44 protein-coding genes and 2 pseudogenes (2 of these 46 running past the window's edge) are annotated in these 57671 nt (G+C 72.2%); 20 read left to right on the top strand and 26 right to left on the bottom strand.

What is annotated here, in order from left to right:
- The 9 genes and pseudogenes from ACIA8L_RS12660 to ACIA8L_RS12700 form a co-directional block, all read left to right on the top strand.
- Positions 1-397 carry the final stretch of an amidohydrolase family protein gene (locus ACIA8L_RS12660; protein ID WP_395903576.1) on the top strand. Its footprint begins 485 nt before the window's first position, so the window shows 397 of its 882 coding nt (coding positions 486-882); its start codon lies beyond the left edge, outside the window; the stop codon is at positions 395-397.
- Between the two features lie 51 nt (positions 398-448).
- Positions 449-898, top strand: coding sequence for a DUF3237 domain-containing protein (locus ACIA8L_RS12665; protein ID WP_395903579.1), 450 nt, complete (start codon positions 449-451; stop codon positions 896-898).
- A gap of 15 nt (positions 899-913) precedes the next feature.
- Positions 914-1627 (top strand): annotated as a pseudogene (locus ACIA8L_RS12670) (ABC transporter ATP-binding protein); the annotation flags it as partial.
- Between the two features lie 144 nt (positions 1628-1771).
- Positions 1772-2233, top strand: a pseudogene (locus ACIA8L_RS12675) (ATP-binding cassette domain-containing protein); the annotation flags it as partial.
- A 117-nt stretch (positions 2234-2350) separates the two neighbouring features.
- Positions 2351-2470: a hypothetical protein gene (locus tag ACIA8L_RS12680; protein ID WP_395904202.1), complete on the top strand. Its 120-nt coding sequence runs from the start codon at positions 2351-2353 to the stop codon at positions 2468-2470.
- Positions 2467-3357: a branched-chain amino acid ABC transporter permease gene (locus ACIA8L_RS12685; RefSeq protein ID WP_395903582.1), complete on the top strand. Its 891-nt coding sequence runs from the start codon at positions 2467-2469 to the stop codon at positions 3355-3357. Before ACIA8L_RS12680 ends, ACIA8L_RS12685 begins: the two co-directional genes overlap by 4 nt.
- Positions 3350-4498: a branched-chain amino acid ABC transporter permease gene (locus tag ACIA8L_RS12690; RefSeq protein WP_395903584.1), complete on the top strand. Its 1149-nt coding sequence runs from the start codon at positions 3350-3352 to the stop codon at positions 4496-4498. The genes ACIA8L_RS12685 and ACIA8L_RS12690 overlap by 8 nt, the downstream gene beginning before the upstream one ends.
- On the top strand, positions 4389-5624 hold the full coding sequence (locus ACIA8L_RS12695) for an ABC transporter substrate-binding protein (protein ID WP_395903586.1): 1236 nt from the start codon (positions 4389-4391) through the stop codon (positions 5622-5624). The genes ACIA8L_RS12690 and ACIA8L_RS12695 overlap by 110 nt, the downstream gene beginning before the upstream one ends.
- A gap of 120 nt (positions 5625-5744) precedes the next feature.
- Complete coding sequence (locus ACIA8L_RS12700; RefSeq protein WP_395903588.1) at positions 5745-6260, top strand: fascin domain-containing protein; 516 nt, start codon at positions 5745-5747, stop codon at positions 6258-6260.
- A gap of 89 nt (positions 6261-6349) precedes the next feature.
- Here ACIA8L_RS12700 and ACIA8L_RS12705 read toward each other — a convergent pair whose 3' ends face one another.
- Both ACIA8L_RS12705 and ACIA8L_RS12710 read right to left on the bottom strand, forming a co-directional pair.
- Entirely contained in the window at positions 6350-6913 is a 564-nt protein-coding gene (locus ACIA8L_RS12705; protein ID WP_395903590.1) for a GNAT family N-acetyltransferase, read from the bottom strand.
- Positions 6910-8319, bottom strand: a complete 1410-nt coding sequence (locus ACIA8L_RS12710) for a hypothetical protein (RefSeq protein ID WP_395903592.1) — start codon at positions 8317-8319, stop codon at positions 6910-6912. Before ACIA8L_RS12710 ends, ACIA8L_RS12705 begins: the two co-directional genes overlap by 4 nt.
- 250 nt (positions 8320-8569) lie before the next feature.
- Here ACIA8L_RS12710 and ACIA8L_RS12715 point away from each other — a divergent pair, with 250 nt between their 5' ends.
- Positions 8570-9172 carry a hypothetical protein gene (locus ACIA8L_RS12715; protein WP_395903594.1) on the top strand — a complete coding sequence of 201 codons (603 nt, stop codon included), beginning with the start codon at positions 8570-8572 and terminating at the stop codon, positions 9170-9172.
- Positions 9173-9264: 92 nt separating this feature from the next.
- On the opposite strand, the gene ACIA8L_RS12720 is transcribed toward ACIA8L_RS12715, so the two are convergent.
- The 3 genes from ACIA8L_RS12720 to ACIA8L_RS12730 are packed head-to-tail and all read right to left on the bottom strand — an operon-like array spanning position 9265 to position 11246.
- On the bottom strand, positions 9265-9831 hold the full coding sequence (locus tag ACIA8L_RS12720) for a hemerythrin domain-containing protein (RefSeq protein WP_395903596.1): 567 nt from the start codon (positions 9829-9831) through the stop codon (positions 9265-9267).
- Between the two features lie 36 nt (positions 9832-9867).
- On the bottom strand, positions 9868-10923 hold the full coding sequence (locus ACIA8L_RS12725) for a hypothetical protein (protein ID WP_395903598.1): 1056 nt from the start codon (positions 10921-10923) through the stop codon (positions 9868-9870).
- Positions 10923-11246, bottom strand: a complete 324-nt coding sequence (locus ACIA8L_RS12730) for a PadR family transcriptional regulator (RefSeq protein WP_395904204.1) — start codon at positions 11244-11246, stop codon at positions 10923-10925. The genes ACIA8L_RS12725 and ACIA8L_RS12730 overlap by 1 nt, the downstream gene beginning before the upstream one ends.
- An 82-nt stretch (positions 11247-11328) precedes the next feature.
- Here ACIA8L_RS12730 and ACIA8L_RS12735 point away from each other — a divergent pair, with 82 nt between their 5' ends.
- Complete coding sequence (locus ACIA8L_RS12735; RefSeq protein ID WP_395903601.1) at positions 11329-11739, top strand: DUF3253 domain-containing protein; 411 nt, start codon at positions 11329-11331, stop codon at positions 11737-11739.
- Between the two features lie 1723 nt (positions 11740-13462).
- Here the strand turns inward: ACIA8L_RS12735 and ACIA8L_RS12740 are convergent.
- Together ACIA8L_RS12740 and ACIA8L_RS12745 are read right to left on the bottom strand one after the other, a co-directional pair.
- The gene (locus ACIA8L_RS12740) at positions 13463-14074 is read right to left on the bottom strand and encodes a response regulator (RefSeq protein WP_395903603.1); all 612 of its coding nucleotides are present in this window, start codon (positions 14072-14074) and stop codon (positions 13463-13465) included.
- Complete coding sequence (locus ACIA8L_RS12745; RefSeq protein ID WP_395903605.1) at positions 14071-15309, bottom strand: sensor histidine kinase; 1239 nt, start codon at positions 15307-15309, stop codon at positions 14071-14073. Before ACIA8L_RS12745 ends, ACIA8L_RS12740 begins: the two co-directional genes overlap by 4 nt.
- A gap of 118 nt (positions 15310-15427) precedes the next feature.
- On the opposite strand from ACIA8L_RS12745, the gene ACIA8L_RS12750 reads away from it, so the two are divergent.
- The gene (locus ACIA8L_RS12750) at positions 15428-15955 is read left to right on the top strand and encodes a hypothetical protein (RefSeq protein ID WP_395903607.1); all 528 of its coding nucleotides are present in this window, start codon (positions 15428-15430) and stop codon (positions 15953-15955) included.
- 19 nt (positions 15956-15974) lie between these two features.
- The gene (locus ACIA8L_RS12755; protein ID WP_395903609.1) at positions 15975-16469 is read left to right on the top strand and encodes a hypothetical protein; all 495 of its coding nucleotides are present in this window, start codon (positions 15975-15977) and stop codon (positions 16467-16469) included.
- Here ACIA8L_RS12755 and ACIA8L_RS12760 read toward each other — a convergent pair.
- The 7 genes from ACIA8L_RS12760 to ACIA8L_RS12790 all read right to left on the bottom strand — a co-directional run bounded on the left by ACIA8L_RS12760 (position 16450) and on the right by ACIA8L_RS12790 (position 26317).
- Positions 16450-16890: a hypothetical protein gene (locus tag ACIA8L_RS12760; RefSeq protein WP_395903612.1), complete on the bottom strand. Its 441-nt coding sequence runs from the start codon at positions 16888-16890 to the stop codon at positions 16450-16452. The two genes, ACIA8L_RS12755 and ACIA8L_RS12760, sit on opposite strands and share 20 nt — an antisense overlap.
- The gene (locus ACIA8L_RS12765; RefSeq protein ID WP_395903615.1) at positions 16887-17813 is read right to left on the bottom strand and encodes a carbohydrate ABC transporter permease; all 927 of its coding nucleotides are present in this window, start codon (positions 17811-17813) and stop codon (positions 16887-16889) included. The genes ACIA8L_RS12760 and ACIA8L_RS12765 overlap by 4 nt, the downstream gene beginning before the upstream one ends.
- On the bottom strand, positions 17810-18709 hold the full coding sequence (locus tag ACIA8L_RS12770; protein ID WP_395903617.1) for a carbohydrate ABC transporter permease: 900 nt from the start codon (positions 18707-18709) through the stop codon (positions 17810-17812). Before ACIA8L_RS12770 ends, ACIA8L_RS12765 begins: the two co-directional genes overlap by 4 nt.
- Positions 18706-20073, bottom strand: coding sequence for an ABC transporter substrate-binding protein (locus tag ACIA8L_RS12775; protein ID WP_395903620.1), 1368 nt, complete (start codon positions 20071-20073; stop codon positions 18706-18708). Before ACIA8L_RS12775 ends, ACIA8L_RS12770 begins: the two co-directional genes overlap by 4 nt.
- 76 nt (positions 20074-20149) lie before the next feature.
- Positions 20150-21418 (bottom strand): MFS transporter, encoded by a 1269-nt coding sequence (locus ACIA8L_RS12780; protein WP_395903622.1) that lies wholly within the window; start codon positions 21416-21418, stop codon positions 20150-20152.
- A gap of 100 nt (positions 21419-21518) precedes the next feature.
- Complete coding sequence (locus ACIA8L_RS12785; protein ID WP_395903624.1) at positions 21519-23138, bottom strand: AMP-binding protein; 1620 nt, start codon at positions 23136-23138, stop codon at positions 21519-21521.
- 68 nt (positions 23139-23206) lie between these two features.
- On the bottom strand, positions 23207-26317 hold the full coding sequence (locus tag ACIA8L_RS12790) for a tetratricopeptide repeat protein (RefSeq protein ID WP_395903626.1): 3111 nt from the start codon (positions 26315-26317) through the stop codon (positions 23207-23209).
- Positions 26318-26424: 107 nt separating this feature from the next.
- Here ACIA8L_RS12790 and ACIA8L_RS12795 point away from each other — a divergent pair, with 107 nt between their 5' ends.
- Positions 26425-27042: an SGNH/GDSL hydrolase family protein gene (locus ACIA8L_RS12795; RefSeq protein WP_395904206.1), complete on the top strand. Its 618-nt coding sequence runs from the start codon at positions 26425-26427 to the stop codon at positions 27040-27042.
- Positions 27043-27132: 90 nt separating this feature from the next.
- Here the strand turns inward: ACIA8L_RS12795 and ACIA8L_RS12800 are convergent, their stop codons facing one another.
- A complete protein-coding gene (locus ACIA8L_RS12800) occupies positions 27133-29454 on the bottom strand; it encodes a non-reducing end alpha-L-arabinofuranosidase family hydrolase (RefSeq protein ID WP_395904208.1) in 2322 nt (773 codons plus the stop codon).
- 636 nt (positions 29455-30090) lie between these two features.
- On the opposite strand from ACIA8L_RS12800, the gene ACIA8L_RS12805 reads away from it, so the two are divergent.
- From ACIA8L_RS12805 to ACIA8L_RS12820, 4 genes are all read left to right on the top strand, one after another.
- Positions 30091-31587, top strand: coding sequence for an SMP-30/gluconolactonase/LRE family protein (locus ACIA8L_RS12805; protein WP_395903628.1), 1497 nt, complete (start codon positions 30091-30093; stop codon positions 31585-31587).
- A 17-nt stretch (positions 31588-31604) separates the two neighbouring features.
- A complete protein-coding gene (locus ACIA8L_RS12810; RefSeq protein WP_395903630.1) occupies positions 31605-33647 on the top strand; it encodes a PQQ-dependent sugar dehydrogenase in 2043 nt (680 codons plus the stop codon).
- A gap of 67 nt (positions 33648-33714) precedes the next feature.
- On the top strand, positions 33715-36597 hold the full coding sequence (locus ACIA8L_RS12815; RefSeq protein ID WP_395903632.1) for a hypothetical protein: 2883 nt from the start codon (positions 33715-33717) through the stop codon (positions 36595-36597).
- Positions 36594-39386, top strand: a complete 2793-nt coding sequence (locus ACIA8L_RS12820) for a hypothetical protein (RefSeq protein ID WP_395903634.1) — start codon at positions 36594-36596, stop codon at positions 39384-39386. Before ACIA8L_RS12815 ends, ACIA8L_RS12820 begins: the two co-directional genes overlap by 4 nt.
- A gap of 24 nt (positions 39387-39410) precedes the next feature.
- Here ACIA8L_RS12820 and ACIA8L_RS12825 read toward each other — a convergent pair whose 3' ends face one another.
- Positions 39411-40166 (bottom strand): SDR family oxidoreductase, encoded by a 756-nt coding sequence (locus ACIA8L_RS12825; RefSeq protein ID WP_395903636.1) that lies wholly within the window; start codon positions 40164-40166, stop codon positions 39411-39413.
- Positions 40163-41188: a zinc-binding dehydrogenase gene (locus ACIA8L_RS12830; RefSeq protein ID WP_395903639.1), complete on the bottom strand. Its 1026-nt coding sequence runs from the start codon at positions 41186-41188 to the stop codon at positions 40163-40165. The genes ACIA8L_RS12825 and ACIA8L_RS12830 overlap by 4 nt, the downstream gene beginning before the upstream one ends.
- Before the next feature lie 147 nt (positions 41189-41335).
- Here ACIA8L_RS12830 and ACIA8L_RS12835 point away from each other — a divergent pair, with 147 nt between their 5' ends.
- Entirely contained in the window at positions 41336-42037 is a 702-nt protein-coding gene (locus ACIA8L_RS12835) for a FadR/GntR family transcriptional regulator (RefSeq protein ID WP_395903641.1), read from the top strand.
- A 4-nt stretch (positions 42038-42041) separates the two neighbouring features.
- Here ACIA8L_RS12835 and ACIA8L_RS12840 read toward each other — a convergent pair whose 3' ends face one another.
- Genes ACIA8L_RS12840 through ACIA8L_RS12855 form a run of 4 tightly spaced genes read right to left on the bottom strand, consistent with a single transcriptional unit; the run spans position 42042 to position 46980 of the window.
- Positions 42042-43349 carry an enolase C-terminal domain-like protein gene (locus ACIA8L_RS12840; protein ID WP_395903644.1) on the bottom strand — a complete coding sequence of 436 codons (1308 nt, stop codon included), beginning with the start codon at positions 43347-43349 and terminating at the stop codon, positions 42042-42044.
- A gap of 31 nt (positions 43350-43380) precedes the next feature.
- Complete coding sequence (locus tag ACIA8L_RS12845) at positions 43381-44403, bottom strand: ABC transporter permease (protein ID WP_395903646.1); 1023 nt, start codon at positions 44401-44403, stop codon at positions 43381-43383.
- A complete protein-coding gene (locus ACIA8L_RS12850; protein ID WP_395903648.1) occupies positions 44396-45919 on the bottom strand; it encodes a sugar ABC transporter ATP-binding protein in 1524 nt (507 codons plus the stop codon). Before ACIA8L_RS12850 ends, ACIA8L_RS12845 begins: the two co-directional genes overlap by 8 nt.
- Positions 45916-46980 carry a sugar ABC transporter substrate-binding protein gene (locus ACIA8L_RS12855; protein WP_395903650.1) on the bottom strand — a complete coding sequence of 355 codons (1065 nt, stop codon included), beginning with the start codon at positions 46978-46980 and terminating at the stop codon, positions 45916-45918. Before ACIA8L_RS12855 ends, ACIA8L_RS12850 begins: the two co-directional genes overlap by 4 nt.
- A gap of 752 nt (positions 46981-47732) precedes the next feature.
- Between ACIA8L_RS12855 and ACIA8L_RS12860 the strand changes: the two genes are divergently transcribed.
- Positions 47733-48680: a substrate-binding domain-containing protein gene (locus ACIA8L_RS12860; RefSeq protein WP_395903652.1), complete on the top strand. Its 948-nt coding sequence runs from the start codon at positions 47733-47735 to the stop codon at positions 48678-48680.
- Positions 48681-48703: 23 nt separating this feature from the next.
- Here the strand turns inward: ACIA8L_RS12860 and ACIA8L_RS12865 are convergent, their stop codons facing one another.
- The 5 genes from ACIA8L_RS12865 to ACIA8L_RS12885 all read right to left on the bottom strand — a co-directional run.
- A complete protein-coding gene (locus tag ACIA8L_RS12865; protein WP_395903655.1) occupies positions 48704-51076 on the bottom strand; it encodes an RICIN domain-containing protein in 2373 nt (790 codons plus the stop codon).
- A gap of 1 nt (position 51077) precedes the next feature.
- Positions 51078-52436, bottom strand: coding sequence for an RICIN domain-containing protein (locus ACIA8L_RS12870; RefSeq protein WP_395903657.1), 1359 nt, complete (start codon positions 52434-52436; stop codon positions 51078-51080).
- 1 nt (position 52437) lies between these two features.
- Positions 52438-54816, bottom strand: a complete 2379-nt coding sequence (locus tag ACIA8L_RS12875; RefSeq protein ID WP_395903659.1) for a ricin-type beta-trefoil lectin domain protein — start codon at positions 54814-54816, stop codon at positions 52438-52440.
- Entirely contained in the window at positions 54813-56786 is a 1974-nt protein-coding gene (locus ACIA8L_RS12880; protein WP_395903661.1) for an alpha-L-fucosidase, read from the bottom strand. Before ACIA8L_RS12880 ends, ACIA8L_RS12875 begins: the two co-directional genes overlap by 4 nt.
- 96 nt (positions 56787-56882) lie before the next feature.
- Positions 56883-57671, bottom strand: partial view of a non-reducing end alpha-L-arabinofuranosidase family hydrolase gene (locus ACIA8L_RS12885; RefSeq protein ID WP_395904210.1) — the 3' portion only. Its footprint extends 663 nt past the window's final position; the window shows 789 of its 1452 coding nt (coding positions 664-1452); its start codon lies beyond the right edge, outside the window; it ends in the stop codon at positions 56883-56885.

Raw genomic sequence — 57671 nt, forward strand, 5'->3', positions numbered from 1 at the left:
GACCGGGATCGGCGCGGGGATGCCCGGCGGCGCCAGGATCCGGCTCGGCCACTCCAACCCGATGCTGCTCGACGGGGTGGCGGCCGACCTGCCGGAGTTGACCGTCGTGCTGGCGCACCCGTCCTTTCCCTGGCAGGACGAGGCGCTCGCGGTGGCCACGCACAAGGCCAACGTGTACATCGATCTGTCGGGCTGGGCTCCGAAGTACTTTCCGCCCCAGCTCGTCACATACGCCAACGGCGTGCTGCGGCACAAGGTCCTGTTCGGCACCGACTACCCGCTCATCAGCCCGGACCGGTGGCTGGCCGAGTTCGCCGAACTGCCGATCAAGGACGAGGTCCGCCCGCTGATTCTCAAGCACAACGCCATGCGCGTGCTCGGGCTGACCCCAACGTAGGACACCACCGCTGCGGCCGTCAGAAGCATGTCTCATTGAAGGGACGGCGACGTGCACCTGGAACCCCTCGCGACCGTCCGCGTCGAGCTCGCGCCCATGCTCGCGGTCGGCGTCACGCCCGGCGGCGAACGACGGGTGTACCCGATCGTCGGCGGCTCGTTCGCGGGCGCCGCCTTCACCGGCGCGGTCCTGCCCGGCGGGGCCGATTGGCAGCTGGTGCTGGCCGACGGCACCGCGGTCATCGACACCCGCTACCTGTTGCGCACGCACGACGGTGCGCTCGTGTACATCCGGACCCGCGGCTTCCGCCACGGCCCGCCCGGCGTCCTCGCCCGTCTGGCCGCCGGCGAACCGGTCGACCCGGCCGCCTACTACTTCCGCCTGTCCCTGCGGTTCGAGACGGCCGCACCGGCGTACGCCTGGCTCGGCCGCACCGTCGCGGTCGCGTCCGCGCGCCGCGAACCCGCCGCCGTCGTCTACGACGCCTACACGCTGAGCTGACATCGAAAGGGCGCCATGCTGGACGTTCGTGACCTGAGCATCGCGTACCAGGGCAGCATCGCCGCCCTGCGCGGGGTCAGCCTGACGGTGCCGGAGGGTGGCATCGTCGCGCTGGTCGGCAACAACGGCGCCGGCAAGACCACGCTGCTACGGGCGGTGAGCCAGAACCTGCGCCGGCACCGCGGCCGGATCGTCGCGGGCGAGATCCGGTTCGACGGTGAGCCGCTGGCCGGCCGCGGCCCCGAGGACTCGTTCCGGCGCGGCATCGTCCAGGTCCCGGAGGGGCGGCGGATCTTCGGCACGCTGACGGTCGAGGAGAACCTGCGCCTGGCGGCGGCGGCCGCCGGCCGGCGCCGGGACCGGGACGTGATCCAGCGGGTCTACGACCTGTTTCCGGTCCTCGGCGACCGCCGACGCCAGCGGGGCCTGCTGCTGTCCGGAGGTGAGCAGCAGATGCTCGCCATCGGCCGGGCGCTGGCCGCCGCTCCGCGCCTGCTCATGCTCGACGAGCCGACCCTCGGCCTGGCCCCGCGGACCGCGGCCCGGGTCATGGCGGCGGTCCGGGAGCTCAACGCCGACGGCATGACGGTCCTGCTGGTCGAGCAGAACGCGGCGCTCGCGCTGAGCATCGCGCGGCACGCCTACGTGCTCGAGCTCGGCCGGGTGTCGCTGGACGGCCCCGGCGAGCGGCTGCGCGAGGACCCGGAGGTGCGCCGGCTGTACCTCGGCGGGTCGGCGGCGAGCACCGCCGAGGGCGACCCCGCCCGGTCGTCCGAGGGGACCGCGGCCCAGGGCGCGGCCGCACCGGCCGGACGCCTCGTTGTGGAGGATCTCGGCGTCAGCTTCGGCGCCGTCGCGGCGCTGTCCGAGGTCGCGCTGACCGTCGAGCCGGGCACCATCCACGCCGTCATCGGGCCCAACGGCGCCGGCAAGTCGACACTGCTCAACGTGGTGTCGGGGCTGTACCGCCCGCGCCGGGGCCGGATCCGCCTCGGTGACACGGAGCTCATCGGCCTGCGCCCGCACGCCATCGCCCGCCTCGGCATCGCCCGCTCCTTCCAGAACGTCGCGCTCTGCGGCGGCCAGACGGTCCGCGAGAGCCTGCTGCTGGGCTGCCACCTGCGGATGACCGCCGGACCGGTGCGCACCGGGCTGCGGCTGCCCGGCGCGCGGCGCGAGGAGCGGCGGGAGCGGGCCCGGGCCGAGGCCGTCGCCGAGCGCTGCGGCGTCGCCGGCCTGCTCGACCGGCCGGTGGTGCAGCTGCCCTACGGCGACCGCAAGCGCGTCGACCTGGCCCGGGCGATGTGCGCCGAGCCGCGCCTGCTGCTCGTCGACGAGCCGGTGGCCGGCCTCAACGCCACCGAGTCCGAGGCCGTCGCCGACCTGATCCGCCGGCTGCGCGACGAGGACGGCGTCACGGTGGTGCTCGTCGAGCACGACATGCCGATGGTGATGCGCCTGGCCGACCGGATCACCGTGCTCGACTTCGGCCGGCGTATCGCCGACGGCCCGCCCGCCTCGATCCGGGACGACCCGGACGTCCTGCGCGCGTACCTGGGGACGGCGTCATGACCAGGCTCCTGTCGATCGTGCTCACCGGGCTGTCCACCGGCTCGATCTACGCGCTCGTCGCGCTGGGGTTCGTGCTGCTGTACAAGGCCGCCGGCGTGGTGAACTTCGCGCACGGCTCGCTGCTGCTGCTCGGTGCCTACGTCACCGCGCGGACCTGGGAGACGGTCGGCTTTCCGCTCGCCGTCGCCCTCGGCGTGCTGAGCGGGGCCGGGGCCGCGCTGGTCATGCAACGCCTGCTCGCCGAGCCGATGCGCGACGCCGCCCCGGTCGCCCTCGCCATCATGACGATCGGCGTGGACATCGTGCTCGGCACCGAGCTCAGCCGCCGGATGGGGCCCGACATCACCGTGCTCGGCCACCCTTGGGGCGGCGCGGCGGTGCGGCTCGGCGACGTCGCGGTGCCGGCCAACCGGGCCATCGCGCTCGGGGTCGCGGCGCTCATCATCGCCGCCTTCCTGCTGGCGTTCCGGTTCACCGGCTGGGGCGTGGCGATGCGGGCGGCCGCCGAGGACCCGGAGGCCGCGGCACTGGTCGGGGTGCGGGTGCGGCGGGTCGTCACGACGAGCTGGATGCTCGCCGGCGGCCTCGCCGTCGTCGCCGGGATCTTCCTCGCCGGCTCCCCCACGCCCGGCCTGTCCCCGGCGGTCGGCCTTGTCGCGCTCCGGGCCCTGCCCGCGGCCATCCTCGGCGGGCTCGACTCGACGACCGGGGCGCTCGCCGGCGGCCTGATCGTCGGCGTCGCGGAGAGCCTCGCCGCCGGCTATCAGGACGAACTCGCCGTGTTCGGGCGCGGCTCCGGTGAGGTGGTGCCGTACATCGTGATGATCGCGGTTCTGCTGGTCCGGCCGGCGGGCCTGTTCGGCACCCGGGCGGCCGGCCGTGTCTGAGCGCATCCGGGCCGCCGCCGGGTGGGTGGTCATCGGGCTGGCGGTCCTCGTCCCGCCGTACTACCTCGACGAATTCTGGCTCCGGCTCGGCTTCTCGGTCGCCGCCGCCGGCATCGGCGCGATCGGGCTGACCCTGCTCACCGGTACCGCCGGTCAGCTCTCCCTCGCGCACGCCTTCTTCCTCGGCGTCGGCGCCGTCACATACTGCGCGCTGGCCGCCCCGCCCGGTGGCGATCGCGTCGGCCTCGGCCTCCCGGCGCCCGTCGCCGCGGTCGCCGGTGCCCTGGTGGCCGGCCTGGCCGGGCTCGCGTTCTCACCGATCGCCGCCCGGCTGCGCCACATCTACCTCGGCATCGCCAGCATCGCCCTGGTCCTCATCGGCCAGCACGTGCTCAATGTCGCCACCCCGCTCACCGGCGGCTTCAACGGCCGGCGCACCCCCGGGCTGGTCGGCGACACGGTCACGGTCATCGCCCGGGTCCCGTTCGGCGAGTACGAGAAGCTGTGGTACATCGGCGGGGCCGCGCTCGTGCTCGCCGCCGTGTTCGCCCGCAACCTGGTGGCCGGCCGGGTCGGCCGGGCGCTCGTCCTGCTGCGTGACAGCGAGCCGGCGGCCGCCGCCGTCGGCATCCCGGTCCAGTCGTACAAGGCCCTCGCGTTCGTGCTGTCCTCCATGTACGCCGGGCTCGCCGGAGTGCTCTATGCCGTCGCGATCGGCAGCGTCGCACCCCAGTCCTTCGCGCTCGACGTCTCCGTGCTCTACCTCGTGATGATCGTGATCGGCGGTCTCGGCTCGGTCGGCGGCGCGATCGCCGGCGCCGCCGTCGTCACCGCGCTGCCTGTGCTGCTGCAGGAGTACGCCGCCGACCTGCCCTTCCTCGCCGAACCCGGCAGTGGTGGCGTCACCGCCAGCCACGCCGCCCGGTATGCGTTCGGCATCGCCGTCATCGCGGTGGTGCTGGTCCGCGCCCGCGGCTTCAACGGCCTTCGTGCACGCCTTCGTCCGCACCAGCCACCCCCTGGGAGTACCCATGCAACGAGCTTTTGGTCTATTGGCCGTCGCCGTCACGGTGACCATCGGCGTCACCCTGAGCGGGTGCAGCGGGAAAGCGAACACGCCGAGCTCCGGCCCGACCGGTGAGATCAAGACCGACGTCGGGGTCAGCGGCAACCGGATCAGCCTCGGCGTGCTCACCGACCTCACCGGGCAGTTCGCACCGCTGGCCACCGAGCTGACCAACGCCGAGAAGCTGTACTGGGAGGAGCGCAACACCGCCGGCGGCGTCTGCGGCGACCGGTTCCAGGTCGACCTGGACGTGCGCGACCACGGGTACAACGTGCAGACCGCGGTCTCGCTGTACGCGAGCATGAAGACCAAGAGTCTCGTCTTCGAGCAGATCCTCGGCTCGCCGATGAACGCGGCGCTCTCCGCCGACATCCAGAAGGACGGCATCGTCACGCTCCCGGCCAGCTGGGCGCCGGTGCTGCTGAAGAACCCGCTGATGACCGTCGTCGGCACGACCACCGACCTCGAGGTGGTCAACCTGCTCGACTACCTGCTCGAGCAGAAGACGATCGCCCCCGGCGACGCGATCGGCCACATCTACTTCGAGGGCGAGCTGGGCGAGAGCGGCCTGATCGGCTCGAAGAAGGTCGCGGCCGCGCACAACCTCAAGCTCGTCGAGGCCAAGATCAAGCCGACCGACACCGACATGACCGCTCACGTCACCGCGATGAAGGCGCAGGGCGTCAAGGCGATCGTGCTGTCCACGAGCAGCGGGCCGCTCGCCTCCGCGGCCGCCGTGGCCGCCGCCGAGGGGATGCAGGTGCCGCTGCTGGGCAACACGCAGACGTTCGCCCCGGGGGCGCTGAAGACCCCGGGCGGGGCCTACCTCAAGAGCCACTTCCTCGGTGCGCAGCCGGTCTCCCCGTTCGACCAGGCCGCGTCCAAGGCGGTGCTGGACAAGTACCTCAAGAAGTACCCCGGGACGAATCCGACACTGCAGATCGCCTACGGCTGGGCGCGCGCCGACGTGATGCGCCAGCTGCTCGAGTCCGCCTGCGCGGCGAAGGACCTCACCCGGCCGGGCCTGGTCAAGGCCCGCCAGTCGCTGGCCAAGGTCGACACCGGCGGGCTGGCCGCGGTGCTGGACTACAGCACCGCGGGCACGCCACCGACCCGGGACTCGTACCTCATGAAGGCCGCCGACGCACCCGGCGGCCTGGTCCTGGCGCAGGGCCCGTACCACGGCGCCGACGCGGCCTGACCGGCGCCGCTGTCGGGTATCGGATCATGGGGGCCGTTCGGGCGGCGCTGCAACCGGCGGCTCCTACCTTCGACCCGTAGCCCGGGCGACGGCGTCCGGGCGCGGACGAGGGGGGATCACATGAACGGCATGCGCATCACGGTGGCGGGCGTCGCGGCGGCTTGCGCGGCGGCGCTCGTCCCGGCCGCGGCCCACGCGGACAACGCCCCGGTCACCTGCTACATCCAGACCCGGGACGGGCACTACCTGACGGCGGTCGGCGGCGGCGGCCGGACCACCGACGTGCTGCACACCGACGCGACGAAACCCCGGTCCTGGGAACGCTTCACGCTCGTCGACTCCGGCGACGGCGCCGCGAACATCCACTACGGGTTTCGGACGGTCCGGGGGCAGTACCTGACCGCGGTCGGCGGCGGCGGCCGGACCACCGACGTCATCCACTCCGACGCGACGCACCTGCGGTCCTGGGAGAAGCTGTCCGTGGACTCCCTCGGCCACGACATCTACGCGATCGAGACCATCGACGGGCACTACCTGACCGCGGTCGGCGGCGGCGGCCGGACCACCGACGTCATCCACTCCGACGCGACCCGGGTCGGAGCCTGGGAACGGTTCCGGTTCACCTGCGGCGTCTGACGCCACGATCGGCCGGGGCTCGCGGCGGCTGACCGCGAGCCCCGCCGAGCGCGTCCCCGGCTGACATGGTCAGCGATGGCTCGGTGTCCCTATGCCGGCCTGGTGAGCAGGTCGAGGACAAGGGCGTCATAGTTCGGGGCATCCGCATAGGGCCGGAGCTTGCCGATCTTCGTCCAGCCCCAGCTCGCGTACGCCGCTTGCGCCGCCGCGTTGTCCTCGCGCACCAGCAATGTGGCCCGTCGCTCGGGACGGTGGTGCATCAGCTCGTCGTGAACCGCACGCGCGATGCCTTGCCGCTGCCAGTCCGGGTGGACCATGATCTCGCACAGCGCGAAGGTCCGCCGGCCGTCTTCTCGAATGAGGCCAGCCTCGATCGGCGTGGTCAGGCCTTGCCACCATCTGGCGCCCTCCGGCAGCGCATAGCCGAGAGCCAGAGCCACGGGCTCAGCCCCAGAGACCGCTGTGACCAGCTCGAACGCCGGCGACCGCAGGTATCCACGGACACGTTCCAGGAACCGCTCCAACCCGTAGAACGGGTCTTCGCCGACGTCGGTGTGCGAAGCGAGGAAGATCGGCCCGACGACCGTCTCCAGCATCGGTCCAGCGGTCGCGGCATCGTAGTGAGCGAACCGAATCTCGTCGGACCGCGTCATCGCGCGGCCGCATCCGTGTCGAGCAGCTCTCGCGCCTCTGACACCGCCGGCAGCTGGAGCGCTCCCTCAGGTGCGACATCGATCACCGCCGCCGCCGATCGGCGCACCAGTGCATCGTTGCGGACCGCGGCCGGCAGACCGATGAGCGTGCGGACCACCTGCCTTCCGGCTTCGGACGGGTCGCCCGAGGTCATCAGGCACAGCGCCTGGTGCATGCCGATCTGCGCCCGCCCCTGATACGAGGTCGATGGGTAGAGGGCCAAGGCGGCGCTCTGCGCCTGCACTGCGCGCGGAACATCCCCGGCGTGGGACAGCACGAAGCTCTGGACATGCCGAAGCCGCTGCTCGCTCCATCCCCACTGCGATGCCCGGTCCTGCACCGCCGAATCGGCGATCGCGTCGAACACGTCAGCCAGCCGGTGCAGTGCGACCATTGCCTCGTCACGACGGCCGATCCGGGCCAGCATCTGCGCTCGGGCCGCGTAGCCGCCGGCAGCGCCCGCCGATGCGCCCTGCGTGAGGTCGATCGCGCCGTCAGCGAATGCCAGGACGGTCGCGGGAGGCGTCGAGTCGTACAAGGCGAATACCGCCCGCCGACCACGAATCAGCGCTTGTAGCTGCACATCACCGGTCGAGGACGACGCGCGCACCGCAGTTCGCCAGAAACGCCGAGCCGCGTCGGGTTGACCGACGTTGAGCAGCGCGATGGCCGAGAGTGCGGTCAGCTGAGCGCTGACGCCGGTCAGCCGGTCGCGGACGTCACCGGATGCCGTACGCAGCCTGAGCCGGAGCTCGTCGAGGTCGAGCAACAGGCGGGGCGCAACTGCCTGCGGTGGCTGAGCCCCGACCTCATAGCTGTATTGCCGGGCGGTCCGCTCCCATTCGTCGGCGTCTGCGGATGTCGCCGGGCCATGCAGGTCTTCGTCGACGCCGCGCCTCAGTGACTCGGCCGACAGGCCATCTGCCGGAGAGGCCAGGAGCGACTGCCCGAGCGAGCCGAGGAGGCCGTGCAGCACGGTGCGGCGCCTCATACGATCCTCCTCGTCGACACCGGAGACTTCACCTTCGTCAAATCGCTGCTCGCCGATACCCGCATCGGCCTGCTCGCTACTACTGGCCGGTGCCCAGGTGTCGGGCAACGCGAACCAGAGCAGCGTCGGCGGTACCCGCAGCGTGACGGCCCATTGCACAAGCCGGTCCAGGTGCTGGATCGGGGCGCCGTTCTCGATCTTGCTCAGCTGCGCCTGGGTCAACCGCATCCATCTGGCGACCGCTTCCTGCGGATAGGCAGTGCGCCCGTGGAACGAGTGACATCGCCAAGCCCTGATCAGACGCCCCATGTGCCGGGCCTGTGCGGCCGCCCGAATCGCCGCGTCGGCCCAGAAGTCGGCCGGAACCTCGGGCACCTCAAGTCCTGTGAACGATCCCAACCCGCCCTCCCCTGAACCGTTCCGGCGTGGCGATCCTCTGGCTGCAAGTACAACACAGCGTGAACGGACACGGCGCCCACAGGCCGCGCTCGGCCGGATCCACGCATCGGTGCTTGCCACTCTTTACATGACGATCATGCAAGAAGCGTCATGGTGGCTGCTTCGGAACACCAACATGCTGATGTACGAGCCACCGTAGCCGTCAACCGACCGGCGGGAGACAGCCATGGCGACAACCGGCTTCGACATGGAGAAACACTCGATGACAAGCATGACCGCGAGGATCGACTGCCTTCCTGACGCGCCGCAGGGTGACGCTGACCTCGATCTGGGCCGCACCGGTGCGTACCTCGCACAGGACGACGGCGACCCGGTCCTGGTCCTGGTTGACGGTGACACCACGGTACGCCTCGAACCGGGCGCCGCTGACGATGTTGCGGTCGTTGCCGCGGCGGAGCAGGTGGCGGACACCGCACTGCGGTTCGCCGAGCTCATCCGTGGTGAGCGCGAGGCCGCCACGCCACTTCGCCTGGTGGATGCCGTCAAGCCTGTGTGCATGGTGCCGTTTGACGAGCGGGCCGGTTGCGGTGTCAACATCGCGCTGGTCACTGGACGGACGAGCAGCCTCGTCGGGTTGTCCTTCATTACGCACCGACGCGTATGCGCAACCCACGACCTGACGCTTGCGCAGATCACCCAGCTACGAGACGAGCTCGATGTTCTCTTGTCCATAGCCCGGACGGCAGCAGCCGCCGCCGGCCCCACCGAGGTATTGACCGAACCCAACGGCGGCCAACCCGGTTTCGTCCGGTGCACTGACACTGCCTGACAGTGGCCGGCACGGCGCGGCGTGTCGGCCGTCATCCCCGCGGCCGGGGCCCGGCCGGTCCTGGGGAGCGGCCGGGCGGCGGGGCGGCGAGGTCAGCCGGTCGTGCGGCCGCTGAGCTTGTCGCGGAGGCGGTCGACCAGGCCGACGCCGGGCCCGACGAGCTTGTGGAACAGCTCGCTGTTGGGCGCGTTCGGGTGCGGGCGGGTCGGGGCGAGCTTCTTGGCGTTCTGGACCTTCTCGCCGAGCTCGACCAGCTCCTCGCGGGGCAGGCGGGCGCGCAGCTGCGGGAACTGGTCGGCCTCCTCGTCGCGGATGTGGTCGGCGAGCAGCGCGTCGAGGCGGTTGAGGGCGTCGTCGAACTCGGGGCTGTCGGCGTCGACGGCCTCGAACTCCTTCATCGTCGCCTCGAGCTCCTTGTGCTCGGCGATGTCGTGCTCGACGGCCTGCTCGCCGTCCGGCAGGTGCTTGCGCATGGCCGGGTAGACGTACATCTCCTCGGCGACGGCGTGGCGGACCAGCTCGCTGACCGCGGTGTCGATCAGGTCGCGCCGCTGGGCCGGGTCCGTCGTGACGCGGACCTGGGCCAGCAGATCGGTCGCTTCGGTGTGGTCGGTGGCGAGGATGTCGACGACATCGGCCTGCACATCGGCGTCGGGCATGGCGATCGCGTTCCTTCGTTCGGTGACACGGACGCCTCAGCCAGTACCCGGATCCGGCGAACCTACGCAGGACGGTGCGCTCGCCGGCCGCGGCGCCGCGAACCCGACGGCCAGGGCGAGGAGCACCGCACCGGGCAGGACGCACATGAAGTATTTCGGCTGCCCGAACCACTCCCAGGTCTGCGGCCAGTCGGGGTCGCCGTCCCGGACCACGGCGAAGGTCACGAGCGGGAGCGCGAACGCGGTCGGCAGGAGCCAGAACAGCAGCCCGATGAAGTACAGCACGCCGGCCAGGCCGCTGAACGGGTGGTCGAACTCGGTGCGCCGGCTGCCCCACCCGAAGGCCAGGTAGGCCAGCAGCCCGCTCACCAGCCCGCCGACGATCCCGGCCGGCCACGCCAGGGCGGGCGTGGACCGGACGATGCCGAGCGAGACCGACGGCATCCCGCTGGCGGTGTAGCCGTAGATGGCGACGCTGAGGTCGAGCCCGTTGCGGCGGGCCAGGATCGTGGTGGGCTCGCCGGTGCCGCCCCGGATCGCGCGGATGGTCCAGCCGTGGGCGCGGAGCCCGACGGTGACCCGCTCGGCGGTGTCGGCCTGGGCGAGGTGCAGGTTGCCCGGGATCGTGGCTCCCACTGCGGTGCGCCCGTATTCGCCGCCCTCGAACGACGTCGGCCACTGCGCATAGCCGTCCCAGGTCATCGGCGCGCCGAAGACCCCGAACTTGGCCGATGTCGCCCGGGTCGGAACGTCCCAGGCCTCGCCGGGCAGGATCTCGTCGAGGACGGCCCGGGTCTGCGCCTGGTCCGGCAGCGGCCGCGCCGTCTCCCACGCGGCCCGCACGGCCAGCCCGCTGCCGAACAGCCCGAAGACGAAGACGGTGGCGGCGGCCCAGAACACCACGCCCCGGCTGCCCGGCGACCCCAGCCGGGCGCGCAGGCCGTGCCGGGCGAGGTTGGCCGCCTCCCGGACCGTCGGCCGCCGGCGCCCCGGCGGTGCGGCGTCGAGCAGGGTGTCGAGGAGCTCAGCGCGACGATAGTCGGGCGGATAAAACCACAGGAGGATGGTGTACTGCCGGGAAAGCGCCGACATCACGCCGTCCTCGGGCGCGGGGCGAGGCCGAGGCGCCGCTCGGCGGCCGCGGCGAGCTCGCGCAGCCGGGCCGTCTCCGCCGTCAGCGCCTCCAGACCGCTGGACGTGAGCCGGTAATACCGCCGGACCCGCCCGTCGACGACCTCCTCCCGGTCCGGTTCGACCAGGAACTCGGCGGTGAGTCGGTCGAGCGCGGTGTAGAGCGTGCCCGTGAGCAGCCTGACCCGCCCGCCGGACAGCTCGGCCACCTCGTGGAGGATGCCGTAGCCGTGCCGGGGCGAGTCGGCCAGCGCGGTCAGGATGAGAAACGTCGGTTCCCGCATCGGCGCCATCAACGCACCATATGTAATTGATCAATCTATGGCAACTCCGGCCCGCGGCTGTCCAACGCGGGACAATGGTGCAGTGCAGCCGCAGACCGACCCTGACGTGCCCGAACCGCTACGCCGAGAACTGCGCGGCGAACTGGCCGCGGCCCGCGCATTACCCGACGCCGACCGGATCCACGACGCCGAGGTGGCCCTCGGCACCGGCGGCACCCCCTGGCCGGACGCGACCCCCGCCGCCCGGCAAGCCCGTCTGGCGGCGGCGATGCGCGCGCTCCTGCACCACCGCCGCCCCCAATCCACGATCTGCCCGAGCGACGCCGCCCGGGTCGCCGCCGGCCCGTCGTGGCGCGACGCGATGGACACAGCCCGCGCCGTCGCCGCCGACCTGTCCCGCCGGGGCATCATCACCGTCCGCCAGCACGGCGCCGATGTCGACATCACCACCGCCACCGGCCCGATCCGCCTCGCCCGCGGCCCGGCGTGGTGAGCCGCACCACCTTGAGCAGAACCAGCGCTGCGCGATGTCGCCGTCGCCGGGCCACAGCCCCTTGCTGTCGGCGGTGGTGGTCGTCAGCTGTTAGGCCCGCAGGCGACCCTGTTAAGTGACGAGCTGCCCGGTCGGGCCGTTGTTGGGCCTGTCACGGGCGCCGTTGGGTGGCGTCCAGCGTATGTTCGGTCGCCAGACGTTCCGGCTGGGCCGCTGTTGGGTAGGCAACGACGACTGTTGGCGGCTGTTTGGTCGGTGCCGTCGAGACAGCTGCGCCGACCGAACCCAACAGCCCCTGACAGGGTTCGACCAATGCCTGACGCTGCCCAACGGCGACCAACAATGTGCTGACCGTCAGCCGCGTCGGCCTGACGCTCCTAACAGCGGCTGTCTGCTCGGCGGTGTCCGGCTGACAACTGTCAACAGGTGGCGACGGCAGCCCAACCGAGCGACGGCTCCTGCGGCGCGTCGGCCCGAGCGGGGTAGCGGAAAGTGGCGGCCGCTGGATGCGAACCGGGACCGAGCGGGTGAGGTAGGCCAGACGAGTCGGTGTGGGGCGATGCGACTGATCTGGTCGGTGATGGCGACGTATTCACGGTCTACGGTGGTTGCGGCCTTGTGCCGGGTCGCGTCGTTGCCCGTGTCGAGGATGGCGTCGTCGCGGATGTCCGGTCTGCAGCAATGCCCGGTCCGGCGGTCAACGACAGGCTCACCTTGTGGTGACTCCCGATCCGAGAATCATGTCGCGTCATCAAAGAGCTCCAGAGACCGGCATGGTCTGGCCGGTGATGGTGACGCCGGACCCAACAGGACCTAACAGGGTCCGGCTGTTTGGTCGTCCCGGCCGAGTATTTGGTCTGCCGTTGGGCGGTCGCGGTGGCTGTTGGGTCGCAAGGCGTGCCGGTTGGGTCGCTCATGGACGAGCGACAGCGGCTGTTGTTCATGCCGGTGGGTGGTTGGGTAGTTGTTGGGTGCGAATCGACGGCTGTTGGAGCTGTTAGCGGCCCCGTTAGGTGCGTCCGGGCACTGGCGACGGCAGCGCGGTCGTCGTCCCGCAACCAGCACTCCGCCGCGACACCGACTGCCCGTAGGCAGCGACGCATGACGCGGCCGGGGTGGTCCAGGCTGGCGAGCACACCGGGACGCTGGTCGCGGCGACCACGACAGGCGATGGGCTGCGCACTGGCCACGCTGCCGACGGGTTCGGGCGGCGGCGGAACCGGCTACGCGGCCGGTACAGCTCGTCGTCGCCGCAGGGCGGCCCCCGGGCGGCCCTCGGGGCGGCCCCAGCCCCGGCCCCGGGAGGCCCCGCCGGGCCGCCCCAAGGCCGCCCCTCCCCCACCGAACCCCCTGCTGGGAACCGCCGGGCCTCAACCCAACGAAAGCCGACAGCTCTCTACTGGAGAGCAACCTCGCCGGGGAGAACCACCAGCTGCCGCCCGGGAAGGACGAAACGGGACCGTTCGACGCGGGGCCGCTGTTGGATGCCCGGGTGCACTCGTGGCCGCGGACCGCCGCCGGGTGTTGGGTTGGACGGCTACGGTAACGGCACCTTGTCGCCTCTGCACCACCCCGGGGCTGTAGTGCCCGCGCTCCCGAATGCCGCACCCACCCGCCGGCACCTCCGGCCGGTCGGTCCGGCACTCCTCGCCGGCGCCACACCCGCTCGCACCGCCCGGCGTGCTCTGTACGCCCCACACTTTGGTCGTCCACACCGCCCGGGTCAGCCCGAGGCGGGGGGCGGCGGGTATTCGTCCACGAGGGTGCGGACGTCGTCGACCGGTTCGTCGGCGGCGGCCCATTTGGCGCGGATGCGGTCCAGGTAGGAGCGGACCGTCGGGATGGCTATGCCGAGGCGGCGGGCGGTGGCGGCCAGGGTGCTGCCGGTGCCGTAGAGGTAGAGGACCTGCAGTTCCTGGACCGACAGGTCGGGTGGGTCGTCGTTGATCAGGGTCATGAGTTCGGTGGTCAGGGCGCGGCCGCCGGCGTGGACGGTGCGGATGGCTTCGGCGAGTTTCGCGGCGTCGTCGTCCTTGACCAGGTAGCCGCCGGCGCCGGCGCGCATGGTGGCGCGGACGTGGCGGCGGTCGCCGTGGACGGAGATGACCAGGACGCGGGCGCCCGCGGCGCGCAGGGTGGCGACGTTGGCGGCCGGTGCGCTGCCGTCGCCCAGCTGTAGGTCGAGCAGGACCACGTCGGCGGTGTGGGTGCCGGTCAGGTACTCCCGCACGCCGGTCCCGGTGGCGGTGACGGCGATGTCCGGCGTCTCGGCCAGCAGCGCCCGCAGGCCGGCCGGGACGAGACGGTCGTTGTCGATGACCGCGACCCGGATCATGCCGGCCACCGCAGGTCGACGCGGGTGCCCTGGCCGGGGTGGCTGTCGACGGTGGCGGCCCCGCCGACCTCGTGCATCCGGGTCACGATCGAGTGCGGGATGCCGTAGCCGTCCACGGCGCCATCCGGGTCGAAGCCCTTGCCCTGGTCGACGACGGCGACGGCGACGGCCGGCTGTCCGGTGTCGCCGCTGCCGGTCGCGGTCAGGTGCGCCCGGCCCGTGCCGGCGTGCACGGCGGCGTTGGTCAGGGCCTCCGCACCGGCCGCCTGCAGGGCCGCCACCACGTCGCCGGGCAGGTCCTCGGGCAGGTTGGCGAAGTGGTAGGTGACCCGCAGGCCGAGGGCGGCGCTGGCGTTGCCGGCCTCGATCAGGGCGAGGGACAGGTCGGTGAGCGTGCCGCCGGTGCCGTCCGGGGCCGCTCCGCGCAGGATGTTGGCGCTCACCGAGCACTGCCTGCGGATCGCGGGGTCCGGGTGTCCGGCCGGGCCGGGGCCGGCGATGGCGGTGAGGATCCGCAGGGGACCGTCGTGCAGCGCACGGTACCGCCGGACCTGCTCGTGAAAATGTCGTAACCGCAACTCCCCCTGGGCCCGGCGCGCGGCGACGCGTTCCCGGGCCGAGACGACCTCGCGGGTGGCCGAATCGACCACGTCGGCCAGCGAGCGCAGCCGGCTGATGAGCACGTAGCAGCAGGCGGCGGTGCCGACCTGCCAGCCGACGACGCTGACGTCGGACAGCACGTCGGCCGCGCTGTGGGCCGTGGGCGCGTAGGCCGCGACGTAGCTCACCGCCAGGACCGCGCAGCACACCGCCGTCCGCCGGCCGCTGCCGCTGATCAGGGACACCGCGGCGGCCACGGCGACGGTGATCGGTTCGAGGCCGGCGTTGGCGACCTGGTCCTCGAACGCGGCGGTGCGGGCCGACATCGGCAGGGCGACGAGGCCGGCCGCGGTGACGAGCACGTCGCCGCTGAGCACCCAGCCGGGCACCGGGTCGCGGCGCAGCACCACGACGAGGAACACCGCGGTCCAGCCGGCCACCACGGCGTAGACCGCCGTGGCCAGCGCGACGTTCGTGTAGCCGTGCGAATGCGCGAGCGCGACCACGCTGAGCACCACCATCGCCGAGGTGGCCAACCGGGACACGACGGCCACGGCGGCCGCCACGACCCCGATCCGGTGGTGGAGGTCGACCACGCGCGGCAGCGCCGGCTCCCGGTCGGCCTCAGTCGTCACTCGTCGCAGCATGGCAGCTGCCGTGCCGGGAGTCCATGCCGCACCGGTGCGGCATGGACACGGCCACCGGACAGCGGCGAACCTCGATGGGTACCCGCGTTCTGCCGGAGGTGCGCAGATGTACCAGCAGCAGCCACCGATCGCACCGCCGCCGATGGCATTCGCCCCGCCGTACTACCCGCCGCCGCCGGCACCGCCGCGCCGCCGCGCCTTCGTGCTGCTGATCATCGCCGCGGTGGTACTGGCCGCGGCCGTGGCCGTCACCGCGGTGCTGGGCTGGTCCAGCGTCGCCGACCAGCGCCGCGGCGTCGCCGACCGGAAGGCGGAACTGGACCGGATCGCGCAGCAGGAGCAGGCGGCGACCAGCAAGCAGGAGTCCGACTTCCGCGCCGCCGACCTGGCGACGCTGCTGCAGCGGGTCAAGACCCTGGACATCGCGGCCGACAGCGCGCTGGGCCGCTGGCGCAGTGGCACCACCAAGTTCGGCGAGCTGAACACCGCGATGAACGACTGCGACGACGCGGTGATCGCCTACGACCGCGCCGCCGCCCCGTTCCCGGACCGGCTGTTCACCACGCTGCCGAAGCGGATCGATCTGGATAACCAGGAGACGGACTGCGGACGCTCGTTCACCGCGAGCATCTGAGCCGAGAGGGGCCGACAGCATGTACGAACCGCCCACCAGTGCGATACCCACCTCATCGGCGCCGGTCGCGCCCCGCCGGTCGCGGCGGACGCTGATCGCCGGTGCGGTCGCCGCGGTGCTGCTGCTCGGCCTGATCGGCAACGGCGTCGCCGTCGTCGCCGTGCGCGGCCGGCTGCAATCCCAGACGACCCGGCTCGACGCCGACCTGGTGGCCAAGCACAAAGCGCAGGCCGCGGCCAAGGATGCGCTGCAGGCCCGGTTCCAGCAGGCCGACCTGCCCAGGAAACTGCAGACCGTCCGCGACCGTACGACGGCCGAGTCCGACGCGCTCTACGCGTGGGGCACGGGCGGCCAGCCGCTCAGCGGGCTCAAGACGATCCGCGAGGCCCGCAACGCCTGCCAGGCGGCCGTCATCGACTACGACGCGACGGCCGCGCAGTTCCCGGCCGAGCTGCTGGTCGGCCTGCCGGACCGGATCAACCTGAGCGACAAGGCTACGGACTGCGGCCGGTGAACAGCCGGGCCCGGTCGGCGCGGGCGGCGGCGTTGTCGGTGTCGTGGCCGCAGTCGTACTCGCACCACTCCTTCGGCGCGGCGGCCGCCTCGTACAGGGCGACCGCCTCCGACCGCAGCACGGCGTCGTCGCGAACGCCGTACTGGAACAGCAGCCGGCGGCGGCCGGGCACCGCGACGTAGCCGACCGGTTCGAAGCGGCGCAGCCGGCGCAGATAGTCCTCGGTCGCCGGCAGCAGCACGGTGACGCCCTGCCGTGCGAGGTCCCGGGCCTCGTCCAGGAAGAACCGCCGGCCGTCCGCCGTCCCGCCGTGCGAGATGATGACGGCCGCGTCGCCGGGCTCGGCCGGGACGACCAGCGTGGCCAGGCATCGCCCGCCCGTGCCGTTGTCGAACGTGATCGTCCGGGCCGCGCCGGTCACCCCTTGCGGCCCTGGGTGGCGACGCCCTCGATGAAGTACCGCTGCCCGAAGCTGAACAGCAACAGCATCGGGATCGTCACGAGCAGCGAGGCCACCATGACGTACTGGTAGTCACCGTGGCCGCCGGCCGTGGGGCTGTACTTCGTCATGGCGTAGGCGATCCCGAGCGGGGCGGTGAAGCCTTCGACGGTACCGCCATTGAGGTAGATCAACGCACCCTGGAAGTTGTTCCACGCGGCTTGGAACTCGAACAGGAACACGATGACGAACGACGGGATCGACAGCGGCATGGCGATGCGCCAGAACAGCTGCCAGTAGCTCGCCCCGTCCATGCGGGCCGCCTCGAACAGTTCTCGGGGCAGGCTGAGGAAGAACTGCCGCTGCAGGAAGATGTAGAACGCGGAGCCGAACAGGTTGGCCCCGAACAGCGGCACCCAGGTGCCGAGCAGGCCCGTCTCCCGCCAGATGAGATACGTCGGGATCATCGTGACCGACCCCGGCAGCATCATCGTGGCGAGCACCAGCCCGAACAGCAGGTTGCGGCCCGGGAAGCGGAAGTAGGCGAACCCGAACGCGACCACCGAGCTGGAGATGGACACGGCCGCGGCCGCGAGCAGCGAGATGGAGACGCTGTTGACGACCCAGTGCAGCAGCGGCAGCTCGTTCCAGATCTGGACGTAGTTGTCCCAGCGCCAGGTGTGCGGGATCAGCGAATTGTCGAAGACCTGCCCGGCCGGCTTCAGACTGGCCGCCAGCAGCCACACCAGCGGATACAGGAACAGCGCCGCGAACCCGGCGAGCAGCAGGGTCATGGCGATTCGGGGCAGGGTCCAGCGCCGGCGATCGGCCCGCGCGGAGGTCGCGGGCCCGATCGACGGCCGGGTCGCCGCGACGGGGAGGGGGCTGGGCCGGGTGGTCGTCATCGCCGCGACCCCTCGTAGTAGACGAACCGGTTGCCGACCTTGACCTGAATGAACGTCAGGATCATCAGGATGACGAACAGCAGCCACGCCATGGCGGCCGCGAAGCCGAAGTTGAACTGCCGGAACGCCTCCTGGAACAGGTAGACCGCGTAGAACAGCGACGCGTCGGGCGCGGCATTGTTCTGATCCCGCCAGAACAGCAGATACGCCTGGTCGAACACCTGGAACGCCGCGATGGTCAGGATGATGACGTTGAAGAACATCGCCCCGGAAATCATCGGCAGCGTGATGGAGAAGAACCGCCGCACCGGGCCGGCCCCGTCCAGCGAGGCCACCTCATACAGGTCGCGCGGCACATTCTTGAGCGCGGCGAGAAAGATGACCATCGTCCCGCTGACCGTCCACAGTGTCATGATGACCACCGACGGCTTGAGCCAGGCCGGGTCGACCAGCCACTGCGGCCCGTCGATCCCGATCAGCCGCAGGCCCTGGTTGATCGCGCCGACGTTGCCGTTGAGCAGCAGCAGAAAGACCGAGGCGGTCGCCACCGTCGGCGTCATTTTCGGCAGGTAGTAGACCGTCCGGAAGAATCCGGCCCCGCGGCCGACCCGGTCCAGCAACACCGCCAACAGCAAGGCAAAGCAAATTTCCGCGGGTACTGCCAACAGTGCGTAGAACAGCGTGTTGCTCAGCGACGTGGCCACTTTCGGGTCGTCGAGCAGCGCCTGATAGTTCGCGATGCCCGCCGGTTTGATGACGTCGGTCGCCAGGTTGTAGTGGCTGAAGGAGATGACGAGGCTGTAGATCATGGCACCGAGGGTGAAGACGAGAAAGCCGGCGATCCACGGTGCGATGAACAGGTAGCCCGCCAGAGCCTCACGGCGCTGGTATTTCATCCGACGACGTTCTTGTACGCGTTCATCGATGCCGCCTGCGCGTCCTCGAGCGCCTTCTGCACCGTCTTGGTGCCCAGCAGCGCCGCGGTGACGGCGTTGAGCGTCTCCTGCTTGATCTGCTGCCCGGCGGGCGACGCGCCGGCGCTCTTGCCGGTGGCCACGATGTCGTAGTAGGTGCCGATCACCTGGTCGAAGCCGGCGTTGCCGCTGGGGGTGATGTACTTGTCGCGGATCGCCTTGTCCGCCGCCGGGGAGCCGGTGAACAGGCCGGTGTTGACGGACTGCTTCTCTTTGACCGTCGCCGCGCGGGCGTCGGCGGCCGCGTTCCAGGCGCCGTCCTCGGTGAGGGCCAGGGCCCACTTGCACGCCGCGGCCGGGTTCTTCGCCTTGGCCGGGATCACGAACGCGGTCCCGCCGGCCTGGGTGACGGGCTGGCCGTCCTTGCCGCGGAACGGTACCGCCCCCAGCTTCACCTGGTCCTTGTACGGCGACAGGACGTTGGGGTACCACTGCGCGTCGACTTCCGCGGCGACCTGGTTCTTCACGAACTGGTTCTTGTCGCCGAACACGTCGAAGGAGTCGGTGAGGCTCTTGTACTTCGCGTAGCCGCCCTGCGCGTCGACGATCTTCTTGAGCAGCTCGATCGCGGCCGCGTTGGCCGGGTCGGTCAGCGTCGGCTTGCCGTCCGCGTCGGCCACCTTGCCGCCCATCGCGACGAGCCACAGCGGGATCTGCCCGGTCGCCTGCGGGTTGAAGCCGAGCGTGGCCGGCACGTCCCCGTTCGCCTTGTACAGCTTGGCGATGGCGGCGATGAGCTGGTCCGGCTTCGACGTGTCGATGTCGGCGTCCGTGACGCCGGCGGTCTCCATCAGGGTCCGGTTCAGCAGGATCGCCGCCGGCTGGTAGAACTGCGGCACCGCCCAGACCTGGCTCTTGTACGTGACGTCGGCGACGACGTTGGGATACCATCGCTGCTTGGCGTCGACGGTGTTGGCCGCGAGGCACTTGTCCAGCGGCAGCACCAGGTTCTGGGCGGCGTAGGTGACGACCAGTTCGCGGTCCATCTGCACGACGTCCGGGACGTTGCCGCTGGCCAGTCGGGTGGTGAACTTCTGCGCGTCGAACCCGGTCTGATCCATCTCGATCTTGACGTCGCCGAGCTGCTGGGCGGCGTAGCCGATGCGCGCCTTGCCGACGTCGTCGGCGTTGTTGAAGCCCCACGCACTGAGCGTGCCGGTGGCCTTCGCGCCAAAGTCAACAGCGTCGGCGGTACCGCTGCCGCCGCCGGACGATCCGCACGCGGTCGTCGCGGCCAGCACCGTCGCGACGCCGACGGTGGCGATGACCAAGCGCCTGTATGTCATGAGGGGGGTCCTTTCGACAACGCCTTACACACGCCCCGTGGCCTGCGGGTCCCGCTCATACCCACGCTCATCCTGATCAACCAACGCTACTCTGCGTGATCGATGGACTCCACGGCGGCAACTGCTCGACGTCCCGGGCGTCGCGCAGCGCCCGCCGGACCGGCAGGGCGGCGCACGCGATGATGCCGCCGGCCAGCCACAGGGTCGGCCGCAGCCCGGCGTACTGGCCAAGCCCGCCGCCGAGCAGCGCCCCCAGCGGGAACATCCCCATCATCAGGAACCGCATCGTCGCGTTGACCCGGCCGAGCAGGTGCTCGGGGCACAGCCGCTGGCGCAGGCTGACGTTGCTGATGGCGTAGACGATCTGCCCGAACTCCCCCGCCGCCGCGCCGATCACCAGCAGCACGACGGGCCATCCGGGGCGGGCGAGCGGGCCGAGCAGCCCCACCGGCCCGGTCACGGCCAGGGACAGCCAGACGATCCGGGCCGAACCGACACGCCGGGCCAGGCGCGGCGTCGCGGCCGCCCCGGCGATGACGGTCAGCGAGCTCAGCGCCAGCACGATGCCGATGCCGGTCGGCGACAGCCCGACGGTGCGGACCATGAACAGGACCGTGACGGCGGAGGCCACCGCGAACGCGAAGTTGCTGGCGGCGCTGGTGACCGCGGTGGCCCGCAGCACCGGGGTCCGGACGACGAACGCCAGGCCCTCCTTGATGTCGGCCCACAGCCGCGGCCGGACCGGCCGGGCCGGCCGGGCGGGCTCGCGGGTGGTGATCGCCAGCAGTGACCCGGCGGAGACGGCGTAGGTGACGGCCTGGATCACCACGACAGGCACGGCCCCGGCGACGGTGACGAGCCAGCCGCCGAGGCCCGGCCCGGCGACCTGGCCGGTGGCGCGGACGGTCTCCATCGCCGAGTTGCCCGCCAGCAGCCCGCCCGGGCCGACGACCGACGGCAGGTAGCTCTGGTAGGCGACGTCGAAGAACACCCGCGCGAAGCCGGCCAGCAGCGACACGACGATCAGGTATGGGATGCTCAACCAGCCGAGCAGGGCGGCGACGGGGATGGCGGCCATGAGCACCGCCCGGCTCAGGTCGGCGGCGACGAGGACGGGCCGGCGGGGCCACCGGTCGACCCACGCACCGGCGGGCAGCCCGATGAGCGCGAACGCGACGGTCCCCGACGCCGTGACGAGCCCGAGTGCGAACGGTGAGGCGTGCAGCGTCAGGACCGCGAGCAGCGGGATCGCCACGCCGCTGACCTGCGCACCGAACTGGCTGGTGGTCTGGCCGAGCAGCAGGAGCCGGAAGTCGCGCTGCCGCAGGGCGTTTCGTCGGGACATTGGAGCCTCCGCTGGGACGGTGGGTGCGAACGCCCGCCCGCCCCGGCTCCACGAAACGCTGCTCGGGGGTGGGTAATGTTATAGCCGGTCAGAGCGGCCGTCAACCGGACAGCTCGGCGACGGCCCGGGCCCGCATCTCGACCTTGCGGACCTTGCCGGTCACCGTCAGCGGAAACTCCTCGACGATCTTCAGGTAGCGCGGGATCTTGTAGGTGGCGAGCCGGCCGTGGCAGAAGGCGCGCAACGCCTCGACGGTCGGCGCCGTGGCCCCCGGGCGCAGCGTCACCCAGGCCATGACCTCCTCGCCGTAGCGGGCGTCGGGGACGCCGATCACCTGCGCGTCGAGGATGTCGGGGTGGGTGTGCAGGAACTCCTCGACCTCGCGCGGGTAGATGTTCTCGCCGCCCCGGATGACCAGGTCCTTGATCCGCCCGACGATGCTCACGTAGCCGCCGTGGTCCATGACGGCCAGGTCGCCGGTGTGCATCCAGCGGGCGTTGTCGACGACCTCCGCGGTCTGCTCGGGCTGGCGCCAATAGCCGAGCATGACCGAGTAGCCGCGGGTGCAGAACTCGCCGGGCTCGCCGCGCGGCACCGTGAGCCCGGTGGCCGGGTCCACGATCTTCACCTCGACGTGGGGCAGCGCGGTGCCCACTGTGGACACCCGCCGGTCGAGGTCGTCGTCGGTGCGGCTCTGCGTCGCGACCGGCGACGTCTCGGTCATGCCGTAGCAGATGGTGACCTCGGCCATGCCCATCTCGGCGATGACGCGCTGCATCACCTCGACCGGGCACGGCGAGCCGGCCATCACGCCGGTCCGCAGGCTGGACAGGTCGTAGCCGGCGAACCCCGGGTCGGCGAGCTCGGCGATGAACATCGTCGGCACGCCGTAGAGCACGGTGCACCGCTCCTGCTGCACCGCGGCGAGCGTGGCGGCCGGCTCGAAGGCCACGGCCGGGATGACGACGCACGCGCCGTGGGTGAGGGCGGCCAGGTTGCCCAGGACGCTGCCGAAGCAGTGGTAGAACGGCACCGGCACGCACACCCGGTCGTGCGCCGTCCAGCGCTGGCGCCGCGCGACGAAGTGCCCGTTGTTGAGGATGTTGTGATGCGACAGCGTCGCGCCCTTGGGAAACCCCGTCGTCCCGGAGGTGTACTGGATGTTGACCGGATCGTCGCACGACAGCTCGCGCTCCCGGCCCTCGAGCCGCTCCCCCGGTCCGCCATCGCCGCTGCGCAGCAGCCGCGTCCAGCCGGCCGTGTCGAAATAGACGACGGTCGCCAGGTCCGGGCAGTCGGGGTGCGCCTCCTCCACCATGGCCCGGTAGTCGTGGCCGCGGAACGACTCGGCCGCGATGAGCACCCCGACGCCCGCCTGCCGCAGCACATGCCGCAGCTCATGCGTCCGATACGCGGGGTTGACGGTCACCAGGATCGCCCCGACCCGGGCGGTGGCGTACTGCACGAGGACCCACTCGGGCCGGTTCGGCGCCCAGATCCCGACCCGATCACCGCGCTCCACCCCGATCGCCAGCAGCGCGCGGGCGAGCTCGTCGACGTCCGCGTCCAGCCGCGCGTAGGTCCACCGCCGCCCACTGGGCCGGTCGACGAGGGCCTCGCGGCCGCCGTGCTCCGCCGCGGCCCGCCGCAGCGCGCCCCCGATCGTCTCGCCGAGCAGCGGCTCACTGGCCACACCGTGTGCATAGGAAAGGTTCCGCATCACGTCACAGTGCGGCGGGCGGGCGGCCGTAAACCTTGGACAAACCTTGGATCCGGCACCGCGAGCCATTACAGCGCACCCAGATCCGCGGCGACCTCCGCGGCCTCGGCCGCGCTGATCCGTTGCAGGATGTCGAGCGCCTCCCGCAGCTGCGCCTTCGCCGCCCGCCGCCGCCCGCGGGCAACCGCGCAGCGTCCGATGCCGGCGAGCGACTGGGCCTGGTCCCACGGGCTGGGGACGCCCCGGGCCAGCTCCAGGGCCTGGCGATGCGCGGTGGCGGCCCGCTCGACGAAGCCGTTGAGGCGATACACGGCGCCGAGCTCGTTGAGCACCATGGCCTCACCGCTGCGGTTGCCGATACCGCGGTTCAGCTCCAACGCCTCGTCCAGCGCCGGTTCGGCCCCCGCCCGGTCACCGGCACGGCGAAGCGCACCCCCGAGGTACAGCAGCGCCGTCGACTGCCCCACGACGTGCTCCAGCTCGCGATGCCGCTCCAGCGCCGCCCGCAGCGTCCCGATGGCGCCGGCGTGGTCGCCGAGCCCGGTGGCGACCCGCCCGAGATCGGTGAGCGTGAGCGCCTGCCCGAGCCGCCCGCCGAGCTCCCGGTAGAGCCCCAGCGCCTCCTCGAGACATGCCCGCGCCCCCGCGAAGTCGCCGACCCGCCCGTGCGCGATCCCCAGGATCCGCAGCGCGTACGCCTGCCCGGGCACGTCGCCCAGCTCCCGGTACAACCGCAGCGCCTTGCCCAGGAGCTCCTGCGCCCCGAGGAAGTCCGACATCATCCCCTGCGCGACGGCGAGCTCGACCAGGGCGCCGGCCTCACCGTGCACATCATCGCGCCGGCGGTACTGCACGAGCGCCCGCTGCACCACCGCGGCCGCCCCGGTGTAGTCGGCGGCCCGGGCCAGCGCCTTGCCGAGCCCGGTCAGCGCATTCGCCTCCCCCAGCGGGCTCCCGGCCGCCCGGTAGCGCTCGAGGGCCAGCCGGCAGTCCCGCGCCGCCCCCTCGTAGTCACCGCCCAGCCGCCGGATCGTGGCCACGTCGACGAGCGCGCCGGCGTGCTCGACCCCGCCCTCGAGCCCCTCGGCCGCCACCACCGCGGCCTCGTGCAGGGTGAGCGCCTCGGTCCACGGGCCGTCGCGGCGCAGCAGCTCGGTCAGCCCGGCGGTGAGCGCGACGGTCCGGGCCGGATCACCGGCGACGGCGGCCAGACACGCGCGGAGGTTCGCGCGCTCGGTCCGCAGCCACCGTAAGGCATCCCCGGCGTCGACGAACCCCGGCTCGTCCGGTCCCGGATTGCCCGGTCCCGGATCGTGCGCCCGCGCGGCCGGCCGGCTCCGGCGGGTCAGGTGGGCGTCGGCCCGGGCCGCGGTCCGCTGGTACAGCCCGATCAGCCGCTCCAGGGCCCCCGCGCGCTCCTCGGCCGGGTCGGTGGCGGCGAGCGCGGCCGCGTAGGAGCGGATCAGGTCGTGCATCGCGTAGCGGTGGTAGCCGACCTCGGTGAGCAGGCTGTCGGCGTGCAACGCGTCGAGCTGCCCGGCCGCCTCCGCGCGCGAGATCCCGGCGAGGGCGGCCGCCGCGTAGGGCTCCAGCTCCGTCCCGGGATGCCCGGCCAGCCGCCGGAAGATCCGCCGCCGCTCGTCGGGCAGGTGCCGGTATGACAGCCCGAACGCGGCCGCGACGCTGGCGTGCTCGGCGGCGACGTCGAGCAGCCGGGTCCGGGTCTCGCGCAGCAGGTCGTCGACCGTCCAGCCGCGGTGCCGGCTCAGCACCCGGGCCAGCAGCGACACCGCGAGGGGCAGCCGGCCGCAGGCCGCGACCAGCTCGGCGACCGGCCCGGGCGGCGCGTCGGCGTGCGGGGCGAGGCGCCGGAACATCCGCTCGGCCTCGTCGGCGGCGAGCACGTCCAGCGGCACCGGCACCGCGTCGACGGGCAGGTCGCCCAGGAACCGGCGGCTGGTGACGAGCACGAGGCACCCGCCGGAGCCGGGCAGCAGCGGCGCCACCTGCCCGCTGTCGGCGGCGTTGTCGAGCACGAGCAGCACCCGCCGCCCGGCGAGCCGGGCCCGCCACAGCGCCGAGCGGGCCTCGGTGCCGGCCGGCAGCCGCCGCGGGTCCACACCGTCGGCGGCGAGGAGGGTGCCGAGCACGTCGCCGGGGTCGGCGGGCGGCTGCCCGGCGGTGTGCGCGTGCAGGTCGACGAAGACGTGCCCGTGCGGGTAGGCGTCGCGCAGCCGGTGGGCGACGTGCACGGCGAGGACGGTCTTGCCGACGCCGGGCATGCCGCTGATCGCGTGCACGACGGGCCGCCGCCCGTCTCCACCGGCGGCCGCGGTGAGCTGCTCGATCTCCCGCGCCCGCCCGGTGAACGCCCCCGTGTCGGCCGGCAGCGCCCCGCCCCGAGCGGCCGTGGCCGGGACGGCCGGCAGCGCGCCACCCCGGCCGGCCGCGGCGGTGGTGACCTCAGGCGCTCCGGCCCGCAGCAGTCCCGCGTGCAGCGCGCGCAGCCGCGGACCGGGCTCGGCGCCGAGCTCGTCGACCAGGTGCCGGCGGACGGCGGCGAAGCACTCGAGCGCCTCCGCCGTGCGGCCGGCCGTTTGCAGCGCCTCGATGAGCAGCGCGGCGAGGGGCTCGACCAACGGGTGCCGGGCCTGCAGCGCGCGGAGGGTGTCGAGGACCTCGCCGGGCCGGCCCTCGCGCACGTGCGCGGCCGCCCAGGTGAGGACGACATCAAGGTACCGTTGCAGCGTCTGTTGTCTGGTCAGGCTCACCCAGGTGCCCGAAAGCCCGCCGAGGACCGGCTCCCGCCAGATCGCCATCGCCTCCGCGGCGTGCCCGGCCCCGGCCCGGGCCAGGCGGTTGAAGCGCAACAGGTCCACATCGTCGGAGTCGATGCTCAGGACATAGCCGGTGGTACCGCGATGCAGGCGGATCCGGCCGCCCGTGCCGCCCAGTGCCCGGCGCAGCCGCGTGATGTAGCTGTAGAGCCCGCTGCGCACCCCGTCGGGCGGCTCGTCGTCCCACACCCGATCGATGAGGGTCTCCACCGGCACCGGCCGCCCGGCGTCGACCGCGAGGGCGGCGAGCACGGTGCGCTGGCGGGCCGGGCCGAGCGGCACGTCGTGCCCATCGACCCGCAACTCCACCGGCCCCAGCAGCCGCAGCACCACCTCGCGCATGCCAGGGACAGTACGCCCGGACGCCCGCCCGCCGTTTTCGCTCGGCCGTCAGATCGACGCAAGGTTTTCATCCAGTCGCACTGCGTAACTTCACCGCCGTGAAGCCGATGACCCAACTCGACGACCCGTTCTGCCTCGCCCTCGACCCCGCCCGGGCACTGCTGGCGGGCGCACCGTGGCGGCGGCTGGTGGTGCTGGGCGACAGCATCGCCGCCCACCCCGGCGACCCGGTGCCCGGCTACTCGCGCCTGACCTGGGCCGAGCAGCTGACCGCGGCACTGCGCCCCACCCTGTACCGCAACCTCGGCGTCGTCGGCGCCCGCGCGGCCGAGGTCCGGGCCGCGCAGCTGCCGGTGGCCTTGGCGTTCGCCCCGGACCTGGCGGTCGTCGCGGCCGGCGCCAACGACGCCTTCCGCCGCTCGTTCACCCCCGACCCGGTGACGGGCGACCTGGAGCACCTGATGGGCGCGCTGCACCGGGGTGGCGCGCTGGTCGTCACCTTCGGCTGCTTCGACGTGGGCCACACCGACCGGCTGCGCGCGCTCAACGACCTCACCGCGGCCATCGCCCACCGCCACGGCGGCCTGCACCTGGACTTCGGCGACCACCCGGCCCAGGCGACGGGCGTCTTCGGCGACGACGGTCTGCACATCAACGCCCGCGGCCACGCCGTCGTCGCCGCCGCCCTCGTCCGCGCCCTGGCCGCCCGGGTGAGCAGGTCATGATCCGCTCACCCGGGGACGCGACCGCGGCGGCCCGGCGCAGGCCTTCCACGAGGCCGCCCACGCGTGGGCCGCCGCGGTGCGCGCATACGGTCAACGTTGCAGCGTCAGCACACCCGGCCGCCACGGCAGCAGGTTGTAGTCGCCGCCGGCGCTGGGGTTCTTGCCCTGGTACAGCAGCTGCAGGTTGCACGGGTCGACGGTCTTGGTCTGATCGGGGTTGCTGCGGACCAGGTCGCCGTGGCTGATGTCGTTGGTCCAGCTCGCGCCGCTGTTGGCCTTGCCGGCGAACGGGTTGGACTCCGTGGCGGCGTTCGGGGTCCAGGAGCCGCTCAGGCTCGAGGACGTGAACGAACGGAAGTAGCGGCCGTTCGCCCCGATCGCCTCGACGATCATCAGGTACTGGTTCTGGTTCTGGACCTTGTAGACCTCGACCGCCTCGAACAGGTTGTACTGCGAGTCGCTCATGATCGTCGTGTAGCTGGAGCCGAAGCTGCCGGGGAAGTTGCCGATCGGCATGCTCGCCCGGTAGATGTTGCCGTTGTCACCGGCGAAGAACAGGTACATGTTCTGGCCGTCGCCGATGAGCGTCTGGTCGATGACGCCGGTGCCGGAGCCGGAGATGCTGCCGGTGAACAGGGCCTGGGGCGAGGACCAGCCGTTGGGGTTGGTGGGGTCACTGGACGTCTTGTAGTTGAAGGCGTTCGGGCCCCACTGGTAGGCCAGCACCCAGATGTTCTTGGGCGCGAAGTAGAACAGCGTCGGCGCCACCGTGCCCTGGCTCATCCCGGTCTGCGTGGCCGAACCCATGTCGGACCAGTTGGTGAAGGTGCTGAAGGCCATCGAGCCGTACTGCCCGCTGCCGTTGACGTTCGACGCGTAGACCAGGTGCTTGCCGTTGTAGACGACGTTGGTGAAGTCCTTCAGCGACACCCAGCCGTTGGCCGGGCTGGCCAGCGCGCCCGTCGACGACCAGCGGTACGACGTCGGCAGCGAGCACGTGCCGCCCGGCGACTGCGACGGGGACTGCGACGGCGAGGACGGCGGCGGCGACGTGGGGCCGCCGAGCGAGACGAGCCGGAACTGCTGGTTGGCCTGGCCGTGGCAGTCGTAGATCTGGACCTGCTGGCCGTTGCCGGTGCCCCACACGTCGAGGCAGCGCCCGGACTGCACGCCGCTGATGGTGCCGCCGCTGTTGACGTTCCACTGCTGGTTGGCGCCGCCGTTGCAGTCCCAGATGATGACGCCCGTGCCGTTGGCCGTCGCCGCGCCGTTGGCGTCGAGGCACTTGTTGCCGTACACCCGCAGCTCTTTGCTTGTTGTGTAGGTCCATTGCTGTTGGCTCTGGCCGTTGCAGTCGTAGAGCTGGACCCGGGTGCCGTTGGCCTGGGTCGCGTTGGGCACGTCGACGCACCGGCCCGACTGCGACCCCACGATCTCGTTCGCGCCGCTGGGCGTGCCGGTCGAGCCGCCCGTCGGTGACGTGGTCGGGTTCGCGGCGTTGAGGGCGTTGAGGACCGAGGTGTAGGCGGCCTTCTTGTTGCCACTGCCGTCGAACAGCAGCGGGTTCTCGCTGGAGCGCCACGAGTCGCTGTCGCGCACCCCCCACACCGTGATGCCGACGCAGCGCGGCACGTTCATGCAGGCCTGGGTCAGCCCGGCGTACTGGTTGGTGGCGGCGTTGGTCACGTCGACCTCGGTCAGCGCCACGTCGACACCGAGCGCCGCGAAGCTCGACAGCGTGGTCTGGAAGTTGGACGGCAGCGAGCTGCCGCCGGTGAAGTGGGTCTGCAGCCCGACGCAGTCGATCGGGACGCCACGCGATTTGAAGTCCTGGATCATCCGGTACACGCCCTGCGTCTTGGCGTACGACCAGTTCTCGATGTTGTAGTCGTTGTAGCAGAGCTTGACCGACGGGTCCGCGTTGCGGGCGGTCCGGAAGGCGACCTCGATCCAGTCGTTGCCGGTCTGCTGCAGGTTGGAGTTGCGGCGGCTGCCGTCCTCGTTGAACGCCTCGTTGACGACGTCCCAGTAGGCCAGCTTGCCCTTGTAATGGCCCACCACGCCGTTGATGTGGTCGATCATCGCCTGGCGCAGGTTGGAGCCGGACAGGCTCTGCATCCAGCCGGGCTGCTGCCCGTGCCAGGCCAGGGTGTGCCCGCGGACCTTCAGGCCGCGCTGGGTCGCCCAGTTGTAGATCTGGTCACCGGAGTTGAAGTTGAACTGCCCCCGCTGCGGCTCGGTCGCGTCGGGCTTCATCTCGTTCTCGGCCGTGATCATGTTGAACTCACGCCCGGCGATCGTGGTGTAGGTCGAGTCGCCGAGCCGGCCGGCCGCGATCGCCGTGCCGAAGTATCGGCCGGACTGCGCGGCCGCCGCACCGAGCGTGCTCGCGGCCGCGTTCGCCGACGGCATCAGCACGGCGGCCGCGACCACCACCACGACACCGACCGCGCCGGCGATCAGCGCGCGGACGGCAAGTGATCGCTTCCGCCTGGTCCCACCGGGGCGGGCGGGGGGATGTTCAGCCACGTTGGCCTCCAGATTTCCGGTAAACGTCCGATCGCGAGAGCGCTCACATCGCCCGTCGATGGCGGCGCCGAGCCAAACGTTCGCACCCAGAATCGGGAGGCTGCCAGACCACTGCGAAACATTCAAGTGGACCGACGTCTCACACTCGCCGTAAGTCCGCCGAAAATAGACATTCTCCCAGCTAGCGACGCCTGCCGCGAAACCGGCCGCATTCTCCCCGACGCGCAATTTTCAAATGGAAGACCGAACTCGCCGGGCATTCATAACGGTTTTTGCGTGCCAATTTCGGCCGCCTTCTACGCCACGAATCGAAGGCCGGACGACCACCACTCCAGCCGGCCTTCCGGGCGAAACTTTCACTCATTGAACCGCAAGTTTCGATGCACCACCGGTGCCGTTCCAGGCGGAATGCCCGGTCGGCACGGTTTGCTCGCTCCGCTGCGATTGACCGCTTCCTCCACCCGAACCAGACTCGCCAATCGACGCACATCGACCTGTCAACATCCGCGAAGGAGCACCATGAGCAGCGCGATCACGGGACGGAGGGGCCGCCGGCGGCCGGGAGTGGTGGTGCTCGGCGCCCTGGCCGCGGTGACGGTGCTGGCCGGCGTGGTGCTGGCGACCCGGGCCCCCGCCCAGGCCGCGACCATCGAGCCGGGCCAGACCGCGCCGATCGTCGGCGTCCAGTCGGGACGGTGCCTCGACGTGAGCGGGGTCAGCACCGCCAACGGGGCCGCGACGCAGCTCTGGGACTGCACCGGCGGCACCAACCAGCGGTGGACCTACACGGCCGGGCGGCAGCTGACCGTCTACGGCAACAAGTGCCTGGACGCCTACGGGCACGGCACCACCAACGGCACCGCGGTGGTGATCTGGGACTGCAACGGCCAGACCAACCAGCAGTGGAGCGTCAACGCCGACGGCACCGTCACCGGCGCGCAGTCGGGGCTGTGCCTGGCCGCCCGCAACGCCGGCACCGCCGGCGGCACCAGGGTCGTGCTGTGGACCTGCGGCGGCGGCACCGACCAGCGGTGGAGCTCGCCCGGGACGACGAACCCGACCTCCAGCCCGCCGGCGAGCCCGGCCGGCCCATCCGCCAGCCCATCGGCCGGCCCGTCGGCACCGGCGTGCTCCTCGCCGACCGGCCCGCTGCCGTCGCCGTCGATGACGGCCACCCTGCTGCGCGGCGGCTTCGCCTTCACCGAGGGCCCGACCTGGGTGGCCAACCCCGGCTACCTGCTCTTCTCCGACCTGCAGAGCGCCACCGGGGCCCAGGGCGTGCAGCCGTCGAACATCTGGCGCTACACCCCGCAGTCGACCTTCGAGCAGTTCATCCCCAACGCCGGCAGCAACGGCCTGGCGGTCACCGCCGACGGCACCCGGATCATCGCCGCGACCCACGACCAGCGCAGCGTCTCGGCCTTCAACCTCGCCGACCGCTCGCGCACGACGATCGCCGGTCAGTACAACGGCCAGCTCTTCAACTCTCCCAACGACCTCACCGTCGCCGCCGACGGCACCGTCTACTTCACCGACCCGAACTACCAGCGGGGCAACCGGCCCGACGCCATGGGCGGCATGACCGGCGTCTTCCGCGTCCGCAACGGCCAGGTCGAGCTGGTCGACGGCGGCCTGCGCCAGCCCAACGGGATCGCCCTGTCCCCGGACGGCCGGACCCTGTACGTCGCCGCCATGGGCACGAACCAGATCGTCAGGTACTCCATCGGCACCGACGGCACCATCGGCCCGCGCAGCGTCTTCACGTCGATGAACGGGCCGGACGGGGTGACGATCGACTGCGCCGGAAACCTGTACTGGGCGTCGAACGCCGAGGGCACGATCCACGTCTACGCCCCGAGCGGCACGCAGCTGGGCCTCATCACCGTCGGGCGCAGCACGACCAACGCGGCGTTCGGCGGGCCTGACGGCCGGACCCTGTTCATCACCTCCGGCACCCCGTCCTCGGGCGCCGGCCTCTACAGCGTGCGCCTCAACCTGCCCGGCAACCCGTACTGATCCTGGAGGAGACACTCATGCCAGCACGTCGGCGCGCGGCCGCGGTCGCGCTCCTGATGGCGGCGGCCGCCGCCGTGGTGACCGGCCCGCCGGACGCGTCCGCGGCCACCGGGGTGGCGATCACCGGTGTCACCTCCCACCGCTGCCTGGGCGTCACCGGCAGCAGCGGCACGTCCGGCAGCCAGGTCCAGATCCGTGACTGCACCGGGGCGGCGAACCAGGCGTGGCAGACCACCGCGGCCGGCGAGCTGCGGCTGTTCGACGGCACCCGCTGCCTCGACGCGGCGGGCCACGGCACGCAGTCCGGCACGCAGGTGCAGATCTACACCTGCCACGGCGGGGCCAACCAGCGGTGGCGCATCAGCGGCACCACCATCGTCGGCGTCGAGTCCGGCCTCTGCCTCGACACCCGCGGCGGCGCCACCGCCAACGGCACACCGGCGAACCTGCAGACCTGCGCCGGCCGCGGCACCCAGCAGTGGAGCGTCGGCAGCGCCGACACCCAACCGCCGGCACCGCCGTCGAACCCGCGGGTCAGCGACCTCACCTGCGACTCGGTGACCTTCGCCTGGGCCGCCGCCACCGACAACGTCGGGGTCGCCTCCTACGACGTGTATCACGACGGGCAGCTGATGACCTCGGTCAGCGGGGCGACGCTGGCGGTGGATCTCACGGTCACGCCCGGTGTCACCTGGGGTCTGTACGTCAACGCCCGGGACGCGGCCGGCAACGTGTCACAGGCCAGCGCGACCGTGCCGATCACGCCGCCGCAGTGCCAGGCCGACAACCAGCCACCCACCGCGCCGACCGGCCTGACCGCGTCGGCCGCCGGCACGACCGTCACCCTCGGCTGGACCGCCGCGACCGACAACGTCGGCGTCGCCGGCTACGACGTGTACCGCAACGGCGCCAAGGTCGCCACGGTCAAGAGCGCCGTGACGTTCACCGACAGCGGCCTCGCCGCCAACACCGCCTACACCTACTCCGTGGTGGCCCGCGACGCCCAGGGCAACACGTCCGGCCCGAGCGGCACCGCGACCGTCCGGACCGGCGCCGGCTGCACGAACCCGGTGTGCGGCGTCACCCAGGTCACCACCGAGCTCGACCTCCCGTGGGGCCTGCTGACACTCCCCGACGGCACCGTCCTCTACACCCGCCGGGACCTCTTCGACATCGTCCACCTCGACCCGGCCACCGGCACCAAGACGTCGATCGGCACCGTGCCCGGCGTGGCCGGCACCGACGGCGAGGGCGGCGTGCTCGGCATCGAGATCGCGCCGACGTTCGCCACCGACCACTGGCTGTACATCTTCCACACCACCACCACCGACAACCGCATCGTGCGGATGAAGGTGGAGAACGACCGGCTGGTCCCCGCCACCGAGCAGGTCCTGCTGACCGGCATCCTGCGCAACAAGTACCACAACGGCGGCCGGCTGCGCTTCGGCCCCGACGGCAAGCTCTACGCCAGCACCGGCGACGCGCAGAACGGCGACAACGCCCAGAAGACCGACGGGCTCAACGGCAAGGTGCTGCGCATCAACCCGGACGGCTCCGTCCCGGCCGACAACCCGTTCGGCAACGCGGTGTGGAGCTACGGCCACCGCAACCCGCAGGGCCTGGCCTTCGACGCCCAGGGGCGGCTGTGGGAGCAGGAGTTCGGCAACAGCGTCATGGACGAGACCAACCTCATCGTCCGCGGCGGCAACTACGGGTGGCCGGCCTGCGAGGGGACCACCGGCAGCTGCGCCACCGCCGGGTACATCGCCCCCAAGGCGACCTACCCCGTGGCGCAGGGCTCGTGCAGCGGCATCGCCACCGTCGGTGACGCGCTGTACATCGCCTGTGAGCGCGGCACCCGCATGTACCGCTCGGTCATCACCGGCGACGGTGCCCTGACCGGGCAGCAGCAGTACTTCGTGGGGACCTACGGCCGGCTGCGCACGATCGAGCCGGCGCCGGACGGCGGGCTGTGGCTCACCACCTCCAACGCCGGTGACAAGGACAGCGTCCCGAACAACAGCAACGAGAAGATCCTGCACGTGGCCCTCGGCGGATAGCGGCCGCCGCAAGGGATTGCCGCCGGCCCGATTCTCCATACACTGATCCGGTGAATCGGGCCAGCGCATGCTCGCGCTGATCTGGGGCGCGATCGTCGCCCGCCGCGCGGTGTCCACCGGGATGTTCCTGCTCGCCGCGCTCGTCAGCACCGGGCTCAGCCTCGCGCCCTGGTATCTGGCGCGGGCGGTCGACACCGCCGCCACGGCGCGGATCGCGGCCGCCACCCCGGCCGAGCGGACCGTCTCCGCGACCGGCACCGTCTCGGTCGACCTGGCCGGTGAGACGGTCGTGCAGACGTTCGCCGCCTCCGCACGGCGGGCCCTGGCACTGCCGGTCACCGGGCAGGCGCTCGGCGTCGACGTCGGTGCGACGGTCACCGCCGGGGAACGACAACTGCAAATGCCGCTGCGGTACCGCGAAGCCCTGTGCGACAACGCCATCGTCGACGGGTCCTGCCCCCAGGCGACCGGCGAGGTGGTCCTCAGCGGGTCGAGCGCCGAGCGGCTCGGCGTGCACGTCGGCGATCGCCTCGAGGTGCGGACCGGGCCGGGCGCGCCACCGCGTCCCCTGCGGCTGGTCGGCGTCTACCGGCCGGCCGACCCGCTGTCGTGGTACTGGACCGCCGCCGACGACGCCGCCTGGACGACGTTCGGCACGGTCGCCGCCGCCGCCACCACGGTCCGCGCCACCTTCGACGCGCTGCTCAGTCCGCCGGTGTTCAGCCGCGGCGGCGAGCTCGCGGCCGCGGTCGACCGGATGCGTCGCGTGCCGCTGCAGGTGGATACGGCCGCAGTGGCGCTGGCGGACCGGATCGCCACCGACCGGCAGGTGCTGGAGCGGGGCGTGCTCCTCGCCGCGGCCCAGCTGGCCGTCATCGGCTGGCTCGCGATGGCGGTCGCCGCCCGCTACGCCGCCGAGGCCCGCCGGTTCGACGCCGCCCAGCTCGCGCTGCGCGGCGCCCGGCGCTGGCGGTTGCTCGTGGCCACCAGCGGACAGACCGGAGTCCCGCTCGCCGCCGGGGCGCTCGCGGGCGCGGTCGCCGGGGTGCTCGCCGACGGCCCGGCCCGCCTGCCGATCGCCGCCGGTGTGCTGGCCGCGGCCCTGTTCAGCGCGGCCCTGGCCGACTGGCGGACCACCGGGCTGCCGGTCGAGCGGCTCCTGCGCGCCGCCGCACCGCGACCGCCGCGGCTCGGCACCGCCGTGGTCGAGGTGTGCGTGCTCGGGCTGGCCGGGGCCAGCGTCTACCAGAGCCTGGTCGCCCGCGGCGCGATCGGCGTGCAGCTGCTCGCGCCGGGCCTGCTGGCGGCGTCGGCCGCGATCCTCGTCGGCCGGCTGCTGGTGCCGGCGGCCACGGCCGTGGGCCGTTCGGCGCTCGTCAACGGGCGGGTCGCGGCCGGTTTCGGCGCGCTGCTGCTGGCCCGGCGCTCATCGGCGTACCGGATGCTGCCCCTGCTCACCGCGGCCGGCTGCCTCCTCGCGGTCGCCGCCCAGCAGTGGGCCGAGGCGGGCCACGCCCGGCACGAGCGGTCCGCGGTCGAGGTCGGCGGCGAGCGGGTCCTCACCGTCGCCGGGGGCGACCGGGTCCGCCTGCTCAACGCGGTCCGCGCCGCCGACCCGGGCGGACGGCAGGCCATGGCCGTCGTCGCCGGTACCGGACCGGGCGGCGAGCCGATGCTCGCCGTCGACTCGCCGCGGCTGCCGTATGTGCTGGCCGGCCCGGCCCCGCTCGACACCGGCCGGCTGCGACCGCCGGCCCCGCCACCGATCACCTTCTCCGGCACCGGCCTCACGGTGACCGCCGCCGCACCGACCGGTGGCGACCTGCCCGACGCCGGCGCCACCCCGCCGACCGGGCCGCCGGTGTTGCTGGCCACCCTGGTCGTCACCGCCACCGGCGCCCCGGTGACGGCCCGGTTCACCCCGATCGACGGCGGGTCCGCCACGGCCGTCGCGAACGTGCCCGACTGCCGCTCCGGCTGCCGGCTGGTCTCGTTCGAACTCGCCGGCGGGCGCGCGGTCGAGCTGCGACAGCTCGACGCCGACGGCCGCACCGTGATCACCCCGGCGGTCTTCGCCGACCCCGGCCGCTGGCGCACCGGCGCCGGCAACATCGCCGCGACCATCAGCATGCGCGCGTACGACGGGCGGCTCGCCCTCGCCGCCGTCACACCGGGCCTGTCGAAGCTGCCGGCCGACGGGCGGCTCTACGTCGTCGACGCGCCCGTACCGCTCCCGGCGGCGGTGGCCGGTCGGCGGCCCGCGGCCGATCAGCGGGGCACCGCGACGATCGAATTGTCCGGTGGGCGGGCGGTGCCGGTCGAGCCGATCGCCGCGCCGCTGCTGCCGGGGATCGGCGCCCGCGGCGTCCTGGTCGACCTCGAGTACGCCGACCGGATCGCCGGTGGCGCCCCGCGGGCCGAGCGGCAGCAGGTCTGGCTCGCCCCCGGCGCCCCCGCCGACGTGGTCGACCGGCTCCGCGCGGCCGGGCTGACCATCGCCGGCGAGGATTCGCTCAGCGCCGCCGACGCGCGCCAGGACCGGTCCGGACCGGCCGCCGCGGCCCGCTACGGCCTGCTGATGAGCGTCCTGGGGCTGCTGGCCGCCGCGATCGCCCTGCTGGTCATCGGGGCCGTGCAGCGCCGGGCCCGGGGCGAGGAGTTCGTGGCGCTGCGCCGGCAGGGCGTGCCGGCCGCGGCCCTGCGCGCCGCCGGGCGCTGGGCGGCACTGGCGCCGATCCTGCTGGCCGCGCTGACCGCCGCGCTGGCCGCGGCCGCGGCCCGGGCGATCGCCCACCCGCCGATACCCGTGTACATCGATGCCTGGCCCGGGCCGTCCGGCAACCCCGGCGTGGCCGTGATCGCGCTCCTGGCCGCGACGGCGGCCGTCGCCGCGCTCTTCGCCGGGTGCGCGCTGGCACCGCAGTACCGCAGCGGGGGGCGGCGGCCATGACGGCGTTGCTGCTGGGGATGCTGCGCGCCCGGCGGGGCCAGGCCCTGGCGCTGTGGCTCCTCGCCGTGCTGGCCACGGCGGCGGCGGTGGCGGCACCGATCTACCTCACCGCCATCGACCGGGCGGTGGTCGCCGGCGAGGCCCGCCACGCCGGCGGCGCCGAGCGCACGATCTGGGTGTCGTCGCCGGTGGAGCGGGCGTCCGGCGGCGCCGTGCCCGACGAGTTCGAGCGCCTCGCCGCCGAGAAGGTCCAGCTCGACGGGTTCATCACCGTCTTCAGCACCGAGTTCCTCGCCATGCCGGCCGACCGGGACCGGGCCGGCAGCGATCAGGTGCGCCGCGTCGCCTTCCGTGAGGACCTGTGCGCGCAGGTCCTCGTCGTGGCCGGGCGCTGCCTGATGGGCGGCGGTGAGACCGTCCTGAGCGAGGCGGCCGCCAAGCGGCTCGGGCTCGCCGTCGGCGATCGGGTGAACAACGTGGCCGCCACCTTCGACAGCGCGAGCAACGTGTTCATCCCGGCCGGGGACGCGTGGACGATGACGGTGGTCGGGCTGGTCCGGCCGCGCGACCCGGCCGACCTCTACTGGGGCCACGCCAACCGCAGCGACCAGGACTACCAGAACGATCCGATGTACGTCGCGCGCAACACCCTCGCCGGCATCGACCACCCGCGCGAGCTGCAATCCTTCGAGGCCCGGGCGACCGACGGCGCGATCACCGTCGAGCGGCTGCCCGCATTGCGCGCGTGGCTGGCCGGGACCGCCGAGAGCGACGAGACCGGCCGGATCAGTGTCAGTACCGCCCTGCCGGACCTGCTCGACCGCATCGACCGCAGCCGCGAACAGGCCCACGAGGTCATCCCGCTGGCCGCGATCCCGGTGGTCGTGCTCGCCTGGGCGGTGATCCTGCTCGCGGTGGCCAACATGGCCCGGGCGCACCGCTACGAGTACGGTGTCGTCGCGCTGCGCGGGGTGCCCAGGCGGGTCCTGTGGTGGCTCGCGGCCGGCGGGACGCTGCTCGCGGTGCTCGCCGGCGCCCCGGTCGGTGTGCTGCTGGGCCGGCTGGTCGTCGGCGCGGCCGCGCCCGCCCCGGCCCGCCTGGACCAGTCGGTGCTGCCATACGCCGGCGTCGCCGTCCTCGGGGCGCTGCTCGCCGGTCTCGTCGTGCAGCTGCGCACGGTCAGCACGCCGGTCGGTGCGCTCCTGCGCGAGGTGGACCGCGGCGCCACCCGGACCCGGACGCTGCTGCTGGAGACCGTGTTCGTCCTGGTCGCCGGGGCCGCGATCGCCCAGCGGCGCACCGGGGTCCTGACCGGGGTCACGCTCGTCGCCCCGGCCCTGGTCATCGCCGCGCTGGCGCTGCTCGCGGCGCGGCTGCTCCGGCCGCTGTCGGCCCGGCTCGCCGCGCGATCCCTGCACCGCGGTGCACTGGTCGCCGCGCTCACGGCGTTCCGGCTGGCCCGGCGCCCGGCCGCGCACCGGCTGCTGGTCCTGCTCGTCGTGGCGTTCGGCTCGTTCAGCTTCGCCGGTCTCGCGACCGTCGTCGGCGACCGCGACGAGCAGGACCGGGCCGAGGTGACGGTCGGTGCGCCGACCGTGCTGTCGATCGGCCCGACCACCCGGGCCGAGCTGCTGCGGGCGACCCGGGTGGCCGACCCGGCGGGCCGCTACGCGATGGCGGCCGTGCCGATTCCGGCCGTGAGCACGATGCTGCCGTCCTCGCTCGCGGTCGACTCGACGCGGCTGGCCGCGGTGGCGTACTGGCCCGCCGGCGACGCCTCCGAACCGGTGGCGGCGCTCGCGGCCCGGCTCCGGCCGGACGCCGGACCCGGCGTGACGCTGACCGGCGCCACCGTCGCGGTCGACGTGACCGCCGTGGACCTCGCGGGCAAGCCGGCGACGCTGACGGGGGTCGTCGCGCCGGCCGGTGCCGTCCAGCGGGTGCCGATCGACTTCGGCTCCCTGTCGCTGGGCCGGCACACCTACACCGCGCCGTCCCCGGCCTGTGCCGCCGGCTGCCGGCTCGTGTCGCTCCAGGTCGGCCTGCCGAGCAACCTCGGCGCGCCCGCCCGCCTCGCCCTGCACACCATCCAGGGGCAGCCGTTCACCGCCGCCTGGCGGATGCCGGCCGGGGCGAGCGCCACCACCGCCGGCGACGCGCTCGAGGTGACGCTGCCGCCGTCCCAGCGCCGGGAGGCCGGCAGCCTCCGGCCGCCGGACGTCCCGGCCGCGCTCACGCTGGTGTCCACCGGCCCGCTGCCGCCCGACGGCGCCTACGCCGCGTTCGACGGGCCGGTCGGCGGCACCGTCGTCGGGCACGCCGACCGGCTGCCCCGGCTGGGCCGGCGCGGCTCGCTGGTGGACCTGGAGGCGGCCGACCGGGCGTCGACCGACTCCGAGCTCACCGGCCTCGGCGAGGTGTGGCTCGCCCGCGACGCCCCGCCGTCGATCGCCGAGGCGCTCACCGCGGCCGGGCTGAGCGTCGTGGGCCGGCGGACCGTCGCCGACGAACGCGCCGTCCTCGGCCGGTCCGGCTCGGCGCTCGCCCTGCGGTTCTTCGTGTTCGCCGGGGCGCTGTCGGCGCTGCTCGGCCTGGCCGGCCTGGCCGTCACGACGATCACCGCGCCGCGCCGGGAGCTGGCCCCGCTGCGCATCCAGGGCCTGCCGGCCCGCGTCACCCGCCGCGTGGAGTGGTGGTTCCTGGCGGCCCTCGTCATGGCCGCGGTACCGATCGGCGCCGGGTGCGCTGTCGTGACGTGGCTGCTGATCGGTACCGCGGGGCCGCAGTGACGCCGGGACGCCACCACCGATCGCTCAGCGGGCCAGCCAGCCGCCGTCGACGGGGATGACCGTCCCGTGCACATACCGGGCGGCGTCGGAGGCGAGGAAGACCACGACGCCCGCGAGGTCGTCCGGGTTTCCCCAGCGCCCGGCCGGAATCCGCTCCAGGATCGAACGGTTGCGTTCCGGATTGTCCCGCAGCGCCCGCGTGTTGTCGGTGGCGATGTAGCCGGGAGCGATCGCGTTGACGTTCACGCCCCGGCCGGCCCACTCGTTGGCCAGGGCCCGGGTGAGACCCGCGAGGCCGGACTTGGCCGCCGCGTAGCCGGGCACCGTCACCCCGCCCTGGAAGCTCAGCATCGACGCGGTGAAGATGATGCGCCCGGCGCCCCGCTCGAGCATGGCCCGGCCGAGCTCACGGGCCAGCACGAACTGGGCGGAGAGATCGACCTCCAGGACGTGGTCCCAGTCCTCGTCGGTGTGCTCGGCCGCCGGGGCGCGCCGGATCGTGCCGGCGTTGTTGACCAGGATGTCGACCGGCCGGTCGCGCAGCCGGGCGGCCAGGTCGCGGACCGCGGACCGGTCGGCCAGGTCGGCACGGTACGGCGTGAACGACCGCCCGTGCGCCGTCACCCGCCGGGCGACCTCGCTGCCGGTGTCCTCCAGGGCGGCGCTCACCCCGATGACGTCGGCGCCGGCCGCGGCGAGCGCCTCGGCCATGGCCAGCCCGATACCGCGCCGGCAACCGGTCACCACGCCGAGCCGGCCGGTCAGGTCGAACGGGCTCATGCGTCGCCTCCGCAGTCGAGGAGCACCTTGACGTCGCCCCCGGCTTCCAGGGCGTGGAACGCCTGCATGACGTCCTCGAGGGCAACGACGCGGGAGATCAGCTCGTCGGCCGGGACCAGCCGCTCGAGCACCAGCCGCGCGGCCTCCTCGTAGTCGTCGCGCCGATACACGCGCACCCCGATCAGCTCCAGCTCGCGCCAGAACACCCGGTGCAGGTCGACCTCGCGCGGCGCGGGGTGGATCGCCACCACCACCAGCCGGCCCCGCACGGCCGCCAGCTCCGTCGCCACGCGCACCCCGGCGGCCGACCCCGACACCTCGAACACGACGTCCGCACCCGCGCCGCCGGTCCAGTCCCGGATGTGTTCGGCCACGTCGACGGCGGCCGGGTCGACCGCCGCCAGCCCGAGCCGCTGGGCCACCGATCGGCGGTGCGGGTCGATCTCGAGCACGGTCACCTCGCCGCCGGCGGCCTGCGCTACCTTGCCGATGAGCAGCCCGACCGGCCCGGCCCCGATGACGACGGCGCGCTCGCCGCGGGCCAGCCGGGACCGCCGGACGTCGTGGACCGCGACGGCGGTCGGCTCGATCAGCGCGGCGTGCCGCAGCGGCAGCCCGGCCGGCAGCGCGACGAGCAGCCGGGACGGGACGGTCCACGAGCGCTGCATCGCGCCGGTGGAGTCGATGCCGACGAAGTTGAGCCGGTGACAGATGTGGGTGTGCCCGGCTCGGCAGGCCGGGCATTCGCCGCACCAGTCCAGCGGCATGACCGTCACCGGGTCGCCGACCGCGTGGCCGTCGACGCCGGCCCCGAGGGCCGCGATCCGGCCCGACATCTCGTGGCCGATCACGGCGGGTGCCCGCACGCGGTGGTCCATCGCACCGTGCAGGATGTGCAGGTCGGTGCCGCAGATACCGGTGTAGGCGACGTCGATGCGGACCTCGCCCGGGCCGGGCGGGGCCGGATCGGCATCGCGGACGGCGAACGTGCGATCCCCGAGGTAGTACGCGGCCCGCGTCATGTGCGCGGCCCGCGGCCGGGCCGCCGGATCGTCGATGTGGGGCTTGGCATTGCCGGTTCCTTTCCGAAGGGTTGGCCGATCCGGCAGACATCAGATGTCTTTATAGTGAGCGCTGGCGGATCGAGCCGGGGGTACTAGGGGGCGACGGTGGCACTGACCGACGAGGCGATCACCCGGATCCGGGCGATGATCCAGAGCGGGGAGCTGCCACCCGGAGCACGGCTGCCGCCCGAACCGCAGCTCGCCACGCAGATGGGCCTGTCACGCAGCGGCGTGCGGGAAGCGGTCAAGGTGCTCGAATCGGCCCGGGTCCTCGATGTGCGCCGCGGCGACGGCACCTACGTCACCAGCCTGGCGCCGCGGCTGCTGCTGGAGGGGCTCGGGCTCGCGGTGGAGCTGCTGCAGGACGACACGCTGCTGGAGGTGGTGGAGGTCCGCCGGATGCTGGAGCCGGTCGCCACCGGACTCGCGGCGCTGCGGCTGTCCGACGAGCAGCTCGACGAGCTCGGCCGCATTCTCGACGACATGCGCGCCGCCGCCGACGACCACGAGCGGCTTATCCGGTTCGACACGGCCTTCCACCACACCGTCATCGCGGCGACCGGGAACGAGACCCTGACGACGCTGATGGACGGCCTGTCCAGCCGCACCCTGCGGGCCCGGGTGTGGCGCGGACTGATCGAGAGCAACTCCGCGCACACCACCATCGAGGAGCACGACGCGATCTACCGTGCGCTGCGGGCACGGGATCAGCTGCTGGCGCACGCGAGCGCTCTGGTGCACGTCAACACCTCCGAGGCGTGGCTGCGGGCGGTGCTGGCGGCGCCGCCGCCGGCCGAGCCGGCCTGACCCGTCACGCCGCGTCCCCGATCGCCCAGGCCGGGCCGTCCGGGAACCGGTACGCGGCCAGTGTCGCCGGCACGATCTGCGCGCTCATGCCCGGTGCGGTCGGGGCCGCGTACCGGCCCGACCGGATCCGCACCGGATCGGTGAAGTGCTCGTGGAGATGGTCGACGTACTCGATGAAGCGGTTCTCCATGGTGCCGCTCACCGCCGCGAAGTCGAACATCGCCAGGTGCTGCACCAGCTCGCACAGCCCGACGCCACCGGCGTGCGGGCACACGGGCACACCGAACTTGGCCGCCAGCAGCAGAATCGCGAGGTTCTCGTTGACCCCGCCGACCCGGCAGGCGTCGATCTGCACCACGTCCACGGCGCCGGCCTGCAGGAGCTGCTTGAACATGACGGCGTTGTGGACGTGCTCGCCGGTGGCGACCTTGATCGGTGCGAGCGCCCGCCGGACCGTGGCATGGCCGAGCACATCGTCGGGCGAGGTCGGCTCCTCGATCCAGTACGGGTCGAACCGGCTCAGCTCCCGCATCCACCGGATGGCGTCGGGCACCCCCCAGACCTGGTTGGCGTCCACGGCGATGCGGATGGCCGGTCCGACGGCGCGCCGGGCGATGTCCATCCGGCGCACGTCGTCCGCCAGGTCGCCACCGACCTTCAGCTTGATCAGCTGGTAGCCGGCCGCGACCGCCTCGGCGCAGAGCCGTTCGAGCTTCTCATCGTCGTATCCCAGCCAGCCCGGCGTGGTGGTGTAGGCGGGGTAGCCGTCCTCGAGCAGCCGCTGCTGCCGTTCGGACCGGCCGGCGGCCGCGGTCCGCAGCAGCCGCAGTGCCTCGTCCTCGGTGAGGGCGTCGCGCAGGTATCGGAAGTCGACCTGCGCGACCAGGGCCTCCGGGGACAGCGACGCCAGCAGCTGCCACAGTGGCCGGCCGGCCCGCCGGGCGGCCAGGTCCCACACGGCGTTGACGAGCCCGCCGGCGGCCATGTGGACCACGCCCTTCTCCGGGCCGAGCCAGCGGATCTGACTGTCGCCGATGAGCCGGCGGGCCAGGCCGCCGGGGTCGGCGACGAGCTCGTCGACCGGCCGCCCGATCACCATCGTGGCCAGTGACCGCACGGCCGCCACCTGGATCTCGGTCCCGCGGCCGACGGTGAAGACCAGCCCGTGACCCGTCGCACCGGCACTGGTGTGCAGCACGATGTAGGCCGCGGAGTAGTCGGGGAACGGGTTCATCGCGTCGGAGCCGTCGCGATGCCGCGAGGTCGGGAACCGCACGTCGAGGACTTCGACGGACGAGATGCGCTCAGTCACGGTGCTCCTCGGGGGATGGTGTCGCGCGCCATCAGTTCTGGGCCTTGCCACCGGTCATCCGGGAGACCACCAGGGCCACGAGGATGACGGCGCCGTTGAGGAAGTTCGTCCACTGGGCGGGCACGCCGGCCAGCGTGAGGACGTTGATGATCATGAACAGGAGCAGGACGCCGGTGAAGGCGCCGAAGAGCGTGCCCTTCCCGCCGTTGAGGCTGACGCCGCCGATGACCGCGGCCGCAAACACCTGGAAGATCGCACCGCTGCCCTGCGCCGCCGGCACCGCCGCCAGCCGCCCGCTGATGAGCAGACCCGCGAATGCCGCGAGGGCGCCGGCCACGACGAGGGTGAGCCAGATGATCCGGTCGGTGCGGATACCGGCCGCCCGGGCCGCGTCGACGTTGCCGCCGATCGCGTAGAGCGCCCGGCCCGGCCGGGTGTAGCCGAGCACGACGATGCCGGCGGCGAAGAGCGACAGCGACAGCCACACCGAGGCCGGCACGCCGAGCCAGACGGCCGATCCGAGATATGTCAGCGACTCCGGCAGCGCGAAGAACGTCTTGCCGCCCGAGATCCCGGTCAACAGGCCACGCAGGACGATGAGCAGGCCCAGCGTGACGATGAAGCCGTTGAGCCCGAACCGGACGATGAGCAGCCCGTTGAACGCGCCGATCAGCACGCCGACGAGCAGGACGACCGGCACGGCCAGTGCCGCCGGCAGCACGTGGACCCCGAGGCCGTGCGTGACCGCCGGATCGACGATGAGCCAGGCGGCGACCCCCGGGGCGAGACCGAACGTGGACTCCAGGGACAGATCCATCTTGCCGCTGATGAGCACGATGGTCTCGGCCAGCACGACGACGGAGATCTCCGACATGCTCTGCAGCACGTTGATGATGTTGTCCGAGCTGAGGAACACGGGGTTCACGGCGAAGCCCACGATCGCCACCACGACGATCGCCGGTACCAGCGCCACGTCTCGCAGGCGGGCGATCGCCGGGGGCCGGCGCGGGCTGCGGGGTGGCGCCGCGGTGCCGGTCGAGAGGGTGTCAGACATGGTCGAGATCGACCCCTTCCATGGCGGCGACGAGTTCGTTGTCGGTCCAGCCGGACGGCTTCTCGGCGACGACCCGGCCCTGGAACATCACCAGCACCCGGTCGCAGATGCGCAGATCGTCGAGCTCGTCGGAGACGACGAGCACCGTGGTGCCGCGCCGGCGGACGTCCTGCACGGCGCTCAGCAGCGTCTGTTTGGAGCGCACGTCGACACCGGCGGTCGGCGTGATGAGGATCAGCACCACCGGTTCGCCGGCCAGCGCGCGCCCCATCACGACCTTCTGCTGGTTGCCCCCGGACAGCTCGGCCGCGGGTGTCTGCGGGCCGTCCGCCTTGATCGCCAGATCGTCGATGGTCCGCCGGGTCATCGAGTCGCGGCGGGCGGGCGAGACCAGTCCGTAGCGGCGGATGCGGCCCGGCACCGTCATCGTCACGTTCTCGGCGATGCTCAGCAGCGGGACGAGGCCCTCCCGATGCCGGTCCTGCGGCACGAGCCCGACCCCGGCCTCGAGCGCGTCCGGCACGCTGCCGGGCCGCAGCACCCGGCCGCCGACGGCGACGCTGCCCGAGGCGGGCCGGGCCAGCCCCGCGATCGCCTCGGCCAGCTCGACCTTCCCGCTGCTGCCGCCGCCGGCGAGCCCGACGACCTCACCGGCGACCGCGTCCAGCCGCAGCTCGGCGCCGGATCGCGTGCGCAGCTGCCGCACGCTGAGGCGGACGGCCGCACCGGTGGCCCGCGGCCGGGGGCTCGCCGTCGGGAGGCTGACGTCCTCGCCCGTCATCGCGGACACCAGCGCCTGGCGGTCGAGGTCGGCCACCGGGGCGGTGCGGATGTGCCGCGCGTCGCGCAGGACCGTCACCCGATCGCAGAGCTCGTAGATCTCCTGCAGGTGATGGCTGATGAACAGGAAGGTCACGCCCTGGTCGCGCAGCGCCCGGAGCCGCTCGAACAGCCGCGCGATGCCGGCCGCGTCCAGTTGCGCCGTCGGCTCGTCGAGGACGATGAACCGCGCGCCGGTCGACAGCGCCCGCGCGATCTCCACGAACTGCCGCTGCTCGACCGACAGGTCCGCGGCCGGCCGGCGGACGTCGACGTCGACCGGCCAGTCGGCGAGCAGCCGCTCGGCGTCGCGGTGCAGCGCCCGCCAGCGGACCAGCCGGCCGGGGCCCCGCGGGTGACGGTTGAGGAACAGGTTCTCGGCGACGCTCAGCGCGGGGATGATCGTCGACTGCTGGTAGACGCACGCGACCAGCCGCCGCCACGCCTGCCGGTCGCCGAGCGGCGGGGCCGGGCGGCCGTGGAAGGCCACGGCCCCGGCGTCCGGCGCCTGCAACCCGGTCAGGATGCGCACCAGCGTCGACTTGCCGGCACCGTTGCGCCCGACGAGCGCGTGAGCCTCGCCGGAGCGCACCGCGATGCCGACGTCGGCGAGCGCGACCGTCGAGCCGAATCGCTTGGTGACGTGCTCGGCCGCGACGACGGGGGCGTCGCCGGGCCCCGGCCCGGAGTCGCTCATGCGTTGTTGCCCCACAGCGACTTGTCATCGAACTTCACCGTCGGCTGACCGCCGATGGTGGCACCGTCGAGCGTCACCAGGGGCGCCGCCAGCTGGTCCTCCAGCACGCCGTCGCGGACCGCGATGATGGTGCTGCCGTGGTCGGTCGGTCCGGGCTGGAATGTCTTGCCGTCGATGGCCGCCTTGACGTAGTACAGGCCGTACTTGGCGAACAGGTCGGCCGGCTGGCTGACCGTGGCGTCGATGAGGCCCTCCTTGATGTCCTTGAGCTCCTCGGGGATGCCGTCGTTGGACACGATGAAGACGTGCCGCGGATCGCTCGGCGGCACCTGCAGCCCGCGCTGCTTGAGGATCTGCAGCGTCCCCGAGAGGGCGAAGGACGACTCCATGTAGACGCCCTTGATGTCGGGGTCGGAGGTGAGCCGCGTCTGCAGCTTGGTCGCCGCGACGTCGCCCTTCCAGTCCGTCGCCTCGCCGAAGACGGTGATGCCGGGGTAGCTCTGCTTCATACAGGCTTCGAAGGCTTCGGTACGGTCCCGGCCGTTGATCGAGTCCAGACCGCCCTCGAGCATCACGACCTTGCCCTTACCGCCGAGCTTCGTGCCCAGGAACTGGCAGGCGTTCGTGCCGTAGGCCCGGTTGTCGGCCCGCACCACCATGAACACCTTCCCGCTGTCGGGGCGCGTGTCGATGGTGACGACCGGGATCTTCTTGGTGGCCAGCTGCTGCAGCGTGGGGGCGATCGCGGCCGTGTCCTGCGGCGCCATCACCACGCCTTTGACGCCCTGGCTCTGAAACGTCTGGACGTTGGAGATGAGGCTGGCGATGTCGTTCTGCGAGTTGGTCGTCTTGAGCTCGACGCCGAGGTCCCGGCCGAACTGCGGCACGTACTTGATGTAGGAGTTCCAGAAGTCCGTGTCGGAGCGGGGGTAGTCGACGCCGATGAGCGGGGCCGAACCACCCGCGCCCGGCGATGCCTCATCCTTGCCGCAGGCGGCGGTGAGTGCGACCGTGCTCAGCACCGCGGTCAAGCCCAGTCCGAGTAGCGCGTTGCGGTTCACCGGGTCTCCTTGGTCGTGGGAACGCTCGATGCCGCAGCGCGGCGATGCCGCCGTATCGCCGGCGGCGCCGACGGACAGCGCCGGGCGGGCGACAGCCGGGGTGTGGGCCGTCGGCACGGCAGGCCGCGCTGGAGGGGTGTCGCGTTGGCCACCGTGCGTCGGTGGCGACATTCATCAGATGTCTTTATAGATCCGCGGCCGGTTTGTGTCCAGACCCCCGGAGAAAACCGGCATGGACTCGACCACACATCTGATGTCTTGCCGCAAGGCCGCGAGCGGTGACGGGCCACCGCCGGGTGGCGGGTCCCGTGGCCGTGCGGCCTGCCAACCGCACGGCCACGGGGATCGGGCTACCCCTCGCCGCTCGCCATCAGTCGGCGAGGCCCGACCGCCGGTGAAGAAGGTCGGCCGGCCGGGCGCATCGGCGAACACCCCGGACGGCGACGAATGTTATTCGCGAATGTTATCGCTCACTCGGAGGCCGTCAACGCCCGGCTGCGACCGGGCGGAGCTGCGAATCGGCCGCGCCGGCGGCCGAAGCCGGTCCGAACAAGATTCGCGAATAGGCGGCCAGAGCTGTAAGTTTCAGCCGCTGAAGGTTGCGCATCGCACCGGTCGACGCAGCGACCGGGGCGGGGACGGCCGTTGCTCCGCGTCCGTTGACATTCGCCATGTGCACGCTAACACTCCGAATATATTCGCGAATACGTGGCGCAATCGGCCCGCAAGGACCCTGCCGACTAGGACATCCGATGCCTGAGGAGCGCACCATCCGCCGGGGAGGCCGCGGCGGCACCCTCCCACCGGATCGGGTTCAGCCCGAGCACGTGCGGACGCGGACGATCGGTGTGATCACGCGCGACCGGACCGTGCACGGCGCGGCGGCGGCCCTGCGCGGCATCGAACGCGCCGCCCGCATGGGTGGATACAGTCTGCGGGTCGAAACGCTGCGCCGCGCCGACCAGCACACGGTGGCGGCCGCCTTCGCCACCCTGGCCCGGCAGTCCGTCACCGGGGTGATCGCGGCGGCGGCGCTGCCGCCGACGGCGCTGCTGCGGCTGCCCGCCGACCTGCCCGTCGTGGCCGTCCAGCCCGACGCCGCCGGCATCATCCCGGCGGTCGTCGTGGACCAGGCCGCCGGTGCCCGGGCGGCCGTCGCGCACCTGCTCGGGCTCGGGCACGAGCAGGTCTGGCACGTGTCCGGCGCCGAGGACTGGCCGGAGACGCACAGCCGGGTCGCGGGCTGGCGCGCGGCGCATCGCGCGTTCCGCCGGATGGCCCCGCCGGTGCTCGAGGGCGACTGGACCGCCCGCTCCGGCTACGCCGCCGGGCTGCGCCTGGCCCACCGCCCGGACGTGACCGCGGTCTTCGCCGCCAGCGACCAGATGGCCCTCGGCCTGCTGCGCGCCTTCGCCGAGCGCGGCATCCTGGTCCCCGGCGACATCAGCGTCGTGGGCTTCGACGACATCCCGGAGGCCGCATACCTCCACCCGCCGCTCACCACGATCCGGCAGAACCACGACGAGATCGGCCGGCGCTGCGTCACGGCGCTGCTGGAGTTCCTCGCCGTGACCGGGCATGCCGGGCTGATCGGCCAGGAGGCCGACGGCAGCCTGCGACCGCGCCTGGTGCTCCGCGACACCACCGGGCCCGCCGCCGCGGCCCGGGCGGGCCACGAGGAGCACTGCTCCCCCGTTTGACCCGCCCGGGTCGCGGCCGTCACTCAGCTTCGCGACCACTTCTGGTTCGCGGCGCCGAGGCAGTCCCAGATCTGCACCCGGGTGCCGTTGGCGGTGCCGTTGCCGCTGACGTCGAGGCACTTGTTGGCGCCGACGGCGGTGATCGTGGCGTCGCTGTTCAACCGGTACTGCTGGTTGGTCTGGCCGTTGCAGTCCCAGATCTCGACCGCAGTGCCGTTGGCGGTGCCCCGGCCGGCCACGTCGAGGCACTTGGTGCCGTTGTAGACCCGCAGCTCGCCGGCCGCGGTCAGGCTGAACTGCTGGTTGGCTCCGCCGTTGCAGTCCCAGATCTCGGCCAGGGCGCCGTTGGCCGTCGACGCGCCGGTGATGTCCAGGCACCGGTTCGCGGCCTGGCCGCGCAGCGCGAAGGTGCCGCCGCCCGTATTGCCGCCGGAGACGCCGGCCGCGGCCATCACCGCGCGGGCCCCGCTGGGCCAGTTGCCGCCGCTGACCACGACCGTGCCGCTGTTGGTGTTGCCGCGCGAGCCGGTCGTGACGTTCGTGGTGCTGCTGGTCGTCCAGTTGTTCGTCAGGGTCAGGTTGCCGGTGTTGTTGTTCGCCCAGGCCTGGGTGTACGCCCACGTGCCGACGTTCTCCAGGACGTTGTTCGCGGCGGAGACATACCGGGCGCCCTCGTCGAAGTACATGCCGAGCCAGCCGTTGGTGTTGCGGAAGTAGTTCTGCTCGACGGTGGTGCCGGGGCTGGCGGACAGGTGGTAGAACGCGCCGCCGTCGGTCATCTGCTGCACGACGTCGTGGACGAAGTTGGCGGTGACGCGGTTGTTCGCGGCGACGGTCGGCGTGGTGTACCGCGGCTGGTAGTTGTACAGGCCGCGGTCGATGTAGTCCTGGCTGCCGCCGGGGTCGTTGGAGCCCCACCCGTAGCCGAGGGCGATGCCGGTGTACGGCAGGTTGTAGACCTCGTTGTGCGCGATCGTCGAATTGGCCGTGTAGGTCATGAGCACGCCGGCGTGGCTGCGGTACTCGATCGCCACGTCGTGGATGACGTTGTTGCTGACCGTGATGGCGCTGTTGGTCATGCGCGGGTCGCTCGGGTGGTGCGCGTCGGCCTGGACGCCGCCGACGACGATCGCACCGGCCGACAGCGTGTCGAACGTGTTGCCGGTGACGGTGATGTTCGACGCGCCGAGCCCAACGCCGGTGGCGTGGGCGTTGGCGTCGTTGCCGACCCCGATGCCGACCTGGCCGAGGTCGGTGAACCGGTTGCCGGCGAAGGTGACGGCGTTGGCCGCCGAGACCTGCACCGCGGCCGGCATCTGCCGCCAGCCGGGCCGGGTGGCCTCGAACAGCGGGCAGCCCGACTGGCACGACGTCAGGGCGTCGCCCGGCCGGCTCAGGTTGCCGTAGAGGTAGGCGCCGGTCTGCTGGTCGGCGTAGCCCTGATTGGTGCTCGGCTGCAGCCAGCTGGTGTTGGCGAACTGCAGGCCGGTGAAGGACAGGTGGTGCGCCGGTGCGGCGTAGCTGCCGCCGACCCGCAGCAGCGACTCCTGGCGCGGCAGCTCGACGTCGGCCGCGGTCACGTCCTGGCCGGACAGGGGTTTGTAGTAGAGCACCCCGGCGGCGGTGTCGAGATACCACTCCCCCGCCGCGTCGAGGAACTCGCGCGCGTTGACGAGGTAGAGCGGCCCGGCCCGGAACGGCTTGCTGAGCGTGTCGTAGCCGAACGTGTTGTTGTTCCAGGCCGGCTGCTGCATCGTGATGCTGTTGTTCGCGATGGACTGCACCGGCGCGTAGCGGTCGGTGAACGAGTCCACGGACTCGACCTCGACCCGGCTCTTGTTCGCCAGGTTGTTGAGGTACAACAGGGCCCCGTTGGTGAAGCTCAGGCCGCTCGTGGACAGCGTGAAGTCACCCCGGTTGACCTGGGTGCGGGCCCGGGTGGCGATGCGCCCGTCGACGTAGAGCTGGCGGGCGTCGAAGCCGGTGCCGACACTGGCCTTCCAGATGTTCTGCCCGGAGTCGGCGACGGTCCAGCCGGTGACCCGCTGCCCGCCGGAGATGACCGGTTTGGCGCCGGCGGCGGCCTGCCACGACACGGTGTACCCGTTGGCGCCGGAGTCCGCCGCCCCGAAGGTGAGCGGTGCGCTGAGGGTGTAGGTGCCGCCGGCGAGCTGCACCACGATGTCCCCGGTCATACCGGGTGCCGCCGCCCGGACGTTGGCCTGGGCCTGGGTGAGCGAGCACGGCTGCGCGGCGGTGCACGCCGTGCCGGAGCCGCCCGGCGACACCGACAGGGTGGTCATGACCGCGGCCTGCACCGGCGGTGCGAGGGCCGCGAGCCCGCCGGCGGCGAGCAGCCCCGCCGCCGCGAGCGTCACGAGACGTGATCGGGGCATGTCAGCTCCTGGTCCACTGCTGGTTGGTGCCGCCGTTGCAGGCCCAGAGGATGAGTTTGGTGCCGTTGGCGGTGGCGGCGCCGTTGGCGTCGAGGCAGAGTCCGGACTGCACGCCGGTGATGGTGCCGTTGGTGTTGAGGTTCCACTGCTGGTTGGTCTGGCCGTTGCAGTCCCAGATGATGACGGCGGTGCCGTTGGTGGTGCCCCGGTTGTTGGCGTCGAGACACTTGTTGCCGTACACCTGGAGCTGCTTGTTGCTCGTGTAGGTGAAGGACTGGTTCGGCTGGCCGCCGCAGTCCCACAGCTGCAGCTGCGTGCCGTTGGCGGTCGAGGAGTTCGGCACGTCGAGGCACCGGCCCGAGGCCCGCCCCCGGATCGGGCCGCTCCCGCCACCGCTCGGCGTGGACGGCGAGCCGCTCACGGGCGGGCTGGTGGGGCCGCCGGGCTGGAACTGGGTGAAGAAGTTCCACACGACCGGCCGGGTCCAGGACCGCTCACCGGGCTCGTAGTCGCCGGCCGAGCCGTCCACCGGGCCCGGCGTGTGCCCGGCGTCGAACGCGGCCCACGCGACGGGGTAGCCGGCGCGGCAGCCGGAGTACGTCGTCACGATGTGGGTCAGGCTGCCCTGCGCCGGCTCCGGCGGGTTCTGCGGCGTGCAGCCGTTGGCCCGCACGAACGTGTCGCGCAGCGCCCGCCCCTGTGAGATGGGCAGGACCGGGTCGCGCAGCCCGTGCAGCCCGATGTACGCGATCGGCTGGGTGCCGCCGCTGCAGCCGCTGAGCTGGCCGCCGGAGTACACGGCGACGGCCCGGAAGACGGTCGCGCGAGCGCAGGCGATGGCGTAGCTCATGCCGCCGCCGTAGCTGAACCCGGCCGCGAACAGCTGCGTCGTGTCGACGCACAGCCCGGCCTCGAGCTCGCGCACCATGTCGTCGACGAACGTCAGGTCCCGGCCGCCGGAGTTGGCCCAGCCGTTGCCGATGCCCTGCGGCGCCACGAAGATCGTCGTGTTGTTGGCCAGGGCCCGCATGCCGTAGTAGGACCACGGGTAGCCGCTCGTGCCGCCGCCGTCCACGTCGCCGGCGGTGCCGCCGTTCCAGTGGAAGCCGAAGACCAGCCGGTAGCCGTGGTTGACGTCGTAATTGTCCGGCACCCGCAGGATGTAGGTCCGGCCGGTGCCGCCGCTCTGGATGGTGTGCGTGCCGCCGGCCAGGGTCGCGGCCCGGCCGCAGCCGGCCGTCGTGGCCGCGTTCGCGCTGGTCGCGCCGCCGAGTCCGCCCTGCAGGACGACCCCTACGGCCGCGAGCACGACGACGGCCACGGCGCAGACGGCCGCGAGCGTGGATCGTTGTCGGGACATGTCAGCTCCTCGTCCACAGTTGGTTGCTGCCGCTGTTGCAGGCCCACACGATCACCGGGGTGCTGTTGGCCGTCCCGGCGCCGCTCGCGTCGAGGCACAGGCCCGACTGGACGTTGCTGACCGACCCGTCACCGTTGAGGTTCCACTGCTGGGTCGCCTGGCCGTTGCAGTCCGTGATGAACGTCCGCGCGTTCTGCGAGGCGGCGGCGTCGAGGCACTTGGAGCCGTACACCTGCAGCTGCTTGTTGCTCGTGAGGGTCCACTGCTGGTTGGCGCCGCCGTTGCAGTCCCACAGCGCCAGCTGGGTGCCGTTGTTCTGCGACTGGGACGGCACGTCGAGGCACCGGCCCGCGTTGAGGTTGCGCAGCGGTCCGGTGGCGCCGCCGGTGGGGCCGCCCGACCCGGCCACGACGGAGAGGTTGTCGAACTGGGCGGTCACGCCCTGGCCGGTGCCGAAGCCGACCTGGCCCGAGCCGTAGGAGCCGTCGGTGACGGTGCCGACGGTGGCGCCGTCGACCGCGGCGGTGATCGTGCTGCCCGAGAAGGCCAGGCTCAGGCTGTGCCAGCGGTTCAGGCCCAGCGATGCGACGGTACCGCTGCGAAGTGTTGTGACGGTGCCGCCGGTGCTGTTCTTCACGATCGACCAGGCGCCGCCGTCGGTGACGCGCAGGTAGTAGGCGTTCTGGCGGCTGATCGGGTCGAGGTTCTGGCTGCCGACCCGGCCCTCGAGCTGCACGTAGCCGGACTTCTCCAGCAGCGCGTCGGCCGAGACGGTGTAGTTGGACCAGCTCAGGTTGCCGCCGTAGGTGCTCGGGTCGGCCAGGGTCTTCCAGGTGATCGGCGCCTGGGGCGAGGCCTGGCGCAGGCACACCCCGGAGCGTCCCGCCCCGCACGCGGCGGTCTCGAACGCGCCCTGCATGTCCTGCAGGTACTTCGGCTGCTTGCCGGTGGCGTAGCCGTCGAAGTTGTCCGCGTACGGCAGCGCCAGCGCGCCCTGGGCCGGTGCGGTCGCGGTGCCCTTGCCCTGGCCCGTCGTGGTGGTGATGGAGTACAGGTAGCCGGGCTGGACGGTCAGCGAGTACGCGCCGCCGGAGGGGGTGATGTCGGTGGCGTGGCGGAACTGGTCGGCGGCGTTGTTCGAGTTGAGGTTGGTCGACCAGACGTGGACGGTACCGGTGGACAGTCCGCCGGCGACGGTGAAGTTGAGCGTCTGCGCGGCGCTCGCGTCCATGGTCTCGATGATGGTGCTGTAGTCGGTGTTGTTCGGCGACTTCAGGCTCACGTAGCTGCCGTTGTTGCGGTTGCCGCCGATGAGGCCGCTGGAGGAGTCGAGGTACTTCCAGCCCGGCGCGGTGAACTGTGTGGTGTGCGCGAGGGCCCAGGTGTTCTTGCCGACGGCGTACCAGCCCGACCACGGCTGGTTGGCCAGCACCAGGCCGACGGTCGCCCACGGCACGTTGGGCGTGACCGCGGCGATCAGGTCCCAGTTGAGGTAGGCCGTCATCCGCCCGTCGACGTAGCCGCGGTTGATGCCGCGGGCGAGCGGCTTGGCCCCGTCGTTGTAGTCCTGGGAGCCGCCCTCGCTGTTCCACAGCGTCTTGCCGGTGTTGGTGGCGGTCGCCGGGACCGTGCACGTGGTCTGGGCGCTGAGGTAGCCACACACGTAGTGGGCGCTGAGCACGTCGATCGAGTTGCGCAGGGTCGCGTTGCTCGCGACCGCGTTGGCCGGGCCCCAGCTGCCGGGGTAGTCGTCGCCGTAGATGAGCTTCACGCCGCTGTAGCCGTTGGCGTTGAGCGCGCTGCGCAGGCTGATCGTCCAGTTGGCGTCGGTGCGCTTCTCGTTCTGGGCCGCGGTGAGGTAGTCGATCGTGAGGTTGTGCTGCCTCGCGCAGCCGAGCCAGGAGATCAGGTAGTCGGTGAAGTCGCTGGACATGATGTTGCCGTTGCCGATCCAGCCCGGCGCGCCCCACGCCAGCCCGGCCAGCTTGATGCCGGGGTTGCGGGCCTTGGCCTGCTCCATGATCCACCACTCGTAGCCGCGGTCGCAGTTCAGGTCGCCGCGGAAGTGCGCGTGGCTGGGCTCGGAGCCGCTGGTGGAGTTGGTGTCGCCGCCGATCTCCACCTTCAGGATCTGCAGCGCGGCGCCGTACCCGGGGCTGAACAGGTAGTCGAGGATCTGGCCGCGCTGCGGCTCCGGGTAGTCGATCAGCAGGCGGCTGTTGCCACCGCCGCCGCTGACCGCGCCGACCCCGTCGAACGTCTTGCCGCCGGAGGAGCCGTTGACGGTGATGGCGGTGGCGGCCGCGGCCGGGCCGGCCGCCGCGACGACGACGCCGGCCGCGGCGAGCACGACGCCGGCCAGTGCTGCGAGGACTCTCATGCGATGCTCCACTGGTTGTTGGTGCTGCCGTTGGGCGCCCACAGCACGACGGTCGACCCGGCCGTCGTGTTGCCGGCGCCGTCCAAGGCCGTGCCGGTGCCGCGGTTGATGATCTGGTAGCGGCCGTTGCCGACGCTGTTGAGCCGCCACTGCTGGTTGTTGCCGCCGTTCCAGGGCGACTGCATGGCGTTCGCGCCGTTGGCGGTGTTGCCCCAGCTGTCGGCGACCATGCCGTTGGTGCGGTTGACGATGCGGACGTAGCCGGTGCCGAGGTCGACCACCTGCCACTGCAGGTTGTTGCTGCCGTCCCAGTTCCACTGCTTGAGCACCGAGCCGGAGGCGACGCTGCCGCCGCTGTCGAGCACCAGGCCGGTGGTGGCGTTCGTGATGCGGACCCAGCCGGTGCCGGTCCCGCCGCCGGTGCCCAGCGCCGGGATCGAGCCGGAGAACGTCAGCCGGACCACGTAGGCGCCGGCGCTGTAGGGCGCGCTCGCCGACGGCATCGTGATGTGCAGGCCGGAGCCGTCCTGGCTGCGGGTCGGCAGGTTGATGGCGGTGCCGGCGGTCGATCCGAGCAGCTCCACCGCGCTGAGCGTGCTCAGGTTGATCCGGTTGGCGTTCAGCGTCGTGATGTGCAGGGTGCTGCCGGGCCAGCCCAGGACGGTGGCGTACAGAATCCGGCTGTCCTTGCTGCGGGTGAACCGGATGTCCTGGGCCGTGCCGGTGCGCGGGGTCTGGAACGACCCGCCGCCCATCTGCGTCGGGCCCTCACCGAAGGCGCTCCAGGCCCGGGTCGCGTACACTGACTCGCCGAACCGCTTGAGGTGGTCGCCGATCGCCAGCAGGATGCTGCGCTGGCCGGAGGGGATGGTGCCGTCGGCCATCGGCGCGATGTTGAGCACCATGGTGCCGTTCTTGCTGACCCGGTCGAGCAGGGCGTGCAGCAGCGCGGTGGCTGGGTAGTAGCCGATGCCGTTGGTGTAGCACCAGCTGGAGCTCGACACGCTGTCGTCGGTGAGCCAGTACGGTGACTGGATGTCGGCCGGCCCGCCGCGCTCGAAGTCGTAGACCTCGCCGCGGTTGTTGAAGCCGTCCTTGTAGGTGGCGGCCACGTCCTTGTTCCAGGCGACCGCGCGGTTGTAGTAGTACGACAGGAAGTTCAGCCGCTGCGCCTCGGTGATCTGGCCGAGGTTGAAGTCCTGGAAGATGATGTCGGGCTGGTAGCCGTCGATGACCTCGCGCAGCTTGTCGTACCACAGCTGCTGCTCGGCCGACCCGAGCTGGCCGTAGAGCTTGCGCAGGCTGGCGTCGGACTGCTGCGGCACCCACTGGTAGTAGCCGGTGAAGTTGTACGCGTGGTGCAGCGAGACGTACAGCCGCAGCCCCTTCGCCCGGATCGCGTCGGCGTGCAGCCGCAGCAGGTCCAGGCGCGGGCCCTTGGCGACCGAGTTCCACTCGTTGACGCTGCTGTTCCACATCGAGAAGCCGTCGTGGTGCTCGGCGACCGGCCCGGCGAACTTCGCGCCGGCGTCGGCGAACAGCTGCGCCCACGCGTTCGGGTCGAAGTTGCCGCCGGCCGAGGTGAGCTTCGGCGCGAACTGCACGAAGTTGCCGGCCTTGTCCCGCGCCCCGTTGATGAAGTTGTGGTACGGCCACGCGGACGGGTCGCCGTAGACGGCCTTGTGGTGGTTGTTCTCGTTCGAGCCGTTGTTGTACATGTTGCGCGGGTACCACTCGCTGGCGTACGCGGGCACGCTGAAGGCGCCCCAGTGGTAGTAGATGCCGAACTTGGCGTCCTGGAACCATTCCGGCGCGGGCGGGTGCTGGTCGACCGACGACCAGGCCGCGGTGTAACTCTGCGGGCCGGCGGTGGCCCAGACGATGCCGGGCCGGGTCAGCCCGGCGGCGGCGGTCGCGGCGCCGGCCGCGATCAGCAGCTTCCGGCGGGACAGGGGAGAAGAGAAGGACATGGCGGTACCTCTCAACGGGTTGGCAGTCATACGTCATACGTGTGGAGCGTTGAAAAAGGGTGGCCGCGGGCGACACCGCCCGCGGCCACCGGTTGGTCAGCGTTGCAGGGTCAGGACTCCCGGCCGGTACGGCAGCAGGCCGTAGTCGCCGCCGGAGCTCGGGGAGCGGCCCTGGTAGAGCAGTTGCAGGTTGCAGGGGTCGACGGTCTTGGTCTGGTCGGGGTTGGTGCGGACCAGGTCGCCGTGGCTGATGTCGTTGGTCCAGGTGGCGCCGCTGTTGGCCTTGCCCGCGAACGGGTTGGACTCGCTGGCCGCCTGCGGGGTCCACGACCCGCCGAGGCTGGAGGAGGTGAACGAGCGGAAGTACCGGCCCTGCCCGCCGATGGCCTCGACGAGCATCAGGTACTGGTTCTGGCCCTGGACCTTGTACACCTCGACGCCCTCGAACAGGTTGTTCGTCGAGTCGCTCATGACCTGGGTGTAGCTGGACCCGAAACTGCCCGGGAAGTTCCCGATCGGCATGCTGGCCCGGTAGATCTTGCCGTTGTCACCGGCGAAGAACAGGTACATGTTCTGCCCGTCACCGATGATCGTCTGATCGATCGGGCCCGTACCGGAGCCGGAGATGCTCCCGGTGAACAGCGTCTGCTGCGCCGACCACCCGTTGGCGTTGGACGGGTCACTGGAGGTCCGGTAGGAGAACGCCGTCCCGCCCCACTGATACGTCAGCACCCAGATGTTCTTGGGCGCGAAGTAGAACAGCGTCGGCGCGACCGCGTTGAAGTTCATCTTGTTCTGCGCCGCCGAGCCCATGTCCGACCAGTTGGTGAACAGGCCGAAGTTCATCGAGCCCCACGTCGAACCCGTGTCGTGGGTCGTCGCGTA

It is taken from the genome of Dactylosporangium sp. NPDC051541 (genome assembly GCF_044454505.1).
Lineage (GTDB): Bacteria > Actinomycetota > Actinomycetes > Mycobacteriales > Micromonosporaceae > Dactylosporangium.

Excerpts from the sequence above, each read along its gene's own strand:
- ACIA8L_RS12750 (WP_395903607.1), top strand. The coding sequence starts at position 15,428 with ATGTACCAGCAGCAGCCACCGATCGCACCGCCGCCGATGGCATTCGCC.
- ACIA8L_RS12875 (WP_395903659.1), bottom strand. The coding sequence starts at position 54,816 with ATGAGAGTCCTCGCAGCACTGGCCGGCGTCGTGCTCGCCGCGGCCGGC.
- ACIA8L_RS12815 (WP_395903632.1), top strand. The coding sequence starts at position 33,715 with ATGCTCGCGCTGATCTGGGGCGCGATCGTCGCCCGCCGCGCGGTGTCC.
- ACIA8L_RS12870 (WP_395903657.1), bottom strand. The coding sequence starts at position 52,436 with ATGTCCCGACAACGATCCACGCTCGCGGCCGTCTGCGCCGTGGCCGTC.
- ACIA8L_RS12820 (WP_395903634.1), top strand. The coding sequence starts at position 36,594 with ATGACGGCGTTGCTGCTGGGGATGCTGCGCGCCCGGCGGGGCCAGGCC.
- ACIA8L_RS12700 (WP_395903588.1), top strand. The coding sequence starts at position 5,745 with ATGAACGGCATGCGCATCACGGTGGCGGGCGTCGCGGCGGCTTGCGCG.
- ACIA8L_RS12865 (WP_395903655.1), bottom strand. The coding sequence starts at position 51,076 with ATGCCCCGATCACGTCTCGTGACGCTCGCGGCGGCGGGGCTGCTCGCC.
- ACIA8L_RS12860 (WP_395903652.1), top strand. The coding sequence starts at position 47,733 with ATGCCTGAGGAGCGCACCATCCGCCGGGGAGGCCGCGGCGGCACCCTC.
- ACIA8L_RS12810 (WP_395903630.1), top strand. The coding sequence starts at position 31,605 with ATGCCAGCACGTCGGCGCGCGGCCGCGGTCGCGCTCCTGATGGCGGCG.
- ACIA8L_RS12680 (WP_395904202.1), top strand. The coding sequence starts at position 2,351 with ATGCGCCTGGCCGACCGGATCACCGTGCTCGACTTCGGCCGGCGTATC.
- ACIA8L_RS12740 (WP_395903603.1), bottom strand. The coding sequence starts at position 14,074 with ATGATCCGGGTCGCGGTCATCGACAACGACCGTCTCGTCCCGGCCGGC.
- ACIA8L_RS12825 (WP_395903636.1), bottom strand. The coding sequence starts at position 40,166 with ATGAGCCCGTTCGACCTGACCGGCCGGCTCGGCGTGGTGACCGGTTGC.
- ACIA8L_RS12850 (WP_395903648.1), bottom strand. The coding sequence starts at position 45,919 with ATGAGCGACTCCGGGCCGGGGCCCGGCGACGCCCCCGTCGTCGCGGCC.
- ACIA8L_RS12845 (WP_395903646.1), bottom strand. The coding sequence starts at position 44,403 with ATGTCTGACACCCTCTCGACCGGCACCGCGGCGCCACCCCGCAGCCCG.
- ACIA8L_RS12790 (WP_395903626.1), bottom strand. The coding sequence starts at position 26,317 with ATGCGCGAGGTGGTGCTGCGGCTGCTGGGGCCGGTGGAGTTGCGGGTC.
- ACIA8L_RS12755 (WP_395903609.1), top strand. The coding sequence starts at position 15,975 with ATGTACGAACCGCCCACCAGTGCGATACCCACCTCATCGGCGCCGGTC.
- ACIA8L_RS12720 (WP_395903596.1), bottom strand. The coding sequence starts at position 9,831 with ATGCCCGACGCCGATGTGCAGGCCGATGTCGTCGACATCCTCGCCACC.
- ACIA8L_RS12695 (WP_395903586.1), top strand. The coding sequence starts at position 4,389 with ATGCAACGAGCTTTTGGTCTATTGGCCGTCGCCGTCACGGTGACCATC.
- ACIA8L_RS12770 (WP_395903617.1), bottom strand. The coding sequence starts at position 18,709 with ATGAAATACCAGCGCCGTGAGGCTCTGGCGGGCTACCTGTTCATCGCA.
- ACIA8L_RS12730 (WP_395904204.1), bottom strand. The coding sequence starts at position 11,246 with ATGCGGGAACCGACGTTTCTCATCCTGACCGCGCTGGCCGACTCGCCC.
- ACIA8L_RS12765 (WP_395903615.1), bottom strand. The coding sequence starts at position 17,813 with ATGACGACCACCCGGCCCAGCCCCCTCCCCGTCGCGGCGACCCGGCCG.
- ACIA8L_RS12830 (WP_395903639.1), bottom strand. The coding sequence starts at position 41,188 with ATGACGCGGGCCGCGTACTACCTCGGGGATCGCACGTTCGCCGTCCGC.
- ACIA8L_RS12805 (WP_395903628.1), top strand. The coding sequence starts at position 30,091 with ATGAGCAGCGCGATCACGGGACGGAGGGGCCGCCGGCGGCCGGGAGTG.
- ACIA8L_RS12685 (WP_395903582.1), top strand. The coding sequence starts at position 2,467 with ATGACCAGGCTCCTGTCGATCGTGCTCACCGGGCTGTCCACCGGCTCG.
- ACIA8L_RS12785 (WP_395903624.1), bottom strand. The coding sequence starts at position 23,138 with ATGCGGAACCTTTCCTATGCACACGGTGTGGCCAGTGAGCCGCTGCTC.
- ACIA8L_RS12775 (WP_395903620.1), bottom strand. The coding sequence starts at position 20,073 with ATGACATACAGGCGCTTGGTCATCGCCACCGTCGGCGTCGCGACGGTG.
- ACIA8L_RS12800 (WP_395904208.1), bottom strand. The coding sequence starts at position 29,454 with ATGCCGTCGGCGAACGCGGCCGCGAGCACGCTCGGTGCGGCGGCCGCG.
- ACIA8L_RS12880 (WP_395903661.1), bottom strand. The coding sequence starts at position 56,786 with ATGTCCTTCTCTTCTCCCCTGTCCCGCCGGAAGCTGCTGATCGCGGCC.
- ACIA8L_RS12725 (WP_395903598.1), bottom strand. The coding sequence starts at position 10,923 with ATGTCGGCGCTTTCCCGGCAGTACACCATCCTCCTGTGGTTTTATCCG.
- ACIA8L_RS12705 (WP_395903590.1), bottom strand. The coding sequence starts at position 6,913 with ATGACGCGGTCCGACGAGATTCGGTTCGCTCACTACGATGCCGCGACC.
- ACIA8L_RS12780 (WP_395903622.1), bottom strand. The coding sequence starts at position 21,418 with ATGTCCCGACGAAACGCCCTGCGGCAGCGCGACTTCCGGCTCCTGCTG.
- ACIA8L_RS12795 (WP_395904206.1), top strand. The coding sequence starts at position 26,425 with ATGACCCAACTCGACGACCCGTTCTGCCTCGCCCTCGACCCCGCCCGG.
- ACIA8L_RS12715 (WP_395903594.1), top strand. The coding sequence starts at position 8,570 with ATGGCGACAACCGGCTTCGACATGGAGAAACACTCGATGACAAGCATG.